The sequence below is a fragment of the Streptomyces sp. DG2A-72 genome (assembly GCF_030499575.1).
Taxonomy (GTDB): Bacteria; Actinomycetota; Actinomycetes; order Streptomycetales; family Streptomycetaceae; genus Streptomyces.
Window position 1 is genome coordinate 9,583,315 of sequence record NZ_JASTLC010000001.1, and the last position, 54,978, is coordinate 9,638,292.

Below are 54,978 nucleotides of genomic sequence, written 5' to 3' on the forward strand. Positions count from 1 at the left end.
GCCCAGTTCGGCGCCCTTGCGGCTGTCGGCCTGCGCCTTGCGGAACAGGTCCACGACCTCCGTGTCCTTTTCGCGCTCCGCGTCCTGGATGAACGTCTCCAGCCGCAGCGCGTTGTTCAGGCAGGCCTCGACGTACCAGATCAGGTTGTAGTCCTTGTCCGGCGTGCCCGTGATCCCACCGGTCTCCGTGCTGCTGGTCATGGTGAACCTCCTCCGGTCCCGAACGGAACGCTCGAGTACCCCGAGCGGCGAGGCGTACACGGCCTCCCGAGCGCTGGTCACCGGCGGATAGCGACGGCTGTGACGGGCACCTGAAGCGGATGGGTGCTCTGCTCGCCCTGGCCTCCGCGGTCTGCTACGGCATCGTCGACTTCGCCGGCGGGCTGCTGTCCCGCCGGGTCCACTTCGCCGTCGTCACATTCCTGGGCCAGGTCGGAGGCTTGGTCCTGGCCTCGTCGCCGCGCTGCTGATGCCCGCGACAGCGGTCCGGTCCACGGATGTCGCCTGGGGCGCGGCGTCCGGCGCCGGAAGCGCCGTGGCCATGCACTTCCTCAACCGCGGTCTGAGCCGTGGCGCCATGAGCATCGTGATCCCCGTGAGCGCGGTCACCGGGGTGGCACTGTCCGTGCTGTGCGGCGTGTTCCTGCTCGGTGACCGGCCGACTCCGCTCGCCTGGCTGGGCATCTGCCACCGTTCCCGCTCTGTGGCTCGTCTCCGCGGGCGGCGACGGCCACGGAAGCCGAGACCCGTCCGGGCGGCGGCTGCCGGTGGACGGTCTGATCGCCAGTGGGGGAGTGGCGCTCCAGTACATCGGTCTCGCCCAGGCGGATCCGGCGAGCGGCCTGTGGCCCGTGGCGGCCGGCCGGGTCGCCGCGGTTCTCCTCCTGCTCCCGGGCATCCGGCGGCACGCTTCCGAGTTCCGCCGGCCCGTACGGTCGCTGGGCTGTGCGGTCCTGATCGGGGCGGGAGCGGCGCTCGGGCTCATCCTGTATCTCCTCGCCGCCCACCAGCAGATACTGGCCGTCGCCGTCGTCCTGGCCTCCCTGTACCCGGCGGTCCCGACGGCCCTGGGGCTTGCCTTCCTGCACGAAAAGGTCACCCGAACCCAGACGTCGGGTCTGCTGATCGCGGGCGTCGCGATCGTCCTGCTCAGTCTGGGATGAGCAGCCGGCTGCCGTACGGCCGCATCGACCGGACCTGGGGCGGGTACCCGGAGCCGACAGCCAAGGGAACCTTGGGATTCCGTTGAATCGGCGGCGTGACGATGAGTGCGAAGACCGACAACGCGGTGGTCCGGGCCCTGCTCGACCGGCAGGAGCGCACCTACGCGGCGCAGGCCGGGATCAGGCTGCGCAATACCCCCGGCCCCCTCTACCAGACGCTGGTGCTGGCGATCCTGCTCAGCGCCCGGATCAAGGCCGATATCGCGGTGGCGGCGGCAAGGGCGCTGTTCGACGCCGGAATGCGCGACGCTCGCTCGATGGCGGACGCGACCTGGCAGGAACGCGTCGACGCGCTCGGCGAGGGCGGCTACCGCCGCTACGACGAGCGGACCGCGACGATGCTCGGCAAGGGGGCCGAGCTGCTGCTGGAACGCTACAAAGGCGATCTCCGGCGACTGCGCGAGGAATCCGACCCCAAGAAGGCCCTGCTGGACATACCCGGGATCGGTCCCACGGGAGCCGATGTCTTCCTGCGCGACGTGCAGGGCGTATGGCCGGAGTTCGCACCGTACTTCGATCGCAAGGCCCAGGACGGTGCGCGCCGGCTCGGACTGCCGACGTCGCCCGACAAGCTGGCCGGATTCGTCGGCAAGCGTGACGTGCCCCGGCTCGCGGACGGCCTGGTCCACGCGGCCCTCGACAAGCCCCTGGCCGACGAGGTGCTCGACGCCGCGAAGGCGGCGTGACAAGCCGTTCCGGAGTACGGCCCAGGGCGCGCCCCGCGTGCCGCGTTACGCTGGCGCCGTGCCGGACCTGATCGAAGTCGCGCCGCTGCACCGCCCTGACACACCCAGCCGCCTTGCGTACGGGCACCCCCGTTCATGACCGCCGGTACCCCGCGCGCCGCGGCGGCGCGACTCACCGGGCGCCGGGTGACCCACGAGCGTCGGCTCAACGCCACACTCTCCGAAGTCACCCTCGATGGCGGCCACATGGTGATGGTCAAGCGCGGTGACGGCCCCGCCGCCGCGCAGGCCGAGGCGGCCGGGCTGCGCTGGCTCGCCGCCTCAAGCACGGTCCGCGTACCGGAGGTGCACGGCCACGACCGTCACTGGCTGGTGTCGGACCGCGTCCCGCCCGGCGCACCGACCCGCGCTGCCGCGGCCCGCTTCGGCGGTGAGCTGGCCGCCCTGCACACATCCGGTGCTCCCGCGTTCGGCGCCCCGCCGCCCGATGGCCCGGTGGACGCGTACATCGGGCTGGCCCCGATGCGTAACTCGCCGGGCACCGACTGGCCGGAGTGGTACGCGGAACACCGAGTACTGCCGTACCTGCGCCGCGCGGTCGACATCGGCACGATCCGCCCCGCGGAGGCCGCCGTCATCGAGCGGGTCTGCGAGCGGCTGCCGGAGCTGGCCGGCCCTGCCGAGCCGCCCGCCCGGCTGCACGGCGACCTGTGGAACGGAAACGTGCTGTGGGGCGCCGACGGTCACGCCTGGCTGATCGACCCGGCCGCGCACGGCGGACACCGTGAGACCGACCTGGCGATGCTCCGCCTCTTCGGCTGTCCCCACCTGGACCTCGTACTGGACGGCTACCAGCAGACCGCACCCCTGGCCGACGGCTGGACGGACCGCGTCGGACTGCACCAGCTCTTCCCGCTGCTGGTCCACGCGGTGCTCTTCGGCCGTGGCTATGCGGAACAGGCCCTGGACGTGGCTCGGGCGGCACAGGCGCGGTGATCCGCCTGTGCCGCCCGAGCACGAAGTCGAGGGCGAGGAGAGCGAAGGGACTGAATCATCGAAGCCGCAGATGCTCGCGCACCGACAGCACGACCCGGCCGGAGACCAACGGGGCGACCTCCTCCACGGCGGCCACGACGGCATCGCGCTCCTCCTGGCTGACGGCCGAGCGCAGCAGCCGGTCCAGCGAGCGGAACAGCTTGCCCGGCGCGGACTTCAGCAGCTGGGCCGCACCCGTGACGTCGTCCATACCGAGGAGTTCCTCGCCCCGGCCGTCGAAGGACGGCGCCCGCTTCTCGCCGCGGGCGACCGCGAACACATCGGCGGCATACGGCAGTCGCGGGTACTCGTGCGGATGCAGCCGCTCACCGAGCCGCTTGAACGCCTCGCGATGCGCGTGTACGTCGGACACCACGGAGTCGAGTCCCGCCATCAGCGCACGGCGGACCCGGCGGGGCAGCCCCCGCGTCCTGGTCGCCCCCGCCTTCTACGCCGCCGCCGACTTGACCCTCGACCGGCTCAAGGAGTACGCGGCGAACGGCGGCCACCTGATCCTGGGCCCCCGCACGGCCTACGCCGACACCGAGGCCAGGGCCCGCAGGGAGGCACAGCCGGGACGGCTCGCCGAGGCGGCCGGAGTGACGTACGACGAATTCAGCAACCTCGGAGCACCGCTCACCGTGACCGGCAGCTCCGGTCTCCAACTCCCGCCCGGCGCCCACGCGTTGCACTGGACGGACGGTCTGCGGCCGCAGGGCGCCGAGGAGCTGGCGGCGTACGAGCATCCGCACTTCGGGCGCTGGCCCGCGGCCACCACACACCGGCATGGAGCCGGCCGGATCACCTATGCCGGCACGGTCCCCGGCCCCGAGTTCGCCCGGGCCCTGTTCCCGTGGGCCGTCCCGGCGGACGAGTGGCGCCCGGCCCTGCCGAGCGTCACCGCGACCTCCGCCACCGCCCGGGACGGCCGGCGGGTGCGCTTCCCGCACAACTGGTCGTGGGAGCAGGTGTCGGTTCCGGTGCCCGCGGCCGTACGGGATGTGCTGTCGGGCGCGGTGCATCCGGAGGCGGTGCCGCTGGGCCACTGGGACGTGAAGGTGCTTCAGGAGGAGCGGCCGTAGGGACCGCTGCTGCGGCGGACGACCAGTTCGACCGGGACGAGCGGCTCGGCGCGGGGTGGCGCGGCGGGGTCGTCGATGCGGTTGAGCAGCAGCCGCAGTGACCGGGTGCCGATCTCGGCGAAGTCCGTGCGGACGGTGGTCAGCGGGGGGAGGAAGTGGGCGGCCTCGGGGATGTCGTCGTAGCCGACGACGCTGACGTCCTCGGGGACGGCCCGCCCGGCCTCGTGCAGGGCGTGCAGGACGCCGAGCGCCATCTGGTCGTTGGACGCGAACACCGCCGTGACGTCGGAGCGGCGGGCCAGCCGCCGGCCCAGGTCGTATCCGGACTCGGCGCTCCAGTCGCCGGTCAGCGGGGTGTGCACCTTGGCCCCGGCCGCCTCCAGCGTCGCCTGCCAGCCGGCGACGCGCAGGTCGGCGGAGGTCCATCCGGCCGGGCCCGCGATATGGAAGACGGTCGGATGACCGAGGCGCAGCAGGTGCTCGGTGGCGTCACGGGCACCGATGCGGGAATTCGCGGTGACCAGGGGCGGGCCGCCCCCGAGGTCGTTCTCCAGGACCACCAGCGGGCTGTCGAGGCGGGCGTCGGCCAGCGCCCGGCCCACCCACGACTGCGGGGCGATGGCGATCACGCCGTCCGCACCCTCGGCCGACAGCCGGTCCACGGCCTGGATCACCGTGTCGGGGTCGGCCGTGTCGAGGGCGATGGAGCTCACCAGGTAACCGGCCTCCTGCGCCGCCGTGTTGATCGCCGTGAGGATGGAAGCGGGCCCGTAGCGCGCCGCGTCGAAGGAGATGACGCCGAGCATGCGGGTCCTGCCGCTGGCCAGGGAACGGGCGCTGCGGCTCGGCCGGTAGCCGAGCGTACGCATCGCGGCCCGCACCGCCTCGCGGGTCTCGGGGCGTACGGCGGGGTTGTCGTTGAGCACCCGGGACACGGTCTGCTTCGAGACACCGGCCAGTCGGGCCACGTCGTCCATGACGGGACGCGCCCCGGCGAAGTTCCGACGGCTGCGCCCCTTCGGAACGGCGCTACTGGTCATGGCGGGTGTTTCCTCGGCATCGCGGCGGCAGGCCCTCAGCATAGGCCGCACGCACGACCGGCCCTATCCCGGCCGGACCGCCCACGACCGGCCCGCCACCCACTCGACCCGCTCGACGGCAGCCGTACCCCAGTCCTCGCGGGCCTCATCGGGCACATACACCCGGGCGTCGGCGTCCGGCTGCAGCACCCGCACCCGCAACCCCTCGGCACGCAGCGCCTCGGCCGGAAGCCGGTCCAGGCCGATGTCCCACACGCGCCCCGAGTAGAACTGATCGGCGACCAGGACGTCCCCCACGTACGCACGCGCCACATCTCCGATCCAGTGGATCCGGACCACCGTCCCGCGCTGCGGCAGATCTTCGGGTACGTCGATGCGGTACTCGGCGGCCGTGGTGTCGAAGTGCTTGCCGGCGGGCGCGCTCGCCCGCCCCAGCACACCGGTCGCACCCTTCGGCGCCGGGCCGGCGGGCCGCACCAAGGCGAACGGAAGAGCGGCGCCGGACCCAGCCTCGCTGTCGATCGTGTACCGGGCGAACACCCCGTCGGCCGTCTCCCGCAGCCCTCCAGGCGCCCGCTCCGGAGCGGGCAGCACGGCGAACGACGTGCCGTGCACTCGCACCTCGTCCCGGTCGAAGACGACCCCGCCCGCGCAGAGCACCAGCCGCTCGGCACCCCACGCCACACCCCGGTAGACGGTACGAGCCGTCGCCGCGTCCAGGACCAGCAGTCCGACCCTGCCCCCGTCCGCCGCGACCACCTCGACCAGCGCGTCGGTACCCGGACGCACTCCGCTGACCAGCACACGGCCATCGGCGTCCGCGACCTCGCCGGACGGCGCGCTCACCGACGCCACCGTGCCCGCGTCCAGGGCGAGTTCAGGAGCGATGCCGTCGACGGCCGCCAGCACCAGGACCGTACGCTCGCCGTCCTGGACGGTGCACACCGGCTGAGCGGTGGCCCACTCCAGCCGGACGCCCGCGATGTCGAGACGCAACGGCCAGCAGAAGTACGCCCCTTGCGGGACCGTGACGGGACTGCTCGGGATGGTCAAATCCCTTGTGCTGCCCGGGAATTCGACCGTGAGGGACGTGTCCCGACGGTCGGGAAGCGGCTCGTGCGGCTGGTGGTTGTTGACGAACAGGAACCCCGACACACCGTCGCTGCGCACCGCCCACCGCAACGTCTCCCGGTCGCCCTGCCCCACCGGCTGCACCTCGGGCAGCACGGACTCCATCGGCGCGATCAGACTCCCGAAGTCCGCCAGCATCAGGTGCTGGAGCCGGAGTTCGTGGTAGGAGTCCCGGTACTGTCCGTACTCGCCGAGCGGCGCCTGGAAGTCGTACGTCAGGACCGGCAGGTCGTTCGGGTAGCCGGTGGCGTGCGACTCCTGGAGGGTGGTGAGCTCACCGGCCGGATTGGTGCCGCCGTGGAACAGGTAGTAGCCCTGCCAGACCGAGCCGCAGCCGATCTTGGTGAGGCCGAGCGCGCCGATGTCGGCGGCCTCGACGCGGGGACGCCGGTGATAGGCCACGGCCATTCCGCCGCCCAACTCGCAAGTGGCCCACGGGAAGTGATCCGGCACGGCGGACGGATCGCCGCCACGTACCGTCGTGGGCCGCAGGTCGGGGCCGATGGCCTCGTCGTCGCGCTGATGGGTGAAGAAGAAGTGCTTGCGGCAGGTGTCGGGCCAGCCGCCGTCCGCCTCCGTCCAGAACGTCTCGGGATAGCCGCCGTACAGCGGAAGCAGGTCGCCGGGCGGGAGCCGGACCCCGCCCCAGGCGGTCGACGTCCACAGCGGTGCGCTCAGTCCGGCCTGCTGGGCCATGCGCTTGAGGGTGAGGAGGTGACCGGGCTGGTCGTACAGCTCGTTCTCGATCTGGATGGCGACGATCGGACCGCCGTGGGCCCGGTCGAGGCCGTGCAGCTGTCCGGCGATCGCCGCGAACCAGGTGCGTACGGGATCGAGATACGCGGGGTCGTCGGTGCGGGGTGTGCAGTCGCGGGCCAGCAGCCAGTCGGGCAGGCCTCCGTTGCGTACCTCCGCGTGTGACCAGGGGCCGATACGGGGGATGAAGTCCAGGCTGTGACGGGCGCAGAGTTCGGCGAAGCGCCTCAGGTCGCGGTCGCCGTCGAAGCGGATCCGGCCCTCGATCTCCTCGTGATGGATCCAGATCAGATAACTGGCGACGGCGGTCACCCCGCCCGCCTTGATCTTCAGCAGCTCCTCCTCCCAATCCCGGGCCGGGTAGCGGGAGTAGTGGAACTCGCCGGAGACCGGGAACCAGGGTTGTCCGCCGCGGGTCAGGTAGCGGCTGGTCACCTCGATCGGGTCGGGTACGCCCGGGGCATCGGCGAAGGGCAGATGGCCGGTCAGCGGGGGAGCGGGCGGGGCGGGGATGCGCAGGCGGTGCGGGGGCGTCATCAGGGGTTCTCCGATCCGGGGTCGGGGGTGTTGTCGGTTGAGCTGAGCGGTCTGAGGGCGGTCGGGCGGGGCTGTGTTGAATCTGCGGCTACCGCCGCGATGGGGGAGCGATCAGCCCCCACCGGCCCGCGGCGAACAAACCGCATACTCAGCGGAGCGCTCAGCGCGGCGTCCGGTCGCGCGGATGAGCCAGAGCGTGGCGGCCAGGCAGACCGCCGAGACGGCGCAGAGCAGCAACGGGACCGCACGGATCCCGGACCACTCGATGGCCTTCCCGAGCGTCGGACCGGCCGCCACACCGCCGACCATCGAGGCGGCGATCACGACGGCACCGGCCCGCCGGGCGCCCGGGGCCGCCCGGTTCAGCCACGGCAGCCCGGTGGGAAAGATCGGCGCGATGAACAGACCGACACCGGCGTACGCGTACGGGGCGAGGCCCGGCACGGCGGCCAGCAGCAGGCAGACCGTCATGCCCGCGCAGGAGACGGTGATGATGGCCTGCGCCGAGAAGCGCAGCGCGAGCGGCGCCACCAGGAAACGGCCGACGGTCATCATCAGCCAGTACACGGACGTGGCGGTGGCCGCGGCCCCGGCGCCATAGCCCACGGTCTCCAGATGGGTGGGCTCCCAGCCGCCCACCCCGGCCTCGATGCCCACGTGCAGGACGTACAGCGCGACGAACACGGCGAGCACCGAGCCGAGGCTGCGGCGGAGGACCCCGGCACCGGACTCCGGCACCTCTGCGTCGGGCGCGGGCCCCTGGTCCCGTACGCCCCTCAGGCACAGCAGCAACGGCAGGTTGGCCAGCGCGAAACCGAGGAACACCGCGGGATAGTGCTCCGCGCCCACCGCGCCGATCAGCGCCGGGCCGAGGATCGCGCCCACGCCGAAGTGCGCGTTGAGGACGTTCAGCATCGCGGTGGAACGGTGGCCGAAGCCGACCGCGAACAGCTGGTTCAGCCCGTAGTCGATCCCGCCGAACCCGAGCCCGGCGAACAGCGCGGCGGTCAGGGCGACGGGCCAGTTCTGCGCCAGCGCGAACCCGGCCGCACCGACCGCCATCAGCAGATAGGAGACGCCGAGAAGCCGCCGGTTGCCGATCCGGCCGTACAGCCGGTCGAAGAGCAGCACACCGGCCACCCCGCCCACGAAGTGCGCGCTCAGGGCCAGCCCGGCGGCCGAGGGTGACAGGCCGAACTCCTCGCGGAGGGCCGGGATCGAGGGGCCGTAGAGGGCCTGGAGCACGCCGATGAGCATGAAACCCACGCAGGACGCGACCACCGCGGAAGGGCTGAAGACGGAAGGAGCCGGAGGAGGGGTGAGGGGCCGAGCGGTCTGTTGTTCGGTCACGAGAAGGGATGTTACCGGTAACATTCAGTGGCGGGTCAAGACCCTGAGGCGAGGCGACCGTCGCCCCGTTGAGTAATCAACGGACTGATAATTTGAGGCCATGGCGTTGCGTAATGCGGTGATGGCCGCGCTGCTGGAGGGCGAGGCGTCCGGGTACGACCTCGCGAAAGGGTTCGAGGCCTCGGTGGCGAACTTCTGGATGGCCACGCCCCAGCAGCTCTACCGGGAACTGGAGCGCATGGAGAGCGAGGGGCTCGTCTGCGCCCGGGTCGTACAGCAGGAGCGCCGGCCCAACAAGCGGCTCTTCTCGCTCACCGAAGCCGGTCGCGACGTCCTGCGCGCCTATGTCGCCGAAGGGCCCTCGAAACCGACGGCCATCCGGGACGAGCTGATGGTCCGGGTCCAGTGCGTCGACATCGGCGACATCGGCGATATCGACGCCGTACGGGCCGCGGTCGTCGAGCGGGTGGAGCGGTCCACCGCCAAGCTGGCCCGGTACGAGCGGATGCGCGAGCGGCTGCTGGCGGGACGCGGCGAGGACGAGTACTTCGCCGACGCCGAGCGCATCGGGCCCTACCTCACGCTGATGGGCGGGATGGCCTTCGAGCGGGCGAACCTCGAGTGGGGCCGGGCGGCGCTGCGGCGGCTCGAGCAGCGTGCGGTGTCGGGAGTCTGGTAGGGCGGTTCGCGAGCTATGAGCGCGCCAAGTGCCGCATGGTCAGGGCCAGTTGCAGCCTGAGTCGGCCCTGCGGGGTGCGCACCGGCCAGCCCAGCAGATGCTCGGCGTGGGCCAGCCGGTCCTGGAGCGTGGAGTGGTGGACGTTGATCCCGGTGGCCGCCGCGCGCAGGCTCGCCGTCGAGGCGACCGCGTTCAGCGTGGCCAGCAGCCAGGGCGTCGCCGCGGCCGCCGCCTCCACGGCGCGGACGTCGGGCGGGGGTTCGGCACCGGGGACGACCAGGTCGGCGATGAGCGCGATACCGCCCAGGTCGTCGGCGTGCACGACGCGCGCGCCGGGGTCCTGGGCGGTGCCGTCCGCCGTGAAGCGCAGGGCGGTGCGGGCCGCCGTCCAGGAGCGCGGCAGGTCGAGCACGGGGACGGCGGGTCCGACGCCCATGCGCTGTCCGGTGTGCGGTGGCTCGGTCCCCGGGCGCGCCGGTGCGATGCGGGGGTGGCCGTCGTACGGGGCCAGGGCGCGGGCCCGTCCCGCGGGGTCCAGGCCCAGCCGGCGGGCGGCGTGCAGCCGGGCCGCCTCCGGGGCGGTGGCGTCGAGGAGGGTTTCGACGAGGGCGGGGTCGTCGACGGGGGCCCGGCCCCGGGTGCGGTCGAGGACCCGCCGTACGGCACCGGCCGCCCGCTCCAGGATCACCGCGTCGACCACACTGGGCTCCGCCTCCGCGCGCTCCAGCCACAGCGCCGGCGCACCGTCCGGAATGAGCGCCGCCGAGGGCCAGCCGGGATCGGGCGGGAGGTCGGAGTCCTGCCGGGTGCCGTCCGGCTCCACGCGCATCTGTACCCGCCGGTCGGCGTCGAGCAGCCGCGCGGGCACCCCGGCCAGTACGGCCGCCCCGCGCACCAGCGCCTCCAGACCGGCCCGGGACTCGGACAGTCGGTCGAAGTAGGCGATGACCCGCACGGCGGCGCCGGCGTCCGGATCCAGCGCCGTCAGGCGCCCGGCCAGCTCTTTCATCTGCCCATGGTGCGGCATCGGGGCGTGGATGAGGAGCCTGCGAGGGCACCGGATCCGGGGGAGCGGGGCTCGGTCGGGCTTCAGCTCCCCAGCAGCCGTCGCAGCCACTGCACATGCGCCGCCCGGGCCGCCTGGGACAGGGCCGCCTGCGGGGCGAAGCCGTCGAAGCCGTGGAAGCCGCCCGGCCAGACATGCAGCTCGGCCACGCCGCCGGCCAGCCAGAGGCGTGAGGCGTAGGCGACGACCTCGTCCCGGAAGGTCTCCGCGGAGCCGACGTCCAGGAAGGCCGGCGGCAGCCCGGTCAGGTCCTCGGCCCGGGCCGGTGCCGCGTAGGCGGGCACGTCCGGGCCGCCGCGCGCCTCGCCGAGCAGGGCCGTCCAGCCGGTCTCGTTGGACGTGCGGTCCCATATGCCGAGGCCCGCCATCTGGTACGACGACGGCGTGTCGTTGCGGTCGTCCAGCATCGGGCACATCAGGAGCTGCCCGACCGGCTGCAGGCCCTTGCGGTCACGGGTGAGCAGAGCCAGCGCCGCGCACAGCCCGCCGCCCGCGCTGGCGCCGGCGACGACGATCCGCTCCGGGTCCCCGGTGATCTTCTCGGCGTGTTCCGCCGTCCACAGCAGACCCGCGTACACGTCCTCGACCGGTGCCGGATGCGGATGCTCCGGCGCCAGCCGGTACTCGACGGACACCACGACCGCGTCCAGCTCGCGGGCCCAGGCCAGTGGTACGTCCACGCCGACCCGGTTATTGCCGAGGACCATGCCGCCGCCGTGGACGTGATAGACGATCGGACGCGGGCCCGCGACCGGTTCGGCGGCCGGACGGCAGATCAGCAGTGAGATGTCCGGGGCTCCCTCCGGACCCGGCACGACCCGGTCCTCGATCTCGAAGAACCCGCCGTCGGAGAGGTCCAGCTCGGCCAGCATCTGGATGCCCGGGCCGGTCCTCACCTCCTTGATCTCCTCGGACGTGAGACTGGGCGAGATCATGTCCTTGATCGTCTCCAGCGCGGCGGCGAGCTCGGGGTCGAACGGGGGCGGCACCTGGGTCATGGCTTCTCCTCATGTCGCGCTGTCGCGCGGCGGCTCTTGCGGTCATGGTCCGCGCACGGCGGCGGCTCCCGGCCGCCGCCGTCCGGCGGAACCTGTCCGCCGTACGGCGGGTGGCACCCCGCTGACCAGGCCGTCCGTCCCTATGGACTTGCCATGACATGACCTTTTGTTCATCTTGCGTCAGTGGAAGGGAGTGGGAAGCGGCGACCACGCTGTCCAAGCCCCACCGCACCAGGAGTGTCCAGTGAACGTCTCCCTCACCGTCTGGCTGCTGACCGTAGCCGCCCTCTGCGCGCTCGTCGCCGTCGACTTCTTCATCGGACGCAAACCGCATGACGTGTCGGTCAAGGAGGCGGGGATCTGGACGGCCGTATGGGTGGTGCTGGCCTGTCTGTTCGGGCTCGGCCTGGTCGTCTTCGGCGGTGGGCAGCCCGCCGGTGAGTTCTTCGCCGGGTTCATCACCGAGAAGTCGCTGAGCGTCGACAACCTCTTCGTCTTCGTCCTGATCATGGCGAAGTTCTCGGTGCCCACGCAGTACCAGCAGCGCGTGCTGATGGTCGGCGTCCTGATGGCCCTCGTCCTGCGGGCGGGCTTCATCGCGGCCGGCGCGGCGATCATCTCCACGTTCTCGTGGGTGTTCTACCTCTTCGGCGCCTTCCTGATCTGGACCGCCTGGAAGCTGATCCAGGACGCCCGCAAGGAGGAGCACGAGGAGGAGTACCAGGAGAACAAGCTGCTCAAGATGGTCGAGCGCCGCTTCGGAGTGGCCGACCGCTACCACGGCACCAAGCTGTGGGTCGAGCAGAACGGCAAGCGGGTCATGACCCCGATGCTGGTCGTGATGCTCGCCATCGGCTCGACGGACGTGCTCTTCGCCCTCGACTCCATCCCCGCCATCTACGGTCTGACCAAGGACCCGTACATCGTCTTCACGGCCAACGCGTTCGCGTTGATGGGTCTGCGGCAGCTGTACTTCCTCATCGGTGGCCTGCTGAAGAAGCTGGTCCACCTCAGCTACGGCCTGTCGATCATCCTCGGCTTCATCGGCGTCAAGCTGGTGCTGCACGCCCTGCACGAGTCCGGGGTCCACGTCCCCGAGATCTCCATCCCCTTCTCGCTCGGCTTCATCGTGCTCGTCCTGGCGGTGACGACGGTGACGAGCCTGCGCGCCGCGAAGAAGCAGGAGCAGGAGAACGAGCGGGAACGCGTGGCATAGCGCGCCGGGTCGACACGGTGATCCGCGGCCCGCTCACCCGCTCACCCGCTCGCCGGGCACGGCTCGGTGCGGGCTGGGCGGCTGCGGGAGACGATGCGCATGCCGTGGTCGTCGACGACCCGGACCTGGAGCGAGCCGCAGCCGCAGCGGGTCCACACCGCTGCGCCGGCCGCGGTGACGTGCCGGGACACGACCTGGAAGGGCTCGGCTCCGTCGGGCCGGCCGCAGTGCGGGCAGACGGTGCCGGTCGTGCTGGTCATGGGAACTCCTTGGACGTCATGGCTGGTTGACCGTCGCGACACAGCCAGGGTGCTGCGCAGCCTCCGTACACGTCCAGGTTGACTTCGTGGACTCCACCGTGAAGCGTGGACTTCATGATTGACCTGCGCCGACTGCACGTCCTGAGGGCCGTCGCCCACTACGGCACGGTCACCGCGGCCGCCCAGGCCCTGCACTTCACGCCGTCCGCAGCCTCCCAGCAGATCCGGCAGCTGGCCCGCGATCTGGGCGTCGACCTTCTCGAACCGCGGGGTCGAGGGGTACGTCTCACCCCGGCCGCCGAGAGCCTGCTCGCGCACGCCGACGCCATCCAGGCCCGCTGGGACCAGGCCGAGCTGGATCTGCGGGCCGACCAGGGCGAACCCGCGGGGCCCCTGCGCGCGAGCGGATTCCCGCTGGCCGTCTCGGTGTTGCTGGCGCCCATGGCGGCGCGGCTGCGCGCACGCCATCCGCGTCTGGACGTACGGATCCAGGAGGCGGAGGTACCGGAGAGCTTCAACCTGCTCTTCGAGGGGCAGAGCGATCTGGCGGTCGTCGAGGCCACCGTGCTCAACCCGCCCCTCAGCGACGCACGCTTCGACCAACAGCCGCTGCTGGACGACCCGTTCGACCTCGTCGTGCCCGAGGATCATCCCTTGGCGGGGCGGGGCCGGATCGACCTCGCGGAGGCGGCGCACGAGCCCTGGATCGCCCCCGTGCCGGACAGCCCCTGCCGTCCGCATGTGCTGTCGGCGGCCGGGGCGGCCGGGTTCACTCCGGACGTCGTGCACCAGGCGATGGACTGGAACGTGATGGCCCATCTCGTCGCGCACGGGCTCGGGGTCGCGCTGATCCCACGGCTGGCACAGCTGACGCCCCACCTGCCCATCACCCGGGTGCAGTGCGCGGCCGACCCGCACCGCAAGCTCCTCACCTGCACGCGCCGCGGCGGCCACAAGCGCCCCGCGGTCGCGGCCGCGCTGGCGGAGCTGCGTGAGCTGGCGCCCAAGGCGGTGGCCTGACGCACGCAGGGGCCGGAGCCTCTCGCGGCTCCGGCCCCTGTGGGGGAGGGGTGTGGCTCAGGCCGCGGCGGTCTCGCCGGCGTGCACGTGCAGCCGGGCGACGACCTCGGCGAGGTCCGCGGCGACCTCGGCGTCGTCGGCGGGGTGCGTCTCGGCGAAGCGGGTCACGGAACCGGCGATGGACAGCTTGACGTCCTCCAGCACCTTGCCGCCGGCGATGCCCACGGCCTTGCGGGCCTCGTCCTGCGCCCATACGCCGCCGTACTGGCCGAAGGCGGTGCCGACCACGGCGACCGGCTTGTCGGTGATCGCGCCGGCGCCGTACGGGCGGGACAGCCAGTCGATGGCGTTCTTCAGGACGGCCGGGATGGTGCCGTTGTACTCGGGCGAGAAGAACAGGAAGCCGTCGGCGGCCTGAGCGGCCTCGCGCAGCTTGGCCGCCGGGGCCGGGACGCTGCCCTCGACGTCGAGGTCCTCGTTGTAGAAGGGGATCTCGGCCAGGCCCTCGAACAGGTGGACATCCGCGCCCTCCGGGGCCAGCTTGACGGCGGCCTCGGCGAGCTGACGGTTGTGCGAACCGGCGCGAAGGCTGCCGACGAGCGCAAGGATGCGAACAGACATGCGAACTCCAGGGGTGCTGAAACATTGCCGAAAACGATCCGGACCGGGGTCCGTTTACTGTTGTAGCACCATAACCGGACCGCGGTCCAGTTTCATTCCCCATGCTTTACGCTGTTTTCATGTCCACCCCTCTGCCGCCCTTCCCGGGGCCTCAAGAGCCCTTCGACGAAGCCGGGTTGTTGCAGCTCGGCAGCGCCGAAGGCGAGCCGTGCCTGCGTGCCGACGCGGCGCGCAACCGGGCTCGGCTGCTGGAGGCCGCCGCCGAGCTGATCGCCGAGCACGGTGTCGCGGGGGTCACGATGGAGGCGGTGGCCGCGGCGGCCGAGGTGGGCAAGGGCACGGTCTTCCGCCGCTTCGGCGACCGCACCGGCCTGCTGACCGCGCTGCTCGACCATTCGTCGCGGAAGCTGCAAGCAGACTTCCTCGGCGGACCGCCGCCCCTGGGGCCCGGGGCGCCGCCGGTCGAGCGGCTGCGGGCGTTCGGCGTGGCCGTGCTGTACCGCTCGGCCGAGCAGCTGGAGCTGGAACTGGCCGCTCAGCCGGAACCGACCCGCCGGTACACCCACCCGTCGCTCCGGGCGCTGCGCACGCACATGGTGATCCTGCTGCGGCAGATCGTGCCCGACGCCGACTGCCAGCTCCTCGCCCAGACGCTGCTGGGCTACCTCGATCCCGCCGTGATCCACCATCTGACCAACCAGTGCGGGATGCCGCTGGAGCGGCTGGAGACGGGCTGGGTCGACCTGGTCGCCCGCGTCACGCGTACCGACCCGCCTCGCTGAGCCGCGTTCGTACAACCTTCACCCGCCCGATCCCGCCCGAACCCCCGCCCCGGCCCTCTGCCAAGATGCGATACGTCATGGTGCAGATACCGAAAACGACAGCCCCCGTGTCGCCCGCGCAGCACCCTGTGCCCACGAGCGCGGATGTGGCCCGCCTGGCCGGCGTCTCGCGCGCGACCGTCTCCTACGTGCTCAACAACACCAGCGCCGTCCGGATCAGCGAGCCGACCCGGCGACGGGTCCACCAGGCGGCGAAGGACCTCGGGTACGTGCCGCACGCCGCCGCCCGCAGTCTGCGCGCCGGGCACAGCCGGCTCGTCCTGATGCCCGCCCCGACCATCCCGGTCGGCCCGCTCTACAGCCAGTTCATCAACGAGCTCCAGTGGGCGCTCAGCCGGCTCGACTACACGGTCGTCCAGTACGGCACCGTCGGCCTGCACGGCGACGAAGCCGCCCGCGCCTGGGCGGAGTTGCGGCCCGTCGCCGTCCTCGTCCCGGGCGCCGGCCTCGGCCCGCAGGGCGTCACGGTGCTGAAGCGTTCCGGCGCCCGGGCCGTCGTCACCCTCGGCCCCGAAACCGTCGACGGCGCCCACGCCCTGCTCATGGACCACGCGACCGTCGGCCACTGCGCCGCCACCCACCTGTACGACCGCGGCCGGCGCCGGATCGGCGTCGTCGTACCGGAGGAGCCGGGCCTGGAGACCTTCTCCGCGCCCCGCCTCGCGGGCGTACGCAGCGCCCTGCACGGCACGGACGCCACCGTCACCGAACTGCCTCTCGCCTACGAGGAGTCCTCCGGCGCCCGGCTCGCCGCGCGCCGGCGGGAACTCGACCTGGACGCCGTGTTCGCGTACAACGACGAGTACGCGATGCTGCTGATGCGCGCGCTGCAGGACGAGGGGGTCGACATTCCCGGGGACACGGCGATCATCGGAGCCGACGACCTGATGCTCGGGCGGCTGCTGCGGCCCCGGCTGAGCACGGTCCACATCGAGCTGCCGTCCGGCCGTGACCTCGCCGAACTCGTCGACCGTGCGGTGCGCGACCCGGGCACCGCACCCGAACGGCACACCGTGCTCGGTGCCACGGTGGTGCACCGCGAATCCAGCTGAACCCCAGGGGAGGCGCACCATGCGCACGACGGTCGGCATCATCGGCGGCGGCCCCGCCGGACTGCTCCTCGCCCGTCTGCTGCACCGGACGGGCATCGACTGCGTCGTGCTGGAGAGCAGAAGCAGACAGTACGTCGAACAGCGCCAGCGCGCCGGAATGCTGGAGCAGGGCACGGTCGACGCCCTGCGCGAGGCCGGCGCCGCCGAGCGGCTTGACGCCGAGGGACTTGTCCACCAGGGCATCGAGCTGCGCTTCGGCCGGGAACGGCACCACCTCGACTTCCCGGCCCTCACCGGCGGCCGTACTGTCACGATCTACGCCCAGACCGAGATCGTGAAGGACCTGGTGGCGCTCCAACTGGCCGAAGGGCCACCGCTGTTGTTCGAGGCGGAGGTGCTCGCCGTGGAGAAGCCGGAGAGCGAGGCGCCCGTCGTACGGTTTTGGCACGAGGGCCATGAGCAGGCGCTGACCTGCGACTGGGTGGTCGGCTGCGACGGCTCCCACGGCATCGCCCGGGACAGCTTCCCGGCCGCGCGCAGTCGCTCGTACGCGCACGACTACCCGTACTCCTGGCTGGGGATCCTCGCCGACGTCCCGCCGTCCTGCGACGAGTTGGTCTACGCCCGTGGCGAGCACGGCTTCGCCCTGCACAGCATGCGTTCGACGAGCGTCTCACGCCTGTATCTGCAGGTCCCGAACGGCACCGACCCCGACGACTGGCCGGACGACCGCATCTGGGACGAACTCGCCGCCCGCTTCGCCATCGACGCCGACTGGACCCTGCGTCGCGGCCCGATCACGTCCAAGTCGGTGACGCCGATGCGGAGTTACGTCCACGAACCGATGCGCCACGGACGGCTGCTGCTCGCCGGGGACGCCGCCCACATCGTGCCGCCCACCGGGGCCAAGGGCCTCAACCTCGCCGTGTCCGACGTTCGTGTCCTCGCCCGCGCCTTCGGTGAACTGCACCGCACCGGGGCCGAGCAACTCCTCGACAGGTACTCGGAGTTGTCTCTCGCCCGGGTCTGGCAGGCGACTCGATTCTCGTACGACATGACGACGCTGCTGCATGTACGGCCGGACGGGGACGCCTTCGACGACCGGCTGCAACGGGCCCGCCTGCGCCGGATCACCGCGTCCCGCCACGCGGCCGCCGAACTGGCCGCGAACTACGCGGGACTGCCGCTGGCGTTGTAGGACGATGTGCGCCACGCCGCCGCGCACACGGCGGCGTGGCCATGGCACAACGCCCCTGCGTTCACTCCCTGTTCTGCTCGGCCTTGGTCTGCTGCTCCTCGACGGCCTTGCGGACCTCGTCCATGTCCAGCTTCCGGGCCTGTCCGATGACATCGGTCAGCGCGGCCTCGGGCAGGGCGCCGGGCTGCGCGAACACGGCGACGCGGTCCCGGACGATCATCAGGGTCGGGATCGACTGGATGCCGAACGCGGAGGCCAGTTCCGGCTGCGCTTCCGTGTCGACCTTGCCGAACACCAGGTCCGGGTTCTCCTCGGCGGCCTTCTCGTAGACCGGGGCGAACTGACGGCACGGCCCGCACCAGGACGCCCAGAAGTCGATCAGGACGAAGTCGTTGTCCGTGACCGTCTGGTCGAAGTTCTCCTTGGTGAGCTCCACGGTGCTGCTCATGGCGTGATTCCCTCTTCCTGATGTCGGGGCGAAGCCGTCCGCACAACACGTCCGACCCGTTGCGTATTCCGCGCACGTACCCGTGTGGCCACAGCGCACACCACCCACCAGACTGACCCCATGACGGAAACGGATTCCAACGTGTACGACGTCGTGGTGCTCGGAGCCGGGCCCGTGGGGGAGAACGTCGCCGACCGCACCCGTGCGGCCGGCCTCGCCACCGCGGTCGTGGAGAGTGAGCTGGTCGGCGGCGAGTGCTCGTACTGGGCGTGCATGCCCAGCAAGGCCCTGCTGCGCCCGGTCATCGCCCAGGCCGACGCCCGCCGCCTCGCCGGTCTGAAGGAGTCGGTGCAGGGCCCGCTCGACACCGCCGCGGTGCTCGCACGCCGCGACGAGTTCACCTCCCACTGGAAGGACGACGGCCAGGTCCAGTGGATCGACGGCATCGGCGCCGACCTCTACCGCGGCCACGGCCGCCTCACCGGACCCCGCGAGGTCACCGTGACCGGCCCGGACGGCGAACAGCACGTCCTGACCGCACGGCACGCCGTCGCCGTCGCCACCGGCAGCCGCGCCCTCGTGCCCGACCTGCCCGGGCTCGCCGACGTCAGCCCGTGGACCAGCCGGGAGGCCACCAGCGCGAAGGCCGCGCCCGGTCGGCTGATCGTGGTGGGCGGCGGCGTCGTGGCCACCGAGATGGCCGCCGCCTGGCAGGCCCTCGGCTCGCAGGTCACGCTCCTCGTCCGCGGCAAGGGCCTGCTGGGCCGCATGGAGCCCTTCGCCGGCGAGCTGGTCGGCGACGGGCTCACGGAAGCGGGGGTGGACGTGCGTACCGGCACGTCGCTCGCATCGGTGAGCCGTGAGAACGGCACGGTCGTGGCCGTGACCGAGGCCGGCGACCGTATCGAGGGCGACGAGATCCTCTTCGCCACCGGGCGCGCCCCGCGCACCGACGACATCGGCCTGGACACGGTCGGCCTGGAGCCGGGCTCCTGGCTGCCCGTCGACGACAGCCTGTGCGTCACCGGCAGCGACTGGCTCTACGCGGTCGGCGACGTCAACCACCGCGCCCTCCTCACCCACCAGGGCAAGTACCAGGCCCGGATCGCGGGCGCCGCCATCGCCGCCCGAGCCTCCGGCGTACCGCTCCTGGAGTCGGACCCGTGGGGCGCCCACGCCGCCACCGCCGACCACGCGGCCGTACCCCAGGTCGTGTTCACCGATCCGGAGGCGGCGGCCGTAGGGCTCTCCCTCGCCGAGGCGGAACAGGCGGGCCATCGCGTCCGCGCCGTGGACGTCGAGCTGTCCTCGGTCGCCGGCGCGGGCCTGTACGCCGACGGCTACCGTGGCCGCGCCCGTATGGTCGTCGACCTGGAACGCGAGATCCTCCTCGGCGTCACCTTCGTCGGCCCCGGCGTCGGCGAACTGATCCACTCGGCCACGATCGCGGTCGCCGGGCAGGTCCCGATCGGCCGGCTGTGGCACGCGGTGCCGTCCTATCCGACGATCAGCGAGATCTGGCTGCGGCTGCTGGAGGCCTACCGGGACAACTGAGTCACGCCTCAGGCAGCCGGAATCGCAGGGCAGCCGCCGCCGCATCCGGCGTCGGCTGCGCCCAGCGCTCGGCCATCGCCCGGCTCGAGGACAGTGAGCGCAGCTCCGCGCGGTCCAGATACAGCGTGCCGTCGAGGTGGTCCGTCTCGTGCTGCACGATCCGCGCGGGCCAGCCGCTGAACACCTCGTCCAGGGGGCGGCCGTACTCGTCCTCGCCCGTCAGTCGCACCTCGGCGTGCCGTGCCACCACCGCCTGCCAGCCCGGCACGCTGAGGCAGCCCTCGAAGAACGCGGCCCGGCCGGGCCCGACGGCTTCGTACGACGGATTGACCAGCACCCGGAACGGCTGCGGCACCCGCCCGCGCGCCACCCGCACCTCGTCGGGAACCGGCGCCGGGTCCTCGATGACCGCGATCCGCAGCGGTACCCCTACCTGCGGGGCCGCCAGGCCCACGCCCGGCGCCGCGTGCATCGTGCCGCGCAGCGCCGCGACGAAGCGCGCCAGAAGCGCGGGGTCCAGCTGTCCGTCGAAGGGCTCGGCGGCGTGCCGCAGCACCGGTTCGCCCGCTTCGACGATGGTCAGCGGTCCCTCGGCGGCGAGGAGTTCCTCGACCAGCTCGGCAACGGGCGCGCGGTCATGGGGAGATGCCATCGCGCCAGAATGCCACGGCACCACGACGACCGGATCGCAACTGTGTGGCCTACGTCACTCCGGATGCCGGGAACTCGGCGCCCTCTTCCCCCGACTACTGGACCGCCAGACCCGAGAAACGTCCCCAGCCCCGGAGAAGCCGCCGATGTCCATCGCTCCCTCGACCTCCACGGACGAGGCCCCGAAAGCCGCCGCCCCGGCGCCGTCCCCCAGCAGATGGGCCCCGCTCCGCCCCCTGGTCCTGCGTCTGCACTTCTACGCGGGCCTCGTCGTCGCACCGTTCCTGCTCGTCGCCGCCACCACCGGTCTGCTGTACGCCGCCTCGTTCCAGGCCGAGAAGATCGTGTACGCCGACGAGATGACCGTCCCGGTCGGCGACACCAAGCTGCCGATCTCCGAGCAGGTGGCCGCCGCCCGCGAGGCCCACCCCGACGGCACGGTCTCGGCGGTGCGCCCCTCCCCGGCGGACGACGCGAGCACCCGGGTGCTGCTGTCCGGTGTCGAGGGCGTCGACGACACCCATACGCTCGCCGTGTTCGTCGACCCGTACACGGCCGAGGTGCGTGGCGCCCTCGAACAGTACGGCGCGACCGGCGCACTGCCGCTGCGCACCTGGATCGACGAGTTCCACCGGGACCTGCACCTCGGCGAGAACGGCCGCCTCTACAGCGAGTTCGCCGCGAGCTGGCTGTGGGTGATCGCGGGCGGCGGCGTGGTGCTGTGGCTTTCCCGCCGCCGGGCCCTGCGGAGGGTACGGCGCACCAGCGGGCGGCGCCGCACACTGGGCCTGCACGGGACCGTGGGCGTCTGGGCAGCGATCGGGTTCTTCTTCCTGTCCGCGACCGGCCTGACCTGGTCGACCTACGCCGGCGCCAACATCGACGAGCTGCGGACCTCGCTCGGCCACTCCACCCCGTCGGTCTCGGCGACCGCGGGCGGCGACCACGGTGGCCACGGTGCCGCGGCCGGCTCCGGTGGGAACGCCGAGCACGGTGTCGGCCTCGACGAGATCCTGGCCTCCGCACGCGCCGAAGGGCTCGACGATCCGGTCGAGGTCGTCCCGCCCGCCGACGCGTCGTCCGCGTACGTCGTCAAGCAGGTGCAGCGCAGCTGGCCGGAGAAGCAGGACTCGGTCGCGATCGACCCGGCCACCGGCGAGGTCACCGACGTGCTGCGGTTCGACGACTATCCGCTGCTTGCCAAGCTGACCCGCTGGGGCATCGATCTGCACACCGGAGTCCTCTTCGGCCTGGTCAACCAGATCGCCCTGATGCTTCTGGCGCTCAGCCTGATCGTGCTGATCGTGCTGGGCTACCGCATGTGGTGGCAGCGTGGCCGCGGTTCCGCCTTCGGCCGGCCGATCCCGCGCGGCGCCTGGCAGCAGGTGCCCCCGCAGATCCTCGTGCCGCTGGTCGCCGTGATCGCCGTCCTCGGCTACTTCGTGCCGCTGCTCGGTATTCCGCTGGCCGCGTTCATCGTGGTGGACGTGGTGCTCGGGGAGATCGCCCACCGCCGGGGGCGCCGGACGCCGGGCAACGCGCAAGCATGAATCGGACGGGAACCCGGTTCCCTTGTGGGAACCGGGCCCCGTCGTGGCTCACAGCCGCTCGAAATCCCCGGCGAGCGCCGAGGCGAGGCGCAGGTGCTGCTCCGCCTCCTCGTGCCGCCCCTGCCGCTGCAGGGTCCGGCCCAGCATCAGCCGGGCGTAGTGCTCCACCGGGTCCCGCTCGACGAGCGTGCGCAACTCGGTCTCGGCGCGGCGCAGTTGGGCCGAGTGGTAGTAGGAGCGCGCCAGCAGCAGCCGCGGTCCGGTCTGCTCCGGCACCTTCTCGACCAGCTCGGCCAGGACCCGCGCCGCACCGGCGTAGTCCCTGGCGTCGAAGAACATCCGCGCGCGCTCCCAGCGCTCCGCCTCTGTTCCGTGGTCGTAGTACGTCGTCTCCACTCGTGACCTCCTTCGGCGCCGTCAACGGAGCACGGTGGTTCAATATTCCACTACTGAGTCAGTGAGCCATGGCCGCGAGCTCGGCGTTGGCCCGCTCGGTGATGAGGGTCAGTACCCGTCCTGCGGTGGCCAGTTCATCTTCCGGGATACCGGCGTAGATCCGGGCGGTGATGGGGGCGGTCTCGGCCGAAGTCCCGTCGAGCAGCGCCCGTCCGGCGTCCGTGATCCGCAGCTGGGACGGCTCCTGAGGGGCTAGCAGGTCCGCGGCGAGCAGTTCGTCGACCACGGAGTGCGAGTCCGCGGCGTCGATCTTCAGCGCGCCGACGACACTGTCGACGAGGCGGTCCCGCTCGATCGGTCCGTCGGCGGTGGCGGCGAACCGGAGGGTGACGGACTGCTGGAACGTGGCGCCGTGGCGGGCCAGTGCCTTCTCGAGAAGCGCGCGGCCGGCGTAGTGGGCCAGAGCTATGACGCGGGGGTCGACCGGGGGAGTGGTGGTGGTCATGACTGCTCCTTGTTGGACTCGCGGTCCATGGCGAACGGATCAAGAGGTGCGTCGAGCAGGGTTGCCAGATCGCGGGTGAGCTCCCGGGTGCGCGGGCTGTCGAGGCCGCCGAGGGGCTCCAGCAGCTGTTGCAGCAGGCCTTGGACGACCTTGATCGCCTGCCGGGTCCGCTCACGGCCCTGCTCGGTCAGGGCCAGTTGCACCGCGCGCGGGTCGCGGGGATCCCGGGCGCGTTCGAGCAGGCCGGCCGTTTCGAGGTGTCGCGCCAGCTTGGAGACATACAGCGGTTCGAGACCGGTGTGGTCCGCGAGGCGCCGCTGGCTGGGGCGCTCGCCGCTGCGCTGCATGCCGTACAACGAGGCCACCAGTGCGTACTGCGCGTGGGTCAGTCCCAGCGGGGTCACCGCGCGGTCGACCGCGACCCGCCACTTCGTGGACAGTCGCCAGACCAGGAAACCGGGCGTCGCGCCCTCGGAAGCCGTGCTCATGCGAATAGAGTACATAGCTACTATATCCATGGCTACTATTTTCGGATGGGCCTGGCCTGCGTTGGACTGACGCGGGGACTCCCGCGGGGCTAGGTTGGGCGCCATGAGCAATCTTGATCGCGAGGCGGTTCCCGCTCTGTGCGGCGGCCGCGGCTTCGTCGTGCCGGAGCCCGTGCGTGAACTTCTCAGCCCTCGCCACGTCAAGCTCGGCGAGTCCACCGAGGTCCGCCGTCTCCTGCCCAACCTGGGCCGCCGTATGGTCGGCGCCTGGTGCTTCGTCGATCATTACGGCCCCGACGACATCGCCGACGAGCCCGGCATGCAGGTCCCGCCGCACCCGCACATGGGACTGCAGACCGTGAGCTGGCTGCATGAGGGCGAGGTGCTGCACCGCGACTCGACGGGCAGCCTGCAGACCATCCGCCCGCGTGAACTGGGCCTGATGACCTCGGGCCGGGCGATCAGCCACTCCGAGGAGAGCCCCCGCTCGCACGCCCGCTTCCTGCACGGCGCCCAGCTGTGGGTCGCCCTCCCCGACGGTCACCGCCACACCGACCCGCGCTTCGAGCACCACGGCGAGCTGCCCGTCGTCACGGCGCCCGGCCTCAGGGCCACGATGATCCTCGGCGAACTCGACGGCGCCGCCTCGCCCGGCACTACGTACACCCCGATCGTCGGCGCCGACCTGGCCCTCGCCGGCGGCGCGGACGCACGCCTGCCGCTGGAGCCGGACTTCGAATACGCCGTGCTGTCCATGTCCGGCGAGGCACGGGTGGACGGGGTGCCGGTGCTGCCGGGCTCGATGCTCTACCTCGGCTGCGGCCGCACCGAACTGCCGCTGCGCGCGGCGTCGGACGCGGGGCTGATGCTTCTCGGCGGTGAGCCGTTCGAGGAGGAGCTGATCATGTGGTGGAACTTCATCGGACGTACCCAGGCCGACATCGAACAGGCCCGGCAGGACTGGATGGCCGGCTCCCGCTTCGGCGAGGTCAAGGGCTACGACGGTGATCCGCTTCCGGCGCCGGAACTGCCGCCGCTGCCGTTGAAGCCGCGGGGCAGGGTGCGCTGACCCGACCGTCCCCGGCCGACCTGGCTGTCATGGCCGTTCGCACAGGAATCAACAAGGCCTGACAGAACAATTGACCCCCTGTCACCAGGCCTCTACCTTCTGATCGATTCACCGAACTGCGTTCGAAATATCGGAAATCGATGACCTCTTGGAGGGTAGATGAGCAGCAGTGCCCAGCCCGGACCCCGCCCCTCGCGCCGTCAGGTGCTCGGTATGGCCGCCACCGTGCCGCTGGCCGTGACCGGTTCGTTGGCCCTCGGTGCGGGATCGGCCCACGCGGCCGACTCGGCGTACGTCATGTGCTACTTCACCGAGTCCACGACCATGCTGGAGGCCGATTACGGCCTGCATCTGGCCGTCAGCACCGACGGCCTGCAGTGGATGCCGCTGAACCAGAACAACCCCGTGGTCACGCCGACCGCCGGCGCGGGCGGGCTGCGCGACCCGTTCATCCTGCGCAAGCAGGACGGCACCTTCGTCGTGCTGGCGACGGACCTGAAGGGCACCGACTGGTCCCGCACCAGTGTGTACATCCACGTCTGGGACTCGGCCGACCTGCGCACCTTCACCGGCTACCGGCTGCTGAAGCTGCACGACATGACGAACACGCACAGCTGGGCACCGGAGGCCTTCTGGGACGCCGGGCGCGGCCGGTACGGGATCCTCTACTCCTCGGTGAACAGCAGCGGCCACAACGTGATCATGGTGAGCTACACCACCGACTTCCGGACGACCGAGAACCCGCAGGTCTTCTTCGACCCCGGTTACGACGTCATCGACGGCAATCTGACCGTGGGCGTGAACGGCGTCAACTACCTGTACTTCAAGCGGAACCAGGCCCTCGTCGGTGCGAGATCCACCTCGCTGAACCCGGGCAGCTTCACGGTCTTCAGTACGCCCGCCGCGCACGGCGGCACCGAGGCCCCGACCGTCGTGAAGTCCCTGACCTCCAACACCTGGTACCTCTGGGGCGACACCTACACGCCGAACGGCGTCTTCTACGCCTGGCAGAGCACGAACCTCGCGGCCGGCACCTGGGCCGCGCTCGACCAGCGCCGCTACACCCAGCCGCTCAACTCCAAGCACTGCGGCATACAGCCGATCACCTCGGCCCAGTACGGCAATCTGGTGTCCGCCTGGGGTGCCCCGGCCTGGAACCGGCTGAAGTCGTACAACCACCCGGCCCGTTACGTCCGGCACAGCGGTTTCGTGGGCCGGATCGACGCATACCCCTTCGACCCGTATCCCGACTCGCAGTGGAAGCTCGTGCCGGGCCTCGCCGACTCGGCGGGGGTCTCCTTCCGGTCGGTCAACTACCCGGCCCGCTATCTGCGCCACTACAGCTACAACCTGAGGCTGGACGAGAACGACGGCACGTCCACGTTCGCCGCCAACGCCACCTTCTACCGGACCGCGGGGCTCGCCGACTCCTCCTGGTCGTCGTTCCGCTCGTACAACAACCCGACCCGGTACATCAGGCACGCCGACTACGCCCTGCGGATCGACCCCGTCTCGACCGCCACGGAGCGGCAGGACGCCACGTTCTACGTCGGATACTGAGGGCTTCCCCGGCGGGGTGCCGGAAATCTGGACTGTTGGTACAGGATCTGGACTGTTAGTCTAGGAGTGTCGAGTCCGAGGCCACCCCGACCCCGATGGAGGGCACGCGTGACGACCACGACCCCGCCGGTCACCCTCGATGACGTCCGTGACGCCGCCGCCCGGCTCAAGGGCGTCGCGCACCGCACCCCGGTGCTGCGCTCACGGACGCTGGACGCACTCGTCGGCGCCGAGGTGTTCCTCAAGTGCGAGAACTTCCAGCGTGTGGGCGCCTTCAAGTTCCGCGGCGCCTACAACGCGGCCTCCCGGCTGGCACCGGAGCAGCTGGCCCGGGGCATCGCCGCCTACTCCTCCGGCAATCACGCCCAGGCCGTCGCCCTGGCCGCCCGTGAACTCGGCACCACCGCCGTGATCCTCATGCCGGAGGACGCCCCGCGCTCCAAGATGGACGCCACCGCCGGATACGGCGCCGAGATCGTGACGTACGACCGCTACACCGGCGACCGCACCGCCATCGGTGAGGCCCTGGCCGCCGAGCGGGGCCTCGCTCTCATCCCGCCGTACGAGCATCCGCATGTCATCGCAGGGCAGGGCACCGCCGCCCTGGAACTCCTCGAAGAAGTGGGGGAGTTGGATGCGCTCGTCACACCGGTCGGCGGGGGCGGGCTCATGGCCGGCAGTGCCACGGTCGCCAGGGGCCTGTACCCGGGGATCCGGATGATCGGCGTCGAGCCGGAGGCCGGGGACGACACCAAGCGGTCGCTGGAGGCGGGCCGGCGCATCACGATCCCCGTGCCCCGCACCATCGCCGACGGACAGGCCCTGCACACCCCCGGCGAGCTCACCTTCTCCGTGAACCGACGGCTGGTCGACGAGATCGCGCTGGCCGGCGATGACGAGATCAGGGACGCGATGCGGTTCGCCTTCGAGCGGCTGAAGATCGTCGTGGAGCCCAGCGGCGCCACACCGCTGGCCGCCCTGCTCACCGGCCGGGTGGGTGCACTTCCGCGCCGGGTCGGCGTGATCATCTCCGGGGGCAACGTCGACGCCGAGCGCTTCGCCGAGCTCTGCGGGAAGCAGACCTGAGCGGGCGTCTCCCGAATGGCGGCCCCGAGGGGCCGGGCGGACGATGGAGTGGTAGGGGGTCGGCCGCCGACGGCGGTGCGCAGGGCCGCCGAGGAGACCGGCCCCGGTCGCGGTGAATCGCGGCCGGAAGGGAGCGTGTGATGTTGGAAGTGAAGACGCTCGACAAGCCGGACGAGCGACGTGATTTCCCTCGCGGCCACCTGGAAGCCGTCCACATGTCGGATCTCGACTTCGCTGTGGGGACCTTCGAGCCCGGCTGGCGCTGGACCGAGTCCGTGGCCCCGATCGCGGGCACCGACACCTGCCAGATGCACCACAACGGCTATGTCGTCCAAGGTCGCATGCACATCCGTATGGACGAGGGCGGCGAGAGCGAAGTCGGCCCCGGCGACGTCTTCGTCGTCTCGCCCGGACACGACGCCTGGGTTGTGGGCGACGAGCAGGTCGTCGTCTACGACTTCCAGGGGCAGACGGCGAGGGAGTTCGCGAAGGAGAAGTAGCTTCGGTCGGCCCGCGCCGGCACGTCACACCGTGATGACGACCTTCGCGCGCGCGTGCTCCATCTCCAGATACCGGATCGCCTCCGGTATCTCGGCGAATGGATACGTGCGGTCGATGACCGGGACCACCTTTCCGGACTCGGCCAGTTCGCCCAAGGTCGTCAGATACTCCGTGGTCACCACCGCCGAGATCTCGACCACGCGGTGCCGAACGAACCTGCCGACCGCCCGTCCCTGAAAGAAGAGACTCATCGGCCCGAAGAAAGTGCCACCGTCGTAGGTCCCGCCGCCGGACAGCACCAGCGTGCCGGTCGGGGTCAGCACGCTCCGGAACTCGCTCAGCGACTTGTTGCCGACCAGATCGAGCACCACGTCGTACCGGCGTCCGCTCCGGGTGAAGTCCTCCTGGCTGTAGTCGACGACATGGTCCGCCCCGAGCGAGCGGACCATGTCCACGTTGCGGGTCCGGCACACCGCGGTGACGTCCAGGCCGTACACCTTCGCGAGCTGCACCGCGAAGGTGCCGACGCCGCCGGACGCGCCGTTGATCAGGATCGTCTGCCCGGACCGCACGCGGGCCACATCGCGCAGGCCCATGAGCGCGGTGCACCCCGCCAACGGGATCGCGGCGGCCTGCTCGAAGGTGAGGCCGGGTGGTTTCGGGGCCACGGTCGCGGCACGGGCACACGCGTACTCGGCGAACGTCCCGTCGGTCTCGCCGAACACCTCGTCGCCCGGGTGCAGCCCCTTCACCTCGCTGCCGACGGCCTCGACCCGGCCCGCGAAGTCATTGCCGCGGATCTTCAGCTTGGGTGCGCGCAGCCCCATGGAGATGCGCATCAGCTTCGGGTCGCCGTGCATCATGTGCCAGTCCTTGGCGTTGACGGACGCCGCCCGCACCCGCACGAGCACCTGGTCGGGCTTCGGTACCGGCCGGTCGACCTCCCTGAACTCCAGCTCGTCCGCCGAGCAGTACCGGTCCTGGATCACAGCCTTCATGGAATCCCCCTCTGTTACTGCGGAGCGTAGAAGGGCGAGGTCTGCCCGGGGATGAGGAGCAAGCCCTGGTTCTCCCCGGAGAGCACCCCTAGGGGGTCCGGGAGAGGTGCACGGGGTGGGGGCGCGCTTGCCTTGTTTGAAGAGTGCGGAGAGTCCCATGACAACCATCGAAGGTTCCGTCGCCCTGGTGGTCACCGGCGGCAGCCGCGGCATGGGCCGTGCAACCCGCGGGACCGTCACCCACCCCGATGCCGTGCCGCTGGCCCTCGAGGTCGGCGACCCGGCGTCCATCGCGGCTGCCGCCGATCGGTGCTCTCGTGGATCGGTCTCGCGGGCTCCTACAGCGCCTCCAAGGCCGCCTTCTGGTCGCAGAGCAACTCCCTGCGCCTCGACCTCAAGCCGCGCGGCATCGAGGTCACCGGCCTTCAAGTCGGCTATGTCGACACGGACATGACGGCACAGATCGACGAGCCGAAGTCCACGCCCGAGAGCGTGGCGGCGCAGGCCCTCGACGGCATCGCGGCCGGAGCCTACGAGGTGCTGGCGGACGACATCTCCCGGCAGGCCAAGGCGGGGCCTGTCCGCGGACCTCGCGGTGCTCTATCCGCAGCTCGCGGCCTGATCACACCGGCAGCAGGCGGGCGATCAGGTCGCCGAGCTGCCGGGCGTTGCGGCACTCGTTCATTGCGACGACACCGGAGTACTCTGGTGCGGCCGAGTCACCGGTGCCCCACAGCGTGCGCGGCTCAGGGTTCAACCAGTAGACGCGGCGGGCCCGTTCGGCGATGTCGCGTACGGCGGACAGGTTCGGGTCGCTCATGTTCGTGCGGGCGTCGCCGAGGACGAACACGGTCGTACGCGGGCCCAGCGCGTCGGCGTACCGCTCCGCGAACTCGCCCAGTGCGACGCCGTAGTCGCTGCTGCCGTGCCAGCCGGTGAGCGTGGCCTCCGCCTGGATGCGGGCGCCGAGCCCCTGGGGATCGGCGACGCCGTGCCGGAGCAGCCCGGTCACCTCGTCGATCCGGTTGACGAAGGCGAACACCCGCACCTTGCTGAACTGGTCGTGCAGCGCCTGCACCAGCAGCATCGTGAAGTCCGAGAAGCCGGACACGGAGCCCGACACATCGCACAGCAGCACCAGTTCGGGCCGGGCCGGACGGCGCCGGCGCAGCACGGGCCGCATCGGCACCCCGCCCGTCGACAGCGAGCCGCGCAGCGTCCGGCGCAGGTCGATCGTGCCCCGCGCGGCACGGCGCCGGCGCGCCGCCAGCCGGGTGGCGAGCTTCCGGGCGAGCGGCTGCACCGTCCTGCGCAGTTCGGCCACCCGGTCCCGCCCGGCGTACAGGAAGTCCACCCGGTCGGCGGTCGGGGCCACCGCCCGCCGGGCGATCTCGTCCCGCCCGCGCCGCTCGGCGACCCGGCGCCGCGCCTCCGTGGCCACCATCGCCCGGAACGCCTCGATCCGCCGCCGGATCTCGTCGTCGAGGAGCCGGTCCGCAAACCCCGAAGTGCCGCTCTGCGCCCGGATGTCGTCGCGGACACGGGCCAGCAGCGTCTGCGGGCGGAGCCGGTCGAGCGTCTGATGCGACGACCAGCCGTACGACGCCGGTGAACTCCCGTATCCGCCGAAGCCGTCGACGGCCTCGCCCGCCAACCGGCCCATCAATGCGGGGTCGTTGGCGGTCAGCGCCTTCGCGAGACGGTCCCGCAGATCGTCCCGGTCCGCGGGCTGCTCCTCGGGCGCTCCCACGCCCCGCGGGAAGTACAGGTCGAAGACCGGGTCGAACACCGGCCGCTGTCCCGTGCCGTGCAGCAGCGTCGCGGCCAGTCCCTCGCGCAGTTGCTCACGGTCCGCCAGGCCCAGCGCCGCCACCGCCCGACCGGCGTCCACGGTCTCCCCGGTGCCGATGCGGATGCCGTGCTCACGGAGCGCGGCGACGAAGTCCGTCAGCCGCGCCGCGACATCCGACGCCGCCGCGGTCACACGGCGTCCAGATCGAGCTTGGCGGCCGCCTTCAGGACATCGTCCTGGTGCTTGAGGAGCACCCCCAGGCTGGCCTGTACGACCGTCTCGTCGAGCGTGTCGGCGCCCAGCGCCAGCAGTGTGCGCGCCCAGTCGACGGTCTCGGCGACCGAAGGCACCTTGCGCCATCGCCCGCAGGGCGCCGACGACGCGTACCACGGACGCGGCCAGCGCCTCGTCGAGGTCCGGCACCTTCAGCCGTACGATCCGGCGCTCCAACTCCTCGTCGGGGAAGCCGATGTGGAGGAAGAGACAGCGGCGGCGCAGCGCCTCGGACAGCTCGCGGCTCGCGTTCGACGTGAGGACGACGAAGGGGCGGCGCGTGGCCGTGACCGTGCCCAGTTCGGGGACGGTGACCTGGAAGTCGCTCAGCACTTCGAGCAGCAGGCCCTCCACCTCGACGTCCGCCTTGTCGGTCTCGTCGATCAGCAGGACCTTCGGAGTGTCGCCGCGGATGGCCGTCAGCAGTGGGCGGGGGAGCAGGAACTCCTCGCTGAAGATGTCGGTGCGCGTCTCGTCCCAGGTCTCGTCCCGGCCCGCGGTGATGCGCAGCAACTGCTTGGCGTGGTTCCACTCGTACAAGGCGCGGGACTCGTCGACGCCTTCGTAGCACTGCAGCCGTATGAGCTCCGCTCCGGCGATCGTGGCGACAGCCTTGGCGAGTTCCGTCTTGCCGACGCCGGCGGGGCCCTCCACCAGGAGCGGCTTGCCGAGACGGTCGGCGAGGAAGACGGTGGTGGCGACCGCGGGGGAGGCGAGATAGCCGGTCTCGGCGAGGCGGGCGGAGACTTCGTCGACGGATGTGAACAACGGGGCCTCCCGCTCGGTGTGGATTCCTGCCGCTATCCAAGCGCTTGTTCACCGTGTCTGTCACGCGGTTCCCAACCAAGAGACCGATCGGTTTCCGATCCGCTCCGGGGCGCGCTAGCCTCGCCGTATGCCCACGACGGACAGAGCGTCCACGAAGGACCGGCTGCTCGACGCGGCGGCCGAGCTGTTCTACCGCGACGGCGTCTCGATCGGTGTCGAAGCGCTGTGCAGGACGGCCGGGGTCTCCAAGCGGTCGATGTACCAACTCTTCGCGAGCAAGGACGAAGTCCTGGCGGCGAGCCTGGAGCGCCGGGCGCCCGCCTACGAGCGGCAGCTCACCCCGGACGACACAGGCACTCCGCGCGAACGCATCCTCGAGGTCTTCGAGCGGCTGGAGAAGGCGTCGACGCAGCCCGAGTACCGAGGCTGCCCCTTCCTGTCCGCGATGGTCGAGCTGAAGGACCCGGAGCACCCGGCAAGTGTGGTCGCCAGTGCCACGAAGGGGCGGCTGACCGAGGCGTTCCGCGCCCTGGCCGAGCTGGGCGGCGCACGTGATCCGCAGCTGCTGGCCCGGCAGCTGACGCTGGTCTTCGACGGCGCGAGCGCCCGGGCCGGCGCGCGGGTCGAGACGCTGGACGGGCTGGCCACCGCCACCGTGACGGCGCTGCTGGACGCGGCGGGGGTCGCATAGGCGTAAGGGGCGGCCGCAAGAGCGGCCGCCCCTTACCGAATCCCCCTCGCTCAGGCCGCGAGCCCCACCGCCTCGACCGCCGGAGTGCGCAGCACCCGCCGGGTCGTGACCAGGCTCGTCCCCATCGTCACCGCCGCCGCGATCACGACGACCGCGAGCCAGATGCCGAAGAACTGGCCCGGCAGCACCTCGTCCGAGCGGACGATCGTGAACGGGACGATCCCCGCCAGCGCCGCCACCGTGCCGAAGAAGACACCGGTCACCGTGAGGACCAGCCCCTCGGCACCCACCACACCGAGCACCTGACCCGGAGTCGCCCCGGCCAGCCGCTGCTGCCCGAACTCGCGGGCCCGGTACGTCGTCGCCGCGTACAGCGAGTTGACCAGCATCACGCAGACGAACGCCACGATGATGCCGACGACCGTGAAGTTCAGCGTCTCCAGCGTCTTGGCGTCGACGTCCTTGACGATCCCCAGCTTCTCGACCGTGTCGCTCTCCACCGCCTGCATGGTGAGCGTCGCCGTGGACACCGCCGTGAACAGGACCAGCGACATCAGGATCCCGGCGAGATGGTCCGCCCGCTCACGCAGGTTGCGCACGGCCAGCCAGCCGCTCGCCCCCGGCAGCGACAGCCGGTCCAGCATGCCCTTCAGCAGCCGTGTCGCCAGCAGCGCGAAACCCACCGACAGCAGGATCGCGCCGTACGCCGGAGCCGCCATCAGCGCCTCGTCCGTCGCCGACATCGCGAAGGTGGAGGTCACCGCCACAGCGCCGACGATCAGAGCGGCGTACGCGAAGAACTTCCGCTTCCCGTCCCGCCGTTCGCGCCGGTGCGTCGCCCGCCGTACGGCGAGGAACGCGGCGCCCGCCGCCGCGAGCAGTGTGATGTCGATGCCCGACATCAACGCGATCGGACCGAAGGAGTGGTCGACGGACTCGGCGACCTGGCCGCTGTCCTGGAACACATCCAGCAGCAGCTGCCCGCCCAGCATCGCCGGGCCGATCGCCAGCACCGCGCCCACCAGGGCCACGGCCACCGCCTCACCGACGACCATCCGCTTGATCTGCGCCGGAGTCGCCCCCGAGCAGCGCAGCAGCTCCAGCTCGGCCGCCCGCTGGCGGACGTTGACCGTGAGTGTCGAGGCGACGGCGAAGAACACCAGCAGGGTGCCGTAGCCGCCGACGACGCTCGCCGAGAGGCTCAGCGTCTCGGAGCTGGTCGAGTCGATGCCGGGCTGTCCGGCGGTGTCGTGCATCGAGTTGAACGTCATGATGATCGCCGCGCCGAGGAAGGCGGACAGCAAGGTCGCGAGGAAGCGTCCGGGCCGTTGCCGGATCGACCGCATGGCCAGTACGAGCATCGGTCACACCGCCTTCAGGACGTCGTCGCCCAGGTGGGCCAGCCGCTCGGCGACCGCGTCGGGCGTCGGTGTGTCCATCCGGCCGGCCAGCCGGCCGTCCGCGAGGAACAGCACCGAGTCGGCGTACGAGGCGGCGACCGGGTCGTGCGTCACCATGACCACCGTCCGGCCGTGCACCCGCACCGTCTCCTGGAGCAGGAGCAGCACATCCCGTGCGCTGCGCGTGTCCAGGGCGCCCGTCGGCTCGTCCGCGAAGACCACCCGGGGTTCGGTGACCAGCGCGCGGGCAATGGCCACCCGCTGCCGCTGACCGCCGGAGAGCTGGTCGGGACGGTGCCCGAGCCGGTCGCCGAGCCCCACCGAGGTCAGCACCTCCCGGGCCCGCCGCCGGTCCACGCGCTGCCCGGCGAGCTTCAGCGGCAGCACCGTGTTCTGCGCGACGGTCAGCGTCTCCAGCAGGTTGTACTGCTGGAACACGAACCCGATCCGGCGGCGCCGGAACTTCGTCAGTTCGGCCTCCGTGCCGCCCGTCATCTCCGCCCCGTCGACCAGCACGATGCCGCTGTCGGGCCGGTCCAGACCGGCCGCGCACTGCAGCAGCGTCGACTTCCCGGAGCCCGAAGGACCCATCACCGCGGTGAAGGTGCCCCGTCCGAGGCTGAGCGTGACCCCGTCCAGGGCGGTCACGGCGCTGTCGTCGGAGCCGTAGGTCTTGGTGACCTTGACCAGCCGCAGCGCCTCGGCGGCGGGTCCCTTGTCGTGCATACGTCGCGAACCTGTGCGAAACATTTCGTCATCACCCTCACTCCGGCACGCCCTGTGCCATGCCCAAGACGCTACGGAGACGGAGGCCGGACCACATTGGGCGCAGAACCCGTATCGGAGGGTGTACTCGGCGACACCCCGTACGGGGCACCAGAACGAGCCGACCCTCCAGGCAGCCCGATGCAATGGACCCGTGACCGCGCGCCCGGACGACTGCCTCGCGCGCAACGAGTGGATCTGCGGCGAGTATCTGAGCACCCGCCGAGAGATCCTCCTGGACGCGGTCGGCCAGCATGTGCAGCTGACCGGGATCTCGGTGCTGATCGGCCTGGCCATCGCCCTGCCGCCGGCCGTGCTCGCCCGCCGCTGGGGCTGGACGGCCGGGCCCGTGCTCGCCGTGACGACCATCCTCTACACCATCCCGTCCCTGGCGATGTTCTCGCTGCTGCTGCCCGTGTACGGACTCTCGTCGAGCCTGGTCGTAGCCGGACTCGTCCTGTACTCGCTGACGCTGCTGGTCCGCAACCCCGCCGCGATGGCCGGACCGCGCATCGCCATGGTCTCGGCGGTCTCCCTGGTGACGGTGGGCGCGATCGTCGGCTTCGGCGGGCTCGGCAACCTCATCCACTCCGGCATGAACACCTACTTCAAGGCACAGGTGCTCACGGCGTCCGTGCTGTGCGTGGTGATCGCCGTCGAGGCCGACGTGCTGCTCCTCGGCGTGCAGCGGCTGATCACCCCATGGACGAGGGCGGCCCGCGCATGACGACCCTCGCCGACGCCTGGGACTGGCTCACCGACTCCGCTCACTGGGCCGGCGACGACGGCATCTGGCAGCGGCTCCTGCAACACCTCGTGCTGACCGTCGTCTGCCTGATCGTCAGCTGCCTCATCGCGCTGCCCGTGGCCATCGTCCTGGGCCACCTCGGCAAGGGCGGCGCACTGGCCGTGAACATCTCCAACATCGGCCGCGCGGTGCCGACGTTCGCCGTCCTGGTTCTGCTGCTCCTCACCCCCGTCGGCGAGTGGGGAGAGGGCCCGACGGTCGTCGCCCTCGTCCTGTGAAGGAGAAGGGGCTGCAGAAGTGAGGCGGAGGGGGGACCGGGCGCGGTGGCGTCCGGGCTGAATGAGGAGCTGCGGCGGCGCGGACTGCCGCCGTACGAATCGGTGCCCGAGGAGTCGGCAGGCACCCCAGGTACTCGACATTCCCTATTCCCTGAAACGCGGCTGCCCGATCAGATACAGCTGACGAGCGAGCGCCCCAAAGGGGCGCGGGGAACTGCGCGACCAGCCACAACGGACCCGCAGCCAAGGCACCCCCCTTCCAGCGGAGCGCTACGCATCGGCGACCGAGTCGAACGACACCTGATCCCGCGGCACCCCCAACGCATCCGCGTCCACGGACCGCCGCAGCGCCTCATGCAGCTTCGCCGGGGTCAGTACGCCCAGGAAGCGGGCGCCGTCCAGGACCGCGACCCAGCCGGCGTCGTGCTGGAGCATCACACCGAACGCCTGCTTCAGGGGTGCGCCGACCGGTACCCAGGCGTTCATGCGGTGCGCGCGCTCGCCGACCGAACCGTCCGCGCCCAGGTCGTCGACGCCGACCCAGCCCAGCAGTTCACCGTCCTCGTCGAGGACGACGGCCCAGCGCGCGCCCTCCGCGCGCAGCCGTGCCGCCGCGGCCGGGGCGGGTTCGTCCGGGCGGGCGAGCGGCGGCTGCTCCAGGTCGTCGGCCTCGATCTCGGTGACGGACAGCCGCTTCAACCCCCGGTCGGCGCCCACGAACTCGGCCACATACGGAGTCGCCGGGGCGCCCAGCACCGCGCCGGGCGTGTCGAACTGCTAGATCCGCCCCTGCCCGTACACGGCGATCCGGTCGCCGAGCCGCACGGCCTCCTCGATGTCGTGCGTGACCAGCAGCACCGTCTTGCGCACCGCAGCCTGCATCCGCAGGAACTCGTCCTGCAACTGCTCCCGCACCACCGGGTCGACCGCACCGAACGGGTCGTCCATCAGCAGCGCCGGCGGATCGGCGGCCAGCGCCCGCGCCACACCGACCCTCCCGCAGTGCCTGAACGGCCTGGGGGACCCCCATCGCTGCCCGCCCGACAACTGCTCCGGATAACGCCGCCCGAACGTCTTGGGGTCCAGCCCCACCAGATCGAGCAACTCCGCGGCCCGCGCCCGGGCCTTCGCCTTCTTCCACCCGACCAGGGACGGCACGGTCGCCGTGTTGTCGAGGATCGTGCGGTGCGGGAAGAGGCCCGCCTGCTGGATGACGTATCCGATACGGCGGCGCAGCCGCACGGGGTCGACCTTGGCGATGTCCTCTCCGTTCACGAAGATCTGCCCGGACGTCGGCTCGATCAGCCGGTTCACCATCATCATGGTCGTCGTCTTGCCGTGGCCGGACGGGCCGACGAGGGTGACCAGCTCACCCTCGGACACCTCGAAGCTGAGCCCGTCCACGGCCGTCGTACCGTCCGGACAGCGCTTGGTGACCTGATCGAACCGGATCATGTCCTCACGCTGACCGCGCCGATCACTCCCCGCTCACCAGGACCACCTCCAGGGTGCGCGGCCCGTGCACCCCCTCGACCCGGTCGAGTTCGATGTCGCTGGTCGCGGAGGGGCCGGAGATCCAGGTCAGCGGGCGTGTCGGATCGAGCCGGGGCAGGGCCTGCGGCACGGACGACACGACCTGGCCGGGGACCCGTACGACGCAGATGTGATGGTCGGGGACGAGGGTGATACGGCGGCGGCCCTGGTCGGGGGAGCCGTCCAGGACGATCGTGCCGGTCTCGGCGATCGCGAGCGCGCAGCCCGTCACCACACTGTCGACCCGGTCCAGTTCGTACGACGTGCTCTCGGCCCGGTCCGGCACCCGGTCCACCTCGGTCGCCGCCAGCCAGCCTTCGTCCAGCCTCGGCGGCACGACGACGGACGCCGATCCCCGTGCGTCGAGCAAGCCCGCGATCACTTCGGCGAGTCCCGCACCGTCCGTGCGGTGCACGATCGCCCGGTAGTCCGCCAGGTTCTCGGCGAGCAGATCCACCGTCTCCTTGACACTCCGGTTCCCGTGCTCGCCCAGGTACGCGCGCGAGATCGCCTGGTCGTACGGCGTGTCGTCCGGTGGCACGTCCGCGAGCGCGCGCTGCACCCGGCCCAGGATCCGCTCCCTGCTGCTCACTTCGCACCGCCCTTTCCGCCGTGCGTGCGCTGCCACCAGTCCCGGAACGGTTCGGAAGGCAGCACAGGCAGCGCCCGGCTGTCGCTCCACGCCTTGCCGGGCCCCGGAAGCGAGCGCGGATGCAGCCGCCGCGTGTGCGAGGCGAGCCGCTGGCCGGTGCGCAGGGCGCCCGGGCGGGCGAACGCCCAGCGTGTCGCCCGCATCGCCGCCCGCTCGGTGGCATGTCCCTTGGCCGGTTTCAGCACCACCTTGTTGCCCGCCCGCGTCACCTGGCCGCCCTCCACGACCCGCTCCCGCAGATGCACCAGCACCTCGGGGATGTCGATGGCGACCGGGCACACCTCGTAGCAGGCACCGCACAGCGACGAGGCGTACGGCAGCGAGGCGTCGATCTCGCTGTCCGTACCCCGGAGTTGCGGGCTCAGGATCGCGCCGATCGGGCCCGGATAGACCGAGCCGTAGGCGTGGCCGCCGGCCCGCTCGTACACCGGGCACACGTTGAGACACGCCGAGCAGCGGATGCAGCGCAGGGCCTGGCGGCCGACCTCGTCGGCGAGGGTGTCGGTGCGGCCGTTGTCGAGGAGCACCAGGTGGAAGGTGCGAGGCCCGTCGGCGGTCTCGGAGTCCGTCGTGCCGGTCCACATGCTCGTGTACGGGTTCATGCGCTCCGCCGTCGACGAGCGCGGCAGCGTCTGCAGGAACACTTCCAGGTCCTGCCAGGTCGGCACGATCTTCTCGATGCCGACGACCGAGATCAGCGTTTCGGGCAGGGTCAGGCACATCCGCCCGTTGCCCTCGGACTCCACGACGACCATCGTGCCGGTCTCGGCGACCATGAAGTTGGCGCCGGAGACGCCGACCTTGGCGCGCAGGAACTTCTCGCGGAGGTGCAGGCGTGCGGACTCGGCGAGTTCGGCGGGTGTGTCGGTGAGACCTTCGGGTGCGGGGCGGCCCCACTCGCTCATCTCGCGGGCGAAGATGTCCCGGATCTCGCCACGGTTGCGATGGATCGCCGGGACGAGGATGTGCGAGGGCCGGTCCTTGCCCAACTGCACGATCAACTCGGCGAGATCGGTCTCGTAGGCGCGGATGCCCTCCTCTTCCAGCGCCTCGTTGAGCCCGATCTCCTGCGTGGCCATCGACTTGACCTTGACGACCTCCGATTCGCCGGTCTCCTTGACCAGTCGAGTCACGATCCGGTTGGCGTCGTCGGCGTCGGTCGCCCAGTGGACCGTTCCGCCCGCTGCCGTGACCGACTCCTCCAACTGCACGAGATAGCGGTCGAGATGGCGGAGCGTGTGGTCCTTGATCTGTTTGCCCGCCTCGCGCAGCGCCGCCCAGTCGGAGACTTCGGCGACCGCCTTGGCCCGCTTGGCGCGGATGGTCTGGGTGGCGTGGCGCAGATTGCCGCGCAGGGTCTGGTTGTGTACCGCCTCGTGCGCGGCCTCGGGGAAGGCCGGCATCCCTACGAACGTCCCGCTCATGCGCGCGGCTCCTCTCCGGTACGCCCGCTCATCGCGCCGGCTCCTCTTCCGTGCTCGCCAGGATCTCCGCGATGTGGACCGGCCGCATGCCGGTGCTGAGCCGGGCCATCGTCCCGCCGATGTGCATCAGACAGGAGTTGTCGGCCGCGCACAGCACCTCGGCGCCCGTCGACTCGGCGTTGCGCACCTTGTCCGCGCCCATCGCCGCGGAGACGTCGGCGTTCTTCAGGGCGAACGTGCCGCCGAAGCCGCAGCATTCGTCCGCCCCCGGCAACTCGACCAGCTCCAGCCCCTTGACGGCCTGGAGCAGCCGGCGCGGCCGGTCGGCCAGGCCCAGGCTGCGCAGCCCATGGCAGGTCGGGTGGTAGGTCACATGGTGCGGGTAGTACGCGCCGACGTCCGTCACCCCGAGCACGTCCACCAGAAACTCCGTGAGCTCATACGTCTTCGGGATCACCGGCGCCAACGTGGCCGCGAGCGTGTCCCCGCGCCCCTCGGCCCGCGCCCGCTCGCCCATGCGCGGATACAGCTCCCGCACCATCGCCCCGCACGACCCGGACGGGGTCACGATCGCCTCGTACCCCCCGAAGACATCGGAGAAATGCCGGGCCAGCGGTTCAGCCTCATGACGGTAGCCGGTGTTGTAGTGCGCCTGCCCGCAGCACGTCTGGGCCATCGGGAAGTCGACCTCGACGCCCAGCCTGGTCAGCAGTTTCACCACGGCGCGCCCGGTGTCCGGATAGAGCGTGTCGTTGACACAGGTCAGGAACAGGGCGACACGCATCGCGGCTCCTTTTGGTTGATCATCGGATGAGTGCAGCGTAGTCCGGCAACAGGACGTGGGGGAGTCCCCGGTCACCGCCGGGTGAGCCGGGCCTCCGCCTCGCGCCAGCGCGCGATGTCGCCGCGCGGCTCGTACCGGGTCAGCGGCTGCGTTCGGGTGAGCAGGCGCCGCATTCCCGCGAGGTCGCCGACGAGCCCGTGGGCCCGCGCCTGGACCAGGACGTTCCCGAGGGCGGCGGCCTCCGTCGGGCCCGCCACGACCGGCAGTCCGCAGGCGTCGGCGGTGAGCTGGCACAGCAGCGCGTTTCGGGTGCCGCCACCCACGATGTGCACGACGTCGACCGGGTGCTCGGCCAGCCGCTGCGCCTCCTCGACCGCCCGGCGATGGGCGAGCGCGAGGGAGTCGAGGATGCAACGCGTGATCTCGGCGGGCGACTCGGGCACCGGCTGCCCCGAGACCCGGCAGGCCTCGGCGATCCGCTCCGGCATCCGCCCCGGCGCGAGGAACGCCGAGTCGCCCGCGTCCACGACCGACCGCAGCGCCGGCGCCTTGGCCGCGTCGAGCAGCAGACCGCCCAACTCCGGCTCACCCCAGGCCCGTACGCACTCCTGAAGCAGCCACAGCCCCATGATGTTGCGCAGATACCGGACCGTGCCGTCCAGCCCCAGCTCATTGGTGAAGTTGGCGGCGCGGCTCGCCTCGCTCAGCACGGGCACATCCAGCTCCAGGCCCGCCAGGGACCAGGTGCCGGTGCAGATGTACGCGAACCGTTCACCCTCGGCCGGTACGGCCGCCACCGCCGACGCCGTGTCGTGCGAGCCGACCGTGGTCACCGGCACCGGCCCGGCCAGCCCGGTCTCCTCCAGCACCTCGGGCCGCAGCACGCCCGCCGGATCCCCGGGCTGCCTGAGCGGCGCGAACAGGCCGAGGTCGATCCCGAGCCGGGCGGCGACGTCGAACGACCAGTCGCGCGTCCGGGGATCGATCAGCTGGGTCGTGGAGGCGTTGGTCAGCTCGGTGCCCTGCTCGCCGGTGAGCCAGTAGGCGAGCAGATCCGGGACGAGCAACAGGCGCTTGGCGTACGCCAGTTGCTGGGTGGAACGGGCGGCGACCAGCTGGTACAGCGTGTTGAAAGGCGCGTACTGCAGTCCGGTCGCCGCATACAGCTCGGGGGCGGGCACCGTCGCCCACACCTTCTCCGCGATGCCCTCGGTCCGCGCGTCCCGGTAGTGCACGGGGTTCCCGAGCAGCGCCCCGTCGGCGTCCAGCAGCCCGTAGTCCACGGCCCAGCTGTCGATGCCGACGGAGTCGACCTGCCCGGACGCCCTGAGTCCGTCCAGCACTCCGGCATACAGCCCGAGCACGTCCCACCGCAGTCCCTCCGGCACCCGCACCGGCCGGTTCACGAACCGGTGCGCCTCCGTCAGCTCCAGCGAGTCGGGCCCGACCCGGCCGACCATGACGCGCCCGCTGGACGCGCCGAGGTCGACCGCGGCGTACGACTTCACAGCCGTACTCATCGCAGGAACGCGGCCGCGACGCCGGCGTCGACCGGGACATGCAGCCCGGTGGTGTGCGTCAACTCCCCACCGGTCAGCGCGAACACGGCGTTCGCGACATGCTCGGGCAGCACCTCGCGCTTGAGGATGGTCCGCTGCGCATAGAACTCGCCCAGCTTCGCCTCCTCGACGCCGTACACGGCCGCCCGCTGCGCACCCCAGCCACCGGCGAAGATCCCGGACCCGCGCACCACGCCATCCGGATTGATCCCGTTGACCCGGATACCGTACTCACCCAACTCGGCGGCCAGCAGCCGCACTTGATGCGCCTGATCGGCCTTGGTGGCGGAGTACGCGATGTTGTTCGGCCCGGCGAAGACGGCGTTCTTGGAGACGATGTAGACGACGTCGCCGCCCAGCCCCTGCGCGATCATCACCCGCGCCGCCTCCCGCGAGACGAGGAACGACCCCCGGGCCATGATGTCGTGCTGCAGGTCCCAGTCCTTCGCCGAAGTCTCAAGGAGCGGCTTGGAGATCGAGATACCGGCGTTGTTGACCACCAGATCGACCCCGCCGAAGGCGAGCACGGCTGCCTTGAAGGCGTCGGCGATCTGCTCCTCGGACGTCACGTCGACCGTCACGGCGACGGCCTTGTCGGGACCACCGAGCTCCTCGGCGACGGCAGCTGCGTTCTCGGCGTTGAGATCGGCGACGACGACACACGCCCCCTCGGCCACCAGCCGCCCGGCGATCGCCTTCCCGATCCCGCTGCCCGCACCGGTCACCAGCGCGACCCGAGTCGCCAGCGCCTTGGGCTTCGGCATCCGCTGAAGCTTGGCCTCCTCAAGAGCCCAGTACTCGATACGGAACTTCTCGGACTCCTCGATCGGCGCATACGTCGACACGGCCTCGGCCCCACGCATCACATTGATGGCGTTGACATAGAACTCGCCGGCCACCCGCGCGGTCTGCTTGTCCTTGCCGAAACTGAACATGCCGACCCCGGGAATCAGCACGATCGCCGGGTCGGCACCGCGCATCGCGGGGGAGTCGGGCAGGGCGTGCCGCTGGTAGTAGGCGGCGTACTCCTCGCGATAAGAGGCGTGCAGCTCCTTCAGCCGTGCGATCGCCTCGTCCAGCGGCGCGGTCGGCGGCAGGTCGAGCACCAGCGGCCGTACCTTTGTGCGCAGGAAGTGATCGGGGCACGACGTACCGAGCGCGGCGAGCCGAGGATGCTCGGCGGAGGCGAGGAAGTCGAGGACGACCTCGGAGTCGTTGAAGTGGCCCACCTGGGGGCGGTCCTGGGACGCGAGGGCACGCACATGAGGCGCCAGCGTGGCCGCCCGCTCCCGCCGCTCGGTGGCGCTGAGGGCGGCGTACCCCTCGATCACCGGCCCGAAGGGCTCCGGCTTCCCCCGCTCGGCGAGGAACGCCTCGGCGGTACGAATGATGTGCAGCGAGTTCCGCTCACATTCCTCGGAGGTGTCACCCCAGGCGGTGATCCCGTGCCCGCCGAGAATGCACCCGACAGCCTGCGGATTGGCCTTCTTCACGGCCGCGATGTCCAGCCCGAGCTGAAACCCGGGCCGCCGCCACGGCACCCACACCACGCTGTCCCCGAAACACTCGGCGGTCAGCTTCTCCCCGTCGACGGCACAGGCGAGAGCGATACCGGAGTCCGGATGCAGATGATCCACATGCGCGGCCTCGACCAGCCCGTGCATCGCCGTGTCGATCGACGGAGCCGCCCCGCCCTTGCCATGCAGGCAGTAGTCGAACGCGGCCACCATCTCGTCCTCGCGCTCGACCCCCGGGTAGACATCGACGAGCGCCCGCATCCGGTCCAGCCGCAACACGGCCAGCCCGGTTTCCTTGAGAGTCCCGAGGTCACCCCCGGACCCCTTGACCCACATCAGCTCCACATCACCACCGGTGACGGGATCGGTGTCGGTCCCCTTGGCGGAGGTGTTCCCGCCGGCGTAGTTGGTGTTACGAGGATCAGCGCCGAGCCGATTCGACCGGGCGAGGAGATCAGCGGCTTCGGGGTGCGGTGCCATGAACTTCCAGTCCTTACTTGAGAGAGGGCGAGTGCAATTACCTAGGGGCGCGGGGAACTGCGCGACCAGCCACAACCGGCCCGCACCCCGCGAAGAACCGAGCTCGGCAGACGCTCACGCGCCCCAACCGGCCTGCTCCCCACCAACTCGCTCAGCGACAATCTTCTCGGCCCACCCGGACCGGCGATACGCAGCAATCGGGTCCCCGTCCAGCCCCATCTCCTCGCGAACCTCCACGAGCAACGGCCGCACATCCGTGTTGTACGCATCCATCAGGACGGCATTCGCCTCAAGGACATCACCCGACGCCTGTGCGGCAGCCAACGCCGACCGATCCACCAGCAAAGCCTTGGCGGTAGCCTCCTGCACATTCATCACCGACCGAATGATCGCCGGAATCTTCGCCTCGATGTTGTGACACTGATCGAGCATGAAGGCGACGTCGGACGTGAACCCACCCCCACGCACCACCTCGTACATGATCCGGAACAACTGGAACGGATCAGCGGCCCCCACCATCAGATCGTCGTCCGCATAGAAGCGCGAGTTGAAGTCGAACCCCCCGAGCTTCCCCTCCCGCAGCAGCGTCGCCACGATGAACTCGATGTTGGTACCCGGCGCATGATGACCGGTGTCGACCACCACCTGAGCCTTCGGCCCCAACTTGAGGCAGTGCGCATACGCCGTACCCCAGTCCGGCACATCCGTCGTATAGAAGGCAGGCTCGAAGAACTTGTACTCCAGCAGCATCCGCTGCCCCTCACCGAGCCGCCCGTACACCTCCGCAAGCCCCTCGGCCAGCCGGTCCTGCCGCGCACGGATGTCGTCCTGCCCGGGATAGTTCGTACCGTCCGCGAACCACAGCTTCAGATCGGCGGAGCCCGTCGCATCCATGATGTCGACGCACTCCAGCAAGTGATCGACAGCCTTGCGCCGCACCACCGCCTCCGGATGGCAGATGCTGCCGAGCTTGTAGTCGTCGTCCTGGAAGGTATTGGAGTTGATCGCGCCCAGCGTCACGCCGCGCTCTTCGGCGTACTTCGCCAGCGCCGCGTAGTCGTCGACCTTGTCCCACGGAATGTGCAGGGCAACGGTCGGCGCGACACCGGTGAACGCGTGCACCTGAGCCGCGTCGTCCAGCTTCTCCCGCGGCGTCCGTGGAACGCCTCGCTGCGCGAACACCTTGAACCGCGTACCCGAGTTCCCGTACGCCCACGACGGCGTCTCGACGGCCTGGGTCTTCAGGGCGGCCTTCACCGCGGCGAGTTCGGTCACTTCAGGACTCCTGTGGCATCGGGTCGTAACTACTGCTGCAACGACGGCTTCAATGGCTGCTGCATGAAACGATTCAGAACGGGAAGCTATGGCGCCTCCGAAGGGGTGTCAACCCCTCTGGCCAACCCCGATTCCCGTGACTGGTCCGTGACCTTCGGCTATCGAAATTTTTTCGACACAGACCCATTGACGTGACATGGCTCCCATGTCTAACGTCCCGGCAACCCAGTTGAAACCTTTCACGACGCGGTGAGGCCCGTCCCGCCGGTGTCGTCGAGGAGCCCCCAATGACCCACCCGTCCGACACGGGTCCGGCCCCAGTGCTGGCACTGAAGGACGTTTCCAAGTCCTTCGGCGCCGTGCGCGCTCTGCGGGACGTCTCCCTGGAGTTGTTCCCCGGCGAGGTGCACGCACTCGCCGGTGAGAACGGCGCCGGCAAGTCGACCCTCATCAAGACGCTCGCCGGGGTGCACCGGCCGGACGCCGGCCAGGTGCTGCTCGACGGTGAGCCCGTCGTCTTCCACGGCCCCGGCGACGCCCGCGACGCCGGTATCGCCGTGATCTACCAGGAGCCCACGCTCTTCCCCGACCTGTCGATCGCCGAGAACATCTTCATGGGCCGCCGTCCGCGGCGCACCCTCGGCCGGATCGACCACAAGGCCACGCACGCCGCCACCATCGCGCTGATGCAACGCCTCGGCGTCGAACTCGACCCCGACCGCCCTGCCCGTGGCCTGTCCATCGCGGACCAGCAGATCGTCGAGATCGCCAAGGCGCTCTCCTTCGACGCCCGCGTCCTGATCATGGACGAGCCGACCGCCGCCCTCACCGGCAGCGAGGTGGCGCGTCTCTTCGGCGTCGTACGCACCCTGCGCGAACAGGGTGCCGCGGTGCTGTTCATCTCGCACCGGCTGGAGGAGATCTTCCAGATCTGCCAGACGGTGACCACGCTGCGCGACGGTGCCTGGATCGCCAGCGAGCCGCTGGACGGCATGACCGAGGACGACCTCGTCCGGCGGATGGTCGGCCGCGACCTCGACGAGCTGTACCCGAAGCAGGACGTCCGGCCCGGTGAGGTCGCTCTGAGCGTCCGGCGGCTGACCCGTGAGGGCGTCTTCACGGACGTCTCCTTCGAGGTCCGCACCGGCGAGATCGTCGGCCTCGCGGGGCTCGTCGGCGCCGGTCGTACGGAGGTCGCCCGCGCGGTCTTCGGCATCGACCGCTGGGACGCCGGCGAGGTCGAGGTGCAGGGGCGGAAGCTGACCAACGGAGCCCCCTCCACCGCCATGGCCGCCGGGCTGGCCCTCGTCCCCGAGGACCGGCGCGCTCAGGGCCTGGTGATGGACATGTCCATCGAGCGGAACATCGGCCTCACCGGACTCCGTACGACCGTCAAGGCGGGCCTCATGGACCGCGGGGCCGAGCGCAGCCGCTCCCTCGACTGGGCCGTCAAGCTCCAGGTCAAGTACGCCCGGATCGCCGACACCGTGAACACCCTCTCGGGCGGCAACCAGCAGAAAGTCGTCCTCGCCAAGTGGCTGGCCACCGGCCCCAAGGTGCTGATCGTCGACGAGCCCACCCGCGGCATCGACGTCGGTACGAAGGCCGAGGTCCACCGGCTGCTCAGCGAGCTGGCCGCCGACGGCGTGGCCGTCCTGATGATCTCCTCCGACCTGCCCGAGATCCTCGGCATGGCCGACCGCGTGCTGGTGATGCACGAGGGCCGGCTCACCGCCGAGATCCCGCGCTCCGACGCCACCGAGGAAACCGTGATGGCCGCAGCCACGGGGAGGGCCGCCGCATGACGGTGACCACCGACCCGGCTCCCGTGACCGAGGTGCCCAAGTCGAGCGGCACCCGGCTGGTCGACCGCGTCTTCAAGATGCGGGAACTGGCCATCCTGGTCGTGTTCCTGGTGATGATCGTCATCACCCAGCTGGGCAACAGCGAGTTCCTGAGCGAGCAGGGCATCAAGGACCTGCTGCTCAACGCGACCATCCTGGTGCTGGTCGCCACCGGTCAGTCCCTGGTCGTCATCACCCGCAACGTCGACCTGTCGGTCGGCTCGACGCTCGGCATCAGCGCCTTCGCGGCCGGTACGTACCTCCAGGGCGGTGGCAACTCCGTCGTGGCGATCCTCCTCGCTGTCCTGCTCGGCATCGGCTTCGGCCTGCTGAACGGGCTGCTCGTCAGCCTCGGCCAGGTGCCCGCGCTCGTCGTCACGCTCGGCACGCTCTACATCATCCGGGGCATCGACTCGATCTGGGTCGGCTCCCGCCAGATCACGGCGGCCGACCTTCCGGACGGCTTCGTCGACTTCGGCTCCGGCGGCATCTGGGCGGTGCCCTGGCTGGCGCTGATCGCGCTGGCGGTCCTGGTGGCGACGGCGTACTACCTCAAGCACTACGGCAGCGGACGCGAGCTGTACGCGCTCGGCTCCAACCCCGAGGCCGCCCGGCTCGCCGGCATCCCGGTCCGCAAGCGGATCCTCGCCGCGTACACCTTCTGCGGCGCCCTCGCCGGGCTCGCGGGGGCGATGTACCTGGCCCGGTTCGGCAACGTCGACTCCGGCACGGGTAATGGCTACGAACTCACCGTCGTCAGCGCGGTGGTGGTCGGCGGTGTCGTGTTCACCGGTGGCTCCGGCAGCGTGTACGGCGCCGCGCTCGGCGCGCTGCTGCTGACCTCCATCAACAGCGTGCTGCCCGCCCTCGGTGTCAGCTCCGTCTGGGTGCTCGCCATCAACGGCATCCTGCTCATCCTCGCCATCGCGGTCGACCGGGTCGTCGCGCTGCGCGTGGCCTCGGCCCTGAAGAAGAGGAACGCCCGCCATGCCTGAGTCCTTGACGCGCGCGAGCCGCTGGTCCGCCTCGTTGAGGTGGGACGCAGCCGTCGGCGCACTCTTGATCGTCGTGCTGCTGCTCTCCTTCGGCACGGTCGACGGATTCGGAAACGCTCTCAACCTGTCGTTCCTGATCGGCAACACCCTTCCGATCGCCTTGATCGCCCTGCCGATGACCCTCCTGGTCGTTTCGGGCGAGATCGATCTCTCGGTCGCCTCCACCGCCGGTCTCTCGGGCGCCGTCATGGGCGCACTGTGGAACGAGGGCATGACGATCGAAACGATCATCCCGATCTGCCTGCTGCTCGGCGTGGTGTGCGGCCTCATCAACGGTCTGCTCGTCACCCGGCTCGGGTTGCCCTCCCTCGCCGTCACCATCGGCACCCTCGCCGCCTACCGGGGTATCGCACAGATCGTGCTCGGCTCCGACGCGGTGACCGACTTCCCCACCCAGTACCTGGACTTCGCGTCCGGACGCATCGGCGACACGTTCATCCCGTATGCCTTCCTGCCCTTCCTGGTGCTCCTCGCGATCGGCGTGATCGTTCTGCACGCCACCCCGTTCGGCCGGTCGGTCTTCGCGACCGGCGCGAGCGAGGAGGCGGCGCGGTTTGCGGGTGTCCGGGTCAAGCGGCAGAAGCTGATCCTGTTCACGGTGACGGGGCTTATGGCTTCGCTGACCGGGATCTTCTGGGCACTGCATTACGCCAGCGCCCGCTTTGACAACGCGATGGGGCTCGAACTGTCCGTCGTCGCCGCCGTGTTGCTCGGTGGGATCGACTTCGACGGGGGCAAGGGCACGTTGGGTGGTGCGATTGCGGGTGTGTTCCTGCTGGGTGCGCTGCAGAACGTGATGAGTCTTCAGGACGTTTCCGCGCAGTCGCAGATCGTTGTCACCGGTGTGTTGCTGGTGCTGTCCGTGTTGGGGCCGCGAGTGGCACGCCAGATTTCTGTCGCTCGGGCGCAGAGGCTCACGTCGTAGGGCCGTCTTATGGCTGCGGGTCCGTTGTGGCTGGTCGCGCAGTTCCCCGCGCCCCTTTGGGGCGCTCCCGCTCACCCTCTTTCAAAAGGAAACCGTCATGCGTAAGTCATCCCTCCGCCGTACCTGTGCGGTCCTCGCCGGCGCCACCTCGCTCGCTCTCGCCCTCACCGCCTGCGGCGGTACCACCAAGAAGGACGTCGCCAACGAGGATGCCTCCGCTGCCACCGCCGGTAAGGCCGACCCGAATGCCGAGCTGAAGAAGGGGCTGACCGTCGGGTTCCTGCCCAAGCAGGTCAACAACCCGTACTTCACCTCGGCCGACAAGGGTGGCGAGGCGGCGCTCAAGGAGCTGGGGTCCAGCTACAAGGAGGTCGGTCCGAGCAGCGCGACGGACACCGCCGGGCAGGTGAGTTACGTCAACACGCTCACCCAGCAGCAGGTCGACGCGATGGCCGTCTCCGCGCAGGACCCGGGCGCGCTGTGCACCGCGCTCAAGCAGGCCATGAAGAACGACATCAAGGTCGTGACGTACGACTCCGACACCAAGGCGGACTGCCGTAACGCCTTCGTCTCGCAGGCGTCGGCCGAGGACCTGGGCCGCACCGAGGTGCAGCTGCTCGCCGAACAGATCGGCTACAAGGGCGAGATCGCGATCCTGTCCGCTGCGCAGACCGCGACCAACCAGAACACCTGGATCGAGTTCATGAAGGACGAGCTCAAGGATCCCAAGTACAAGGACATGAAGCTGGTGAAGGTCGCGTACGGCAACGACGACGCGCAGGCGTCCTTCCAGCAGACCCAGGGCCTGCTCCAGGAGTACCCGAACCTGAAGGGGATCATCTCCCCGACCACCGTCGGCATCAAGGCGGCGGCCCAGTACCTGTCGGGCTCCAAGTACAAGGGCAAGGTCAAGCTGACCGGCCTCGGCACCCCGAACGACATGCGCAAGTACGTCAAGAACGGCACCGTCGACGCGTTCGAGCTGTGGGACCCGGCGAAGCTGGGCGAGCTGGCCGCCCGCACCTCCGTCGCGCTGGTGTCCGGGCAGATCACCGGCAAGGAGGGCGAGACGTTCAAGGCCGGGGACATGGGTGAGTTCACCATCGGCAAGGACGGTGTGATCAGCCTCGGCAAGCCGACCGTGTTCGACGCCAAGAACATCGACCAGTACAACTTCTGATCCCTCGGGGGCTGTTGATGCAGCGTGTGTGCTTTCTGCTGAAGGTCCGGGCGGACCGCCTCGACGAGTACCGCGAGCGGCACGCCGCCGTATGGCCCGAGATGCTCGACGCACTCTCGGCCACCGGCTGGCACAACTACTCGCTCTTCCTGCGTGAAGACGGCCTGCTGGTCGGCTACTTGGAGACCGAGGACTTCGCCGCCGCCCAGGCCGGCATGGAGGCCGCCGAGGTCAACGCCCGTTGGCAAGCGGAGATGGCGCCGTTCTTCGAGTCCCTGGACGGCGCCCGACCCGACGAAGCGATGAAACCCCTCACCGAAGTCTTCCACCTAGCCTGAGCCGGAGTCGCTGATATGAGAAGACGTGCTTTGCTCGGTACGGCCCTGCTGGCCTCCGTCGCCGGACCCGGCCTCGGCGCCGGCATCGCGAGGGCCGCCGACCCCGGCCCCTCCGTCACCCGGACCGGCATCACCACCCTCGACACCCAGGCCATCTTCTTCGTCTCCTACGACGGCCTGGTCAACAACAACTCCTTCCAGAAGAACGGCCTGCTGACCTACAAGGGCTACCAGTACGCCGTCTGGTACACCGCCGACCGCAACGCCGTCGTCGGCCGCCGTGCCCTCGGCGCCACCACCTGGTCCACGGTCAAGGTCGGCCACACGCTGCGCTACAACGACTCCCACAACGTCATCTCGATGGGCGTCTCCAGGACCGACGGCCGACTGCACCTCAACATGGACTCCCACAGCGACGGCTTCACCTACGTCAAGTCGGTCGCCGGGCTCATGGACAACCCGGCCGGTCTCAGCTGGACCGCGAGCCGCTTCGGCGCACCCCAGTCGACGCTGGACGGACTCGCGCTCACCTCGCAGTTCACGTACCCGCAGTTCATGGCCACCCCCGAGGGCCGTCTCCAGCTCAGCTACCGCGTCGGCATCTCCGGCAACGGCCGCAACGCCCTTGCCGAGTACAACGGTTCGACCTGGACCGCGCTGGGGGAGTGGACCAGCTCCACCGGCACCTACACCAGCGAGCACGGCTCCTCGACGGCCCGCAACATGTACCTGCACGGCATCGACTACGACAAGAACGGGCGCCTGCACTCCTTCTTCACCTGGCGCGAGCAGAACAACGCCGTGATGTGCAGCGGCGGCGGCATCACCAACCACGACACCGGCTACGTCTACTCGGACGACCGCGGCCGCACCTGGCGCAACAACGCGGGCACCGTCGTCGGCACGACGGGCGGCTCCGACAAGGTCGCCGTCACTGACAGCGGGCTCGTGGTCGACTCCCTGAACCCCGACCACTCGCTGATGAACCAGGAGAGCCAGTTCACCGACTCCTCCGGTCTGCCGCACGCGATCATCAGCTACGTCCCCGGCCGCTTCGGCCAGTGCACCACCAACTACGTCTCCGACCGCACGGCCAACGGCCGCGCCTTCCACGTCCGCAAGAACTCCTCCGGCACCTGGCAGAAGACCGAGATCCCGGTCGCGCTGGGCTCCAGCCAGCGCACCAGGCTGGTCCTCGACAAGTACGACAACGCGTACGCCGTCTTCCCCTTCGGCCGGATCGCCGGTGCCTCCAAGGCGTCCGGATACACCGACTGGAAGCTGCTGTTCGACGGCAGCGGTCTGAACGCGTTCGGTGAGGTCGTGATCGACGAGATGCGTATCGCGCAGGACAACGTGCTGTCGGTGATGTACCAGGAGAAGTCCAGCGGTACGACGCCCTCGGCGCTCCGAGTCGTCGACTTCCGGCTCCCCGCGTGACCGACGCGCCACCGCAGCACTGATGGGGCGGCATGACGGTAATGTGAAGACCTTCCCGCCGCCCCTCGTTTCCCTGGAGGTCCCTGCCTGATGGCCCAGTCGGTGGGTATCAAGGACGTCGCCCGCGCCGCCGGAGTCTCCGTCGGCACGGTGTCGAACGTGATCAACCGCCCGGAATCCGTCGCCACGGAGACCCGTGCCCGGGTGCTGTCCGCGATCGACCGGCTCGGCTACGTCCGCAGCGAGTCCGCGCGCCAACTGCGCGCGGGCCGCAGCCGGATCATGGGCCTGCTCGTCCTCGACATGGGCAACCCCTTCTTCGTCGACGTCGCGCGCGGCGCCGAGCGGGCCGCGCGGCAGGCGGGGCTCGGCGTGATGGTCTGCAACAGCGCGCAGAGCGCGGGTGAGGAGGCCGACTACCTGTCGCTCTTCGCCGAGCAGCGCGTACGAGGCGTCCTGCTGACGCCCACCGACGCAAGCGGCCGCAACATCGACGCGTTCCGCCGCCACGGAATCCCCTTCGTGCTGGTCGACCGTGTCGCCGAGGGCACCACCGAGTGCTCTGTCTCCGTGGACGACGTCGCGGGCGGCGCGCTGGCCGTACGCCATCTCGTGGACGCCGGGCACCGCTCCATCGCGTACGTCAGCGGGCCGCCCGGCCTCAACCAGGTGCGTGACCGCCGCACGGGCGCGCTCAACGCGCTCACCGAGGCGGGACTCGGCCCCGGCGCCCTGCGCGAACTGCCCACCGAGCGGCTCGACGTCGCCGCCGGCCGGGACGCCGGCGCCCGCCTCCTCGGCCTCGCCGACCGCCCCACCGCCGTGTTCTGCGCCAACGACCTGCTCGCCCTCGGTGTCCTCCAGGCCATGTACGCGGCCGGCGTCGGCGTCCCCGACGACCTCGCGATCGTCGGCTACGACGACATCGAGTTCGCCGCAGCCGCCGCCGTCCCCCTCACTTCGGTCCGCCAGCCCGCCGTCACCATGGGCGCCCTGGCCGCCGAACTGCTCCTGGAGGAGACCGAGGCGGAAAGCACCGGCCCGAGAAGACACGAGCACCGCCGGGTCGTACTCCAGCCGGAACTGGTGGTCCGCCGCTCCAGCCTGGCGGCGCGCTGAGCGGACACCCGCGTCTTTGACCGGGTGCGGGGCTGAGCGGGGCGGGCGAAGTCACCGGCGGTTCGACAGCGCCCCGAAGGGGCGCGGGGAACTGCGCGACCAGCCACGACGGCGCCGCACCGGTCAAACTCTGGCCAGCACCCCCGCTAGCAGCGCCGGAGGCTTCACGCGGCGACGGCCAGCGGGCCGAGGGTGCGGTGCGGGCTCACGACCCGGCCGTCCGGGAGGAGTTCACCGGTGTCGTCGAAGACGATGGTGCCGTTGCACAGCAGGCTCCAGCCCTGTTCGGGGTGGGCCGAGACGATCACGGCGGAGTGGTGGTCCGCGCTGTCGGCGGTGGGGCACTGTGGCTGATGGCTGCACATGGTGTCTCTCCTCGATCCGTTGGGCTCGTGCCGTGCGGCTCGTCATCTCAGTGGTAGCCGAGCTTGTTTTCCGTTGGATGAGAAGACCCCCACACCGCCGGAGACTCATCGGTGAGGTTTCCTTTCGGGGCGGAGATTAGGGTGGAGGCATGGAAGATCGTCCCGGCGACCTCGTCGACCTGCGCGGAGACTGCGCGAACTGCTTCGGTCTGTGCTGTGTCGCGCTGCGCTTCACCGCCTCGGCGGACTTCGCGGTCGACAAGGACGCCGGAACGCCCTGCCGGAACCTTCAGGACGACCACCGCTGCGGCATCCACGCCCGTCTCCGGCAGGAGGGCTTCACCGGCTGCACGGTCTACGACTGTTTCGGCGCCGGGCAGAAGGTCTCCCAGGTCACCTTCGGCGGACAGGACTGGCGCAAGGGCCCGCGTGATCGGGCCCGCCGGATGTTCGACGTGTTCCCGGTCGTCCGCCAGCTGCACGAACTGCTCTGGTACCTGAGCCAAGCTCTCACCCTGCCCGCGGCCCGCCCCGTCCACGCCGATCTGCGCCGGGCCCTGGACAAGACCGAGGAGCTGACCCGCCTGACTCCGCAGGAACTCGGCGCGCTGGACGTCGGCGCCCACCGGCAGGACGTCAACGCCCTGCTGCTGCGGACCAGCGAACTGGTGCGGGCGGGTATGCGCGGTCGCCGGAAGGACCGCCGGGGCGCGGACCTCATGGGCGCCCGTCTCAAGGGCGCCGACCTGCGGGGCGTCAGCCTCCGCGGCGCCTACCTCATCGCGACCGACCTGACCGGCGCCGACCTGCGCGGGGCGGATCTGATCGGTGCCGATCTGCGGGACGCCGATCTCACGGACGCCGACCTGACCGGTGCGTTCTTCCTCACCCAGCCCCAGGTGAACGCGGCCAGGGGCAGCGCGGGCACCAAGCTGCCGGAGTCAGTCGCCCGCCCCGCGCACTGGACAGGGAGCCTCTGACCGAGGAGCCGGCACAGCCTTGCGGCGCGGCTCCAGGTGCAGCCGCAGCCCCTCCGGCATCAGCGTCAGCCGCTCCGTCACCCGCAGCCGGTACGCGGGGTCGGCCAGCAGTTCGTAGCGGCGCAGCAGCAGCCCCAGCACCAGCGTGGCCTCGTGCAGCGCGAACTGGCGGCCGATGCACGCCCGCGCCCCCGTCCCGAACGGCTTGAACGTGTGCGCGGGACGGGACCGTACGGCCGTGGCGTCGAAGCGGTCCGGATCGAACCGCTCGGCGTCGGCGCCCCACACCTCGGGCTCGCGGTGCAGCATCGGCGTGAGCACCAGCGCCCAGGCTCCTCGTCGCATCGGATGCTCTCCGGCCAGCACCGTGTCCTTGCGGGCCTCCCGGGCATAGGCCGGCGCCGTCGGCCACAGCCGCAGCGACTCGTCCAGCACCCGGCGCACGTACCGCAGCTTGGCCACCTGGTCGTAGCCGGGTGTCTCGGCGCCGCCCCAGACGCGGTCCACTTCGGCGCGGGCGCGGGCCGCGACCTCGGGGTGCCGGGAGAGATAGTGCAGGGCGAACGAGAGCGCGCCGGACGTGGTCTCGTGGCCCGCCACCAGGAAGGTGATCACCTGACGGCGGACGTTCTCCGGCGACAGCCGCTCGCCGGTCTCCGGATGGGCCGTCTCCAGCATCCGGTCGAGCAGGTCTCCGTCCCCGGGTCCGGAAGCGCGGCGGGCGCGCACGATGTCGTCGACCGTGCGGTTGAGGAGGTCCATGTCGGCGTCGTTGAGCCGGGAGGCGCGCTTGAGCAGCAGCGGAGCCAGCGGCGGCGGCACGGTGTTGAGCCGCTGGGCGTAGGAGAGCGTGCCGATCATCGCCGTGACGAAGGGGTGCGGCCGGGATCGTTCGAAGGAGCCGAAGTCGTGCCCGAACCCGGTGCGCGCGATCGTCTCCAGGGTCAGCCTCGTCATGTCCCCGGGCACATCCACGGCCCGGCCCGCCGCGAGCTCCCGGTCCCAGTGGTCGGTGAGCCGCCCGGCCACGTCCAGCATCATCGGGTGGTAGCCCGCCATGGCCTCCCGGCTGAAGCCCGGGGCCAGAACGTCGTGCGCCAGCTGCCAGTTGGGCTCGTGGTTGTACGCCGTGAACAGCCCGTCCCCGACGATCGGCCGCAGGTTGGCGATGCCGAGGCCCACGTGCTTGGCGAAG

The 54,978-nt window shown here is 70.7% G+C and carries 52 protein-coding genes and 5 pseudogenes (2 of these 57 cut by a window edge); 29 read left to right on the top strand and 28 right to left on the bottom strand.

Annotated features, from left to right (window positions below):
• Positions 1-201: the 5' portion of a hypothetical protein gene (locus tag QQY66_RS45280; protein WP_301986302.1), read on the bottom strand. 33 nt of this gene lie to the left of the window's left edge; the window shows 201 of its 234 coding nt (coding positions 1-201); it begins with the start codon at positions 199-201; the stop codon falls past the left edge of the window.
• Positions 202-320: 119 nt separating this feature from the next.
• On the opposite strand from QQY66_RS45280, the gene QQY66_RS45285 reads away from it, so the two are divergent.
• From QQY66_RS45285 to QQY66_RS45300, 4 genes are all read left to right on the top strand, one after another.
• Positions 321-470, top strand: coding sequence for a hypothetical protein (locus QQY66_RS45285; protein WP_301986303.1), 150 nt, complete (start codon positions 321-323; stop codon positions 468-470).
• 180 nt (positions 471-650) lie between these two features.
• On the top strand, positions 651-1,163 hold the full coding sequence (locus QQY66_RS45290) for an EamA family transporter (protein ID WP_301986304.1): 513 nt from the start codon (positions 651-653) through the stop codon (positions 1,161-1,163).
• A gap of 101 nt (positions 1,164-1,264) precedes the next feature.
• Positions 1,265-1,909, top strand: coding sequence for an endonuclease (locus tag QQY66_RS45295; RefSeq protein ID WP_301986305.1), 645 nt, complete (start codon positions 1,265-1,267; stop codon positions 1,907-1,909).
• 135 nt (positions 1,910-2,044) lie between these two features.
• Positions 2,045-2,905, top strand: a complete 861-nt coding sequence (locus tag QQY66_RS45300; RefSeq protein WP_301986306.1) for a fructosamine kinase family protein — start codon at positions 2,045-2,047, stop codon at positions 2,903-2,905.
• A gap of 67 nt (positions 2,906-2,972) precedes the next feature.
• Here the strand turns inward: QQY66_RS45300 and QQY66_RS45305 are convergent.
• Positions 2,973-3,380 (bottom strand): annotated as a pseudogene (locus QQY66_RS45305) (hypothetical protein); the annotation flags it as partial.
• A gap of 28 nt (positions 3,381-3,408) precedes the next feature.
• On the opposite strand from QQY66_RS45305, the gene QQY66_RS45310 reads away from it, so the two are divergent.
• Complete coding sequence (locus QQY66_RS45310; RefSeq protein WP_301986307.1) at positions 3,409-4,026, top strand: beta-galactosidase trimerization domain-containing protein; 618 nt, start codon at positions 3,409-3,411, stop codon at positions 4,024-4,026.
• Here QQY66_RS45310 and QQY66_RS45315 read toward each other — a convergent pair.
• The 3 genes from QQY66_RS45315 to QQY66_RS45325 form a co-directional block, all read right to left on the bottom strand.
• Complete coding sequence (locus tag QQY66_RS45315; RefSeq protein WP_301986309.1) at positions 4,008-5,066, bottom strand: LacI family DNA-binding transcriptional regulator; 1,059 nt, start codon at positions 5,064-5,066, stop codon at positions 4,008-4,010. The genes QQY66_RS45310 and QQY66_RS45315 overlap by 19 nt on opposite strands.
• A gap of 63 nt (positions 5,067-5,129) precedes the next feature.
• On the bottom strand, positions 5,130-7,490 hold the full coding sequence (locus tag QQY66_RS45320) for a beta-galactosidase (RefSeq protein ID WP_301986310.1): 2,361 nt from the start codon (positions 7,488-7,490) through the stop codon (positions 5,130-5,132).
• A gap of 111 nt (positions 7,491-7,601) precedes the next feature.
• Positions 7,602-8,747, bottom strand: coding sequence for a sugar MFS transporter (locus QQY66_RS45325; RefSeq protein WP_301987713.1), 1,146 nt, complete (start codon positions 8,745-8,747; stop codon positions 7,602-7,604).
• A 193-nt stretch (positions 8,748-8,940) separates the two neighbouring features.
• On the opposite strand from QQY66_RS45325, the gene QQY66_RS45330 reads away from it, so the two are divergent.
• On the top strand, positions 8,941-9,519 hold the full coding sequence (locus tag QQY66_RS45330; RefSeq protein WP_301986311.1) for a PadR family transcriptional regulator: 579 nt from the start codon (positions 8,941-8,943) through the stop codon (positions 9,517-9,519).
• Between the two features lie 13 nt (positions 9,520-9,532).
• Here QQY66_RS45330 and QQY66_RS45335 read toward each other — a convergent pair whose 3' ends face one another.
• Positions 9,533-10,528: a helix-turn-helix domain-containing protein gene (locus QQY66_RS45335; protein ID WP_301986312.1), complete on the bottom strand. Its 996-nt coding sequence runs from the start codon at positions 10,526-10,528 to the stop codon at positions 9,533-9,535.
• A gap of 80 nt (positions 10,529-10,608) precedes the next feature.
• Entirely contained in the window at positions 10,609-11,583 is a 975-nt protein-coding gene (locus QQY66_RS45340) for an alpha/beta hydrolase (RefSeq protein ID WP_301986313.1), read from the bottom strand.
• 244 nt (positions 11,584-11,827) lie between these two features.
• Here QQY66_RS45340 and QQY66_RS45345 point away from each other — a divergent pair, with 244 nt between their 5' ends.
• Positions 11,828-12,799, top strand: a complete 972-nt coding sequence (locus tag QQY66_RS45345; protein WP_301986314.1) for a TerC family protein — start codon at positions 11,828-11,830, stop codon at positions 12,797-12,799.
• Positions 12,800-12,840: 41 nt separating this feature from the next.
• On the opposite strand, the gene QQY66_RS45350 is transcribed toward QQY66_RS45345, so the two are convergent.
• Positions 12,841-13,059, bottom strand: a complete 219-nt coding sequence (locus tag QQY66_RS45350; protein WP_301986315.1) for a hypothetical protein — start codon at positions 13,057-13,059, stop codon at positions 12,841-12,843.
• A 114-nt stretch (positions 13,060-13,173) separates the two neighbouring features.
• On the opposite strand from QQY66_RS45350, the gene QQY66_RS45355 reads away from it, so the two are divergent.
• On the top strand, positions 13,174-14,079 hold the full coding sequence (locus tag QQY66_RS45355) for a LysR family transcriptional regulator (RefSeq protein ID WP_301987714.1): 906 nt from the start codon (positions 13,174-13,176) through the stop codon (positions 14,077-14,079).
• Positions 14,080-14,136: 57 nt separating this feature from the next.
• Here QQY66_RS45355 and QQY66_RS45360 read toward each other — a convergent pair whose 3' ends face one another.
• Entirely contained in the window at positions 14,137-14,700 is a 564-nt protein-coding gene (locus QQY66_RS45360; protein WP_301986316.1) for an NADPH-dependent FMN reductase, read from the bottom strand.
• A gap of 101 nt (positions 14,701-14,801) precedes the next feature.
• Between QQY66_RS45360 and QQY66_RS45365 the strand changes: the two genes are divergently transcribed.
• The 3 genes from QQY66_RS45365 to QQY66_RS45375 all read left to right on the top strand — a co-directional run bounded on the left by QQY66_RS45365 (position 14,802) and on the right by QQY66_RS45375 (position 17,792).
• On the top strand, positions 14,802-15,482 hold the full coding sequence (locus QQY66_RS45365) for a TetR/AcrR family transcriptional regulator (protein WP_301986317.1): 681 nt from the start codon (positions 14,802-14,804) through the stop codon (positions 15,480-15,482).
• A gap of 77 nt (positions 15,483-15,559) precedes the next feature.
• Positions 15,560-16,594: a LacI family DNA-binding transcriptional regulator gene (locus QQY66_RS45370; protein ID WP_301986318.1), complete on the top strand. Its 1,035-nt coding sequence runs from the start codon at positions 15,560-15,562 to the stop codon at positions 16,592-16,594.
• 19 nt (positions 16,595-16,613) lie between these two features.
• On the top strand, positions 16,614-17,792 hold the full coding sequence (locus tag QQY66_RS45375) for a 4-hydroxybenzoate 3-monooxygenase (RefSeq protein ID WP_301986320.1): 1,179 nt from the start codon (positions 16,614-16,616) through the stop codon (positions 17,790-17,792).
• A gap of 61 nt (positions 17,793-17,853) precedes the next feature.
• On the opposite strand, the gene trxA is transcribed toward QQY66_RS45375, so the two are convergent.
• Positions 17,854-18,240: a thioredoxin gene (trxA, locus tag QQY66_RS45380; protein ID WP_301986321.1), complete on the bottom strand. Its 387-nt coding sequence runs from the start codon at positions 18,238-18,240 to the stop codon at positions 17,854-17,856.
• A gap of 120 nt (positions 18,241-18,360) precedes the next feature.
• Between trxA and QQY66_RS45385 the strand changes: the two genes are divergently transcribed.
• A complete protein-coding gene (locus QQY66_RS45385) occupies positions 18,361-19,794 on the top strand; it encodes an NAD(P)/FAD-dependent oxidoreductase (protein ID WP_301986322.1) in 1,434 nt (477 codons plus the stop codon).
• A gap of 1 nt (position 19,795) precedes the next feature.
• On the opposite strand, the gene QQY66_RS45390 is transcribed toward QQY66_RS45385, so the two are convergent.
• Positions 19,796-20,446, bottom strand: coding sequence for a peptide deformylase (locus tag QQY66_RS45390; protein ID WP_301986324.1), 651 nt, complete (start codon positions 20,444-20,446; stop codon positions 19,796-19,798).
• 145 nt (positions 20,447-20,591) lie between these two features.
• On the opposite strand from QQY66_RS45390, the gene QQY66_RS45395 reads away from it, so the two are divergent.
• Positions 20,592-21,995, top strand: coding sequence for a PepSY domain-containing protein (locus tag QQY66_RS45395; protein WP_301986325.1), 1,404 nt, complete (start codon positions 20,592-20,594; stop codon positions 21,993-21,995).
• A gap of 48 nt (positions 21,996-22,043) precedes the next feature.
• Here the strand turns inward: QQY66_RS45395 and QQY66_RS45400 are convergent, their stop codons facing one another.
• Genes QQY66_RS45400 through QQY66_RS45410 form a run of 3 tightly spaced genes read right to left on the bottom strand, consistent with a single transcriptional unit; the run spans position 22,044 to position 23,384 of the window.
• Positions 22,044-22,391: a tetratricopeptide repeat protein gene (locus QQY66_RS45400; protein ID WP_301986326.1), complete on the bottom strand. Its 348-nt coding sequence runs from the start codon at positions 22,389-22,391 to the stop codon at positions 22,044-22,046.
• A 58-nt stretch (positions 22,392-22,449) separates the two neighbouring features.
• Entirely contained in the window at positions 22,450-22,896 is a 447-nt protein-coding gene (locus QQY66_RS45405) for a MarR family transcriptional regulator (protein WP_301986327.1), read from the bottom strand.
• On the bottom strand, positions 22,893-23,384 hold the full coding sequence (locus QQY66_RS45410; protein WP_301986328.1) for a MarR family winged helix-turn-helix transcriptional regulator: 492 nt from the start codon (positions 23,382-23,384) through the stop codon (positions 22,893-22,895). Before QQY66_RS45410 ends, QQY66_RS45405 begins: the two co-directional genes overlap by 4 nt.
• 103 nt (positions 23,385-23,487) lie before the next feature.
• On the opposite strand from QQY66_RS45410, the gene QQY66_RS45415 reads away from it, so the two are divergent.
• The 4 genes from QQY66_RS45415 (at position 23,488) to QQY66_RS45430 (ending at position 27,599) form a co-directional block, all read left to right on the top strand.
• Positions 23,488-24,453, top strand: coding sequence for a pirin family protein (locus QQY66_RS45415; protein ID WP_301986329.1), 966 nt, complete (start codon positions 23,488-23,490; stop codon positions 24,451-24,453).
• Positions 24,454-24,612: 159 nt separating this feature from the next.
• Positions 24,613-26,013 (top strand): glycoside hydrolase family 43 protein, encoded by a 1,401-nt coding sequence (locus tag QQY66_RS45420; protein ID WP_301986330.1) that lies wholly within the window; start codon positions 24,613-24,615, stop codon positions 26,011-26,013.
• A gap of 108 nt (positions 26,014-26,121) precedes the next feature.
• The gene (locus QQY66_RS45425) at positions 26,122-27,099 is read left to right on the top strand and encodes a threo-3-hydroxy-L-aspartate ammonia-lyase (protein WP_301986331.1); all 978 of its coding nucleotides are present in this window, start codon (positions 26,122-26,124) and stop codon (positions 27,097-27,099) included.
• A 140-nt stretch (positions 27,100-27,239) separates the two neighbouring features.
• Positions 27,240-27,599: a cupin domain-containing protein gene (locus tag QQY66_RS45430; protein WP_301986332.1), complete on the top strand. Its 360-nt coding sequence runs from the start codon at positions 27,240-27,242 to the stop codon at positions 27,597-27,599.
• Positions 27,600-27,623: 24 nt separating this feature from the next.
• On the opposite strand, the gene QQY66_RS45435 is transcribed toward QQY66_RS45430, so the two are convergent.
• Positions 27,624-28,598 (bottom strand): NAD(P)-dependent alcohol dehydrogenase, encoded by a 975-nt coding sequence (locus QQY66_RS45435; protein WP_301986333.1) that lies wholly within the window; start codon positions 28,596-28,598, stop codon positions 27,624-27,626.
• Positions 28,599-28,755: 157 nt separating this feature from the next.
• On the opposite strand from QQY66_RS45435, the pseudogene QQY66_RS45440 reads away from it, so the two are divergent.
• Positions 28,756-29,220, top strand: a pseudogene (locus tag QQY66_RS45440) (SDR family NAD(P)-dependent oxidoreductase).
• Here the strand turns inward: QQY66_RS45440 and QQY66_RS45445 are convergent.
• Both QQY66_RS45445 and QQY66_RS45450 read right to left on the bottom strand, forming a co-directional pair.
• Entirely contained in the window at positions 29,221-30,582 is a 1,362-nt protein-coding gene (locus QQY66_RS45445; protein ID WP_301986334.1) for a VWA domain-containing protein, read from the bottom strand. It abuts the pseudogene before it with no gap.
• Positions 30,579-31,431: pseudogene (locus tag QQY66_RS45450) on the bottom strand (AAA family ATPase). The gene QQY66_RS45445 and the pseudogene QQY66_RS45450 overlap by 4 nt, the downstream one beginning before the upstream one ends.
• Positions 31,432-31,558: 127 nt before the next feature.
• Between QQY66_RS45450 and QQY66_RS45455 the strand changes: the two are divergent.
• Entirely contained in the window at positions 31,559-32,122 is a 564-nt protein-coding gene (locus QQY66_RS45455) for a TetR/AcrR family transcriptional regulator (protein WP_301986335.1), read from the top strand.
• 50 nt (positions 32,123-32,172) lie between these two features.
• Here the strand turns inward: QQY66_RS45455 and QQY66_RS45460 are convergent, their stop codons facing one another.
• Both QQY66_RS45460 and QQY66_RS45465 read right to left on the bottom strand, forming a co-directional pair.
• The gene (locus QQY66_RS45460) at positions 32,173-33,483 is read right to left on the bottom strand and encodes an FtsX-like permease family protein (protein WP_301986336.1); all 1,311 of its coding nucleotides are present in this window, start codon (positions 33,481-33,483) and stop codon (positions 32,173-32,175) included.
• A 3-nt stretch (positions 33,484-33,486) separates the two neighbouring features.
• The gene (locus tag QQY66_RS45465) at positions 33,487-34,272 is read right to left on the bottom strand and encodes an ABC transporter ATP-binding protein (protein ID WP_301986337.1); all 786 of its coding nucleotides are present in this window, start codon (positions 34,270-34,272) and stop codon (positions 33,487-33,489) included.
• Between the two features lie 169 nt (positions 34,273-34,441).
• Between QQY66_RS45465 and QQY66_RS45470 the strand changes: the two genes are divergently transcribed.
• Together QQY66_RS45470 and QQY66_RS45475 are read left to right on the top strand one after the other, a co-directional pair.
• Complete coding sequence (locus tag QQY66_RS45470) at positions 34,442-35,014, top strand: ABC transporter permease (RefSeq protein ID WP_301986338.1); 573 nt, start codon at positions 34,442-34,444, stop codon at positions 35,012-35,014.
• Positions 35,011-35,310: pseudogene (locus QQY66_RS45475) on the top strand (ABC transporter permease); the annotation flags it as partial. The gene QQY66_RS45470 and the pseudogene QQY66_RS45475, both read left to right, overlap by 4 nt.
• 273 nt (positions 35,311-35,583) lie before the next feature.
• Here the strand turns inward: QQY66_RS45475 and QQY66_RS45480 are convergent.
• The 7 genes and pseudogenes from QQY66_RS45480 to rhaI all read right to left on the bottom strand — a co-directional run bounded on the left by QQY66_RS45480 (position 35,584) and on the right by rhaI (position 44,537).
• Positions 35,584-36,768, bottom strand: a pseudogene (locus QQY66_RS45480) (ABC transporter ATP-binding protein).
• 22 nt (positions 36,769-36,790) lie between these two features.
• Positions 36,791-37,438, bottom strand: a complete 648-nt coding sequence (locus tag QQY66_RS45485; protein WP_301986339.1) for an LUD domain-containing protein — start codon at positions 37,436-37,438, stop codon at positions 36,791-36,793.
• Positions 37,435-38,922, bottom strand: a complete 1,488-nt coding sequence (locus tag QQY66_RS45490; protein WP_301986340.1) for a LutB/LldF family L-lactate oxidation iron-sulfur protein — start codon at positions 38,920-38,922, stop codon at positions 37,435-37,437. Before QQY66_RS45490 ends, QQY66_RS45485 begins: the two co-directional genes overlap by 4 nt.
• Before the next feature lie 28 nt (positions 38,923-38,950).
• The gene (locus QQY66_RS45495) at positions 38,951-39,706 is read right to left on the bottom strand and encodes a (Fe-S)-binding protein (protein ID WP_301986341.1); all 756 of its coding nucleotides are present in this window, start codon (positions 39,704-39,706) and stop codon (positions 38,951-38,953) included.
• Positions 39,707-39,777: 71 nt separating this feature from the next.
• The gene (locus QQY66_RS45500) at positions 39,778-41,226 is read right to left on the bottom strand and encodes a rhamnulokinase family protein (protein ID WP_301986342.1); all 1,449 of its coding nucleotides are present in this window, start codon (positions 41,224-41,226) and stop codon (positions 39,778-39,780) included.
• Positions 41,223-43,262, bottom strand: coding sequence for a bifunctional aldolase/short-chain dehydrogenase (locus QQY66_RS45505; protein WP_301986343.1), 2,040 nt, complete (start codon positions 43,260-43,262; stop codon positions 41,223-41,225). Before QQY66_RS45505 ends, QQY66_RS45500 begins: the two co-directional genes overlap by 4 nt.
• A gap of 114 nt (positions 43,263-43,376) precedes the next feature.
• A complete protein-coding gene (rhaI, locus tag QQY66_RS45510) occupies positions 43,377-44,537 on the bottom strand; it encodes an L-rhamnose isomerase (protein ID WP_301986344.1) in 1,161 nt (386 codons plus the stop codon).
• Positions 44,538-44,824: 287 nt separating this feature from the next.
• On the opposite strand from rhaI, the gene QQY66_RS45515 reads away from it, so the two are divergent.
• The 7 genes from QQY66_RS45515 to QQY66_RS45545 all read left to right on the top strand — a co-directional run bounded on the left by QQY66_RS45515 (position 44,825) and on the right by QQY66_RS45545 (position 52,438).
• Positions 44,825-46,342, top strand: a complete 1,518-nt coding sequence (locus QQY66_RS45515) for a sugar ABC transporter ATP-binding protein (protein ID WP_301986345.1) — start codon at positions 44,825-44,827, stop codon at positions 46,340-46,342.
• Positions 46,339-47,376 (top strand): ABC transporter permease, encoded by a 1,038-nt coding sequence (locus tag QQY66_RS45520; RefSeq protein WP_301986346.1) that lies wholly within the window; start codon positions 46,339-46,341, stop codon positions 47,374-47,376. Before QQY66_RS45515 ends, QQY66_RS45520 begins: the two co-directional genes overlap by 4 nt.
• Positions 47,369-48,361 carry an ABC transporter permease gene (locus QQY66_RS45525; RefSeq protein ID WP_301986347.1) on the top strand — a complete coding sequence of 331 codons (993 nt, stop codon included), beginning with the start codon at positions 47,369-47,371 and terminating at the stop codon, positions 48,359-48,361. Before QQY66_RS45520 ends, QQY66_RS45525 begins: the two co-directional genes overlap by 8 nt.
• A 97-nt stretch (positions 48,362-48,458) precedes the next feature.
• Positions 48,459-49,541, top strand: coding sequence for a rhamnose ABC transporter substrate-binding protein (gene rhaS, locus QQY66_RS45530; RefSeq protein ID WP_301986349.1), 1,083 nt, complete (start codon positions 48,459-48,461; stop codon positions 49,539-49,541).
• Positions 49,542-49,558: 17 nt separating this feature from the next.
• Complete coding sequence (locus QQY66_RS45535; protein ID WP_235472834.1) at positions 49,559-49,879, top strand: L-rhamnose mutarotase; 321 nt, start codon at positions 49,559-49,561, stop codon at positions 49,877-49,879.
• 15 nt (positions 49,880-49,894) lie between these two features.
• Positions 49,895-51,319: a BNR repeat-containing protein gene (locus QQY66_RS45540; RefSeq protein ID WP_301986351.1), complete on the top strand. Its 1,425-nt coding sequence runs from the start codon at positions 49,895-49,897 to the stop codon at positions 51,317-51,319.
• A 90-nt stretch (positions 51,320-51,409) separates the two neighbouring features.
• Entirely contained in the window at positions 51,410-52,438 is a 1,029-nt protein-coding gene (locus tag QQY66_RS45545; protein ID WP_301986352.1) for a LacI family DNA-binding transcriptional regulator, read from the top strand.
• Positions 52,439-52,602: 164 nt separating this feature from the next.
• On the opposite strand, the gene QQY66_RS45550 is transcribed toward QQY66_RS45545, so the two are convergent.
• Complete coding sequence (locus QQY66_RS45550) at positions 52,603-52,803, bottom strand: DUF5999 family protein (protein WP_301986353.1); 201 nt, start codon at positions 52,801-52,803, stop codon at positions 52,603-52,605.
• A 149-nt stretch (positions 52,804-52,952) separates the two neighbouring features.
• On the opposite strand from QQY66_RS45550, the gene QQY66_RS45555 reads away from it, so the two are divergent.
• Positions 52,953-53,783, top strand: coding sequence for a pentapeptide repeat-containing protein (locus tag QQY66_RS45555; RefSeq protein WP_301986354.1), 831 nt, complete (start codon positions 52,953-52,955; stop codon positions 53,781-53,783).
• On the opposite strand, the gene QQY66_RS45560 is transcribed toward QQY66_RS45555, so the two are convergent.
• A protein-coding gene (locus QQY66_RS45560) for a cytochrome P450 (RefSeq protein WP_301986355.1) crosses the window boundary here: on the bottom strand, positions 53,745-54,978 show its 3' portion. It continues 263 nt past the right edge of the window; only the last 1,234 of its 1,497 coding nucleotides appear in the window; the start codon falls outside the window, past its right edge; it ends in the stop codon at positions 53,745-53,747. The genes QQY66_RS45555 and QQY66_RS45560 overlap by 39 nt on opposite strands.

Excerpts from the sequence above, each read along its gene's own strand:
- QQY66_RS45285 (WP_301986303.1), top strand. The coding sequence starts at position 321 with ATGGGTGCTCTGCTCGCCCTGGCCTCCGCGGTCTGCTACGGCATCGTC.
- QQY66_RS45295 (WP_301986305.1), top strand. The coding sequence starts at position 1,265 with ATGAGTGCGAAGACCGACAACGCGGTGGTCCGGGCCCTGCTCGACCGG.
- QQY66_RS45300 (WP_301986306.1), top strand. The coding sequence starts at position 2,045 with ATGACCGCCGGTACCCCGCGCGCCGCGGCGGCGCGACTCACCGGGCGC.
- QQY66_RS45315 (WP_301986309.1), bottom strand. The coding sequence starts at position 5,066 with ATGACCAGTAGCGCCGTTCCGAAGGGGCGCAGCCGTCGGAACTTCGCC.
- QQY66_RS45320 (WP_301986310.1), bottom strand. The coding sequence starts at position 7,490 with ATGACGCCCCCGCACCGCCTGCGCATCCCCGCCCCGCCCGCTCCCCCG.
- QQY66_RS45325 (WP_301987713.1), bottom strand. The coding sequence starts at position 8,747 with ATGCTCATCGGCGTGCTCCAGGCCCTCTACGGCCCCTCGATCCCGGCC.
- QQY66_RS45330 (WP_301986311.1), top strand. The coding sequence starts at position 8,941 with ATGGCGTTGCGTAATGCGGTGATGGCCGCGCTGCTGGAGGGCGAGGCG.
- QQY66_RS45335 (WP_301986312.1), bottom strand. The coding sequence starts at position 10,528 with ATGAAAGAGCTGGCCGGGCGCCTGACGGCGCTGGATCCGGACGCCGGC.
- QQY66_RS45340 (WP_301986313.1), bottom strand. The coding sequence starts at position 11,583 with ATGACCCAGGTGCCGCCCCCGTTCGACCCCGAGCTCGCCGCCGCGCTG.
- QQY66_RS45350 (WP_301986315.1), bottom strand. The coding sequence starts at position 13,059 with ATGACCAGCACGACCGGCACCGTCTGCCCGCACTGCGGCCGGCCCGAC.
- QQY66_RS45355 (WP_301987714.1), top strand. The coding sequence starts at position 13,174 with ATGATTGACCTGCGCCGACTGCACGTCCTGAGGGCCGTCGCCCACTAC.
- QQY66_RS45360 (WP_301986316.1), bottom strand. The coding sequence starts at position 14,700 with ATGTCTGTTCGCATCCTTGCGCTCGTCGGCAGCCTTCGCGCCGGTTCG.
- QQY66_RS45365 (WP_301986317.1), top strand. The coding sequence starts at position 14,802 with ATGCTTTACGCTGTTTTCATGTCCACCCCTCTGCCGCCCTTCCCGGGG.
- QQY66_RS45370 (WP_301986318.1), top strand. The coding sequence starts at position 15,560 with ATGGTGCAGATACCGAAAACGACAGCCCCCGTGTCGCCCGCGCAGCAC.
- QQY66_RS45375 (WP_301986320.1), top strand. The coding sequence starts at position 16,614 with ATGCGCACGACGGTCGGCATCATCGGCGGCGGCCCCGCCGGACTGCTC.
- trxA (WP_301986321.1), bottom strand. The coding sequence starts at position 18,240 with ATGAGCAGCACCGTGGAGCTCACCAAGGAGAACTTCGACCAGACGGTC.
- QQY66_RS45385 (WP_301986322.1), top strand. The coding sequence starts at position 18,361 with ATGACGGAAACGGATTCCAACGTGTACGACGTCGTGGTGCTCGGAGCC.
- QQY66_RS45390 (WP_301986324.1), bottom strand. The coding sequence starts at position 20,446 with ATGGCATCTCCCCATGACCGCGCGCCCGTTGCCGAGCTGGTCGAGGAA.
- QQY66_RS45395 (WP_301986325.1), top strand. The coding sequence starts at position 20,592 with ATGTCCATCGCTCCCTCGACCTCCACGGACGAGGCCCCGAAAGCCGCC.
- QQY66_RS45405 (WP_301986327.1), bottom strand. The coding sequence starts at position 22,896 with ATGACCACCACCACTCCCCCGGTCGACCCCCGCGTCATAGCTCTGGCC.
- QQY66_RS45410 (WP_301986328.1), bottom strand. The coding sequence starts at position 23,384 with ATGAGCACGGCTTCCGAGGGCGCGACGCCCGGTTTCCTGGTCTGGCGA.
- QQY66_RS45415 (WP_301986329.1), top strand. The coding sequence starts at position 23,488 with ATGAGCAATCTTGATCGCGAGGCGGTTCCCGCTCTGTGCGGCGGCCGC.
- QQY66_RS45420 (WP_301986330.1), top strand. The coding sequence starts at position 24,613 with ATGAGCAGCAGTGCCCAGCCCGGACCCCGCCCCTCGCGCCGTCAGGTG.
- QQY66_RS45430 (WP_301986332.1), top strand. The coding sequence starts at position 27,240 with ATGTTGGAAGTGAAGACGCTCGACAAGCCGGACGAGCGACGTGATTTC.
- QQY66_RS45435 (WP_301986333.1), bottom strand. The coding sequence starts at position 28,598 with ATGAAGGCTGTGATCCAGGACCGGTACTGCTCGGCGGACGAGCTGGAG.
- QQY66_RS45455 (WP_301986335.1), top strand. The coding sequence starts at position 31,559 with ATGCCCACGACGGACAGAGCGTCCACGAAGGACCGGCTGCTCGACGCG.
- QQY66_RS45460 (WP_301986336.1), bottom strand. The coding sequence starts at position 33,483 with ATGCTCGTACTGGCCATGCGGTCGATCCGGCAACGGCCCGGACGCTTC.
- QQY66_RS45465 (WP_301986337.1), bottom strand. The coding sequence starts at position 34,272 with ATGTTTCGCACAGGTTCGCGACGTATGCACGACAAGGGACCCGCCGCC.
- QQY66_RS45490 (WP_301986340.1), bottom strand. The coding sequence starts at position 38,922 with ATGAGCGGGACGTTCGTAGGGATGCCGGCCTTCCCCGAGGCCGCGCAC.
- QQY66_RS45495 (WP_301986341.1), bottom strand. The coding sequence starts at position 39,706 with ATGCGTGTCGCCCTGTTCCTGACCTGTGTCAACGACACGCTCTATCCG.
- QQY66_RS45500 (WP_301986342.1), bottom strand. The coding sequence starts at position 41,226 with ATGAGTACGGCTGTGAAGTCGTACGCCGCGGTCGACCTCGGCGCGTCC.
- QQY66_RS45505 (WP_301986343.1), bottom strand. The coding sequence starts at position 43,262 with ATGGCACCGCACCCCGAAGCCGCTGATCTCCTCGCCCGGTCGAATCGG.
- QQY66_RS45515 (WP_301986345.1), top strand. The coding sequence starts at position 44,825 with ATGACCCACCCGTCCGACACGGGTCCGGCCCCAGTGCTGGCACTGAAG.
- QQY66_RS45520 (WP_301986346.1), top strand. The coding sequence starts at position 46,339 with ATGACGGTGACCACCGACCCGGCTCCCGTGACCGAGGTGCCCAAGTCG.
- QQY66_RS45525 (WP_301986347.1), top strand. The coding sequence starts at position 47,369 with ATGCCTGAGTCCTTGACGCGCGCGAGCCGCTGGTCCGCCTCGTTGAGG.
- rhaS (WP_301986349.1), top strand. The coding sequence starts at position 48,459 with ATGCGTAAGTCATCCCTCCGCCGTACCTGTGCGGTCCTCGCCGGCGCC.
- QQY66_RS45535 (WP_235472834.1), top strand. The coding sequence starts at position 49,559 with ATGCAGCGTGTGTGCTTTCTGCTGAAGGTCCGGGCGGACCGCCTCGAC.
- QQY66_RS45540 (WP_301986351.1), top strand. The coding sequence starts at position 49,895 with ATGAGAAGACGTGCTTTGCTCGGTACGGCCCTGCTGGCCTCCGTCGCC.
- QQY66_RS45545 (WP_301986352.1), top strand. The coding sequence starts at position 51,410 with ATGGCCCAGTCGGTGGGTATCAAGGACGTCGCCCGCGCCGCCGGAGTC.
- QQY66_RS45550 (WP_301986353.1), bottom strand. The coding sequence starts at position 52,803 with ATGTGCAGCCATCAGCCACAGTGCCCCACCGCCGACAGCGCGGACCAC.
- QQY66_RS45555 (WP_301986354.1), top strand. The coding sequence starts at position 52,953 with ATGGAAGATCGTCCCGGCGACCTCGTCGACCTGCGCGGAGACTGCGCG.